The sequence below is a fragment of the Enterobacter sp. AG326 genome, from assembly GCF_004362415.1.
GTDB lineage: Bacteria > Pseudomonadota > Gammaproteobacteria > Enterobacterales > Enterobacteriaceae > Enterobacter > Enterobacter asburiae.
The window spans coordinates 1-53,857 of the sequence record NZ_SNXG01000012.1; the positions used below are offsets into that span (position 1 = coordinate 1).

Consider the following 53,857-nt stretch of genomic DNA (forward strand, 5'->3'; position numbering starts at 1 on the left):
CAATCTGTCCGAGAGAAAGTAATGCAATTAAAGAGAATAACTCAGATCGCTTATGAAAATGGTGATTATGGTGCAGACAAATGGTTGCAACACCACAAAAAAAATTTGGAAAGAATTAATAAACTATTGAATAATTGAAACAGGAGATGCATATGGCAAAACATTTAAACAGGAGTGAAATAAAGGCAATTAAACACATTATACTGACTTGGGACGGTAAAATCACATGGAGCGATTTATGTGAATCAGTTTATAAGAATCTAAACAGAACTATCACAAGGCAATCTCTAAGTGCTCATGATGAAGTTGTTGAAGCATATAGAACAAAGAAAAATTTGTCTAATTTGAAAAAATCTGGCCTTAAAAAGCCAGCTAACTTAACGATTGCGGCACAACAAATAATAAATCTTAAAGCCGAAAATGAAATGTTAAAAAAACAGAACAATAGATACAAAGAGCAGTTTAGCTATTGGCAGTATAATGCTTATAGACATGGTCTCACTATGGAACAATTGAATAGACCATTTAATAAAAAATAATAGTTGATAGGTTACACCTATTGACAAGTTAAATAAATACGATAAATATAAATATATGGTCAGGATGACTATTTCAATTATGCAAGGATGCATTTTATGGACAAAAACATCATCAATTCAGAGTTTACTCTGGAAGAGCAACTTATCATTATAATTGATAAATATATCTCAAAACGGTACCAGCCCGGAGATAAAAGTTTCTCATATCAACTTTACTTAATTTTTGTGGGATACCATTTAAAATATTTTTACCCTAAAAGGATTTATTCCAAATCCAATCGTAATATTGATAACATAATGACTATGTTTAGCTCGGTATACAAAAGTCTGACAAGCAATCTTCTACAACGATTAAATAACAAAGAAGGAGTTATTAGGGAACTAAACTCGCTTGTTAATTACATAGATAACAATCAAGAAAAAGCAGAGGAAATCTATGCTACTGTCAGAGCACAATATGAAATGAAAGTAATTGAGAAAGAGTTAACCCATGAAGTTCGCGTAAGAACCGTCAGGTTATAGGCAATAAAAAGCCCCTAAGCAGGGGCTAAAAGACTTCTTGATATAGGCTACTACTGAACTTCTTTCCAGACACCATCAGATTTGATTAGTTTTACTGGTTTTGTTTGTTTCATATTACTAATAGAGACATCGACAATGCAGTTATAAACATTGTTTGCTTCTTCTGTGCAACTAACTTTCTTCACGTAATCGATTCTTAAAAGATCTTTTTCTGTAACTCTTGAATCAAGAGCTTTCATACTTGTATTTGTTCTATCTACAACACTTTTGAAAACATTGTATATATCGTCTTGCGATGGTTCATTGTTACATGCGGTTAGAAGGAAGGTGGTAATGATAACTGTGATAATTGAGTATATTTTCATTTTCTTATCCAAAAAACAATTAATTAAGAATGCCAGTTTTGGTGTTGTTATTGTCAGTGGAGAACGTCCATTTGCTGACAATTTCGCCTTTAAAATCTATTTCAAGAGTTTTAGACTGAGTCTGCGAACCGCCAGTAAACAGCCCTACAACTGGAATGAAAGTTGTTGCATTGAACTGATTGTTATACATAAAGTATCTCCACTGCTCATTTCCGTCATCGAGTGTGGTTCTTGTATCAGGCTCACCTAATTTAGTGAGTAATTCCGTCTTGGTTGTTTTGTTTTTAATGATCTTTGATTGGAGGCTTTGAGGTGTTTCGTTTTTAAGGTTCTGGTTCCCTGATGTTGAACAGCCAGAAAGCAGGAAGACAATAATAAAAAAAGATGACTTTATAAATCGGTTCATTTACTTTCTCATTTTAGGTTTGCGGTTGTGTGAAATTAATTTCACCGTATAAAAACAACTCTGTCTGCATACGTTTTTTTAATTTTATAGATAAGAATAATGATGCTTACGAAAAACGTAATGACTGATACAAGAGTGCTGCCAGTCCACGAAAATGCTAACCACGCGAGACCAAATGCAACGAATTGAAACAGGAATGCCACACTGAGCGGGCTTTCACCGTAAGCGATCTTTGCATGGCAGCCTTTACAAATCCGCACACCGTGAGGACTTTGTGTAAAGCAGAACGGGCACTTTATTGTTTCGTTTTTCATAGCAACCCCAGGGTGGAAGATTTACTGCGTGTTTGTAGGGATTCTCGATGGCTGGCTGGTTAAAGTAAAATCACTTGTACCGATCGATGTTTGAATCGTGATAGGTAAAAACTATCATAACTAGTTTATCGATCTGTAATAACGATCAATTTATTGTTGACTTATCCTAAATTAACCACTGCCCAAACGATATTGCTGTCAGGGATAAGCGGTAAGCTGTTGTCTATAAATGAATTTTCCTTTCTTTATGTAGAAGTCGGGTTGCAGAGAGTTTTGAGAATCCAGGGAGGGGCTTGTGAAGAATGCTCTTACCATAGCTTCGGAGAAGCTCTGCAAGCCTTCTAAGAAATGGAAGCCAGCCGATAAGCCTGAGATGCTTTTGCTGTTGTACTGCGTTTTTTTGAAGAATCTTTTCTACTATTTCTTTTCTTCTGTCTTCTCTGAGTCGCAGTTCGAGTTCAGCAATTTTTTCACTTATGCTTTTCCTTGGAATATCCGTTGTTGCAACATCCTTTGCAGGAGCAGGAGCAGGAGCAGGAGCAGGAGCAGGAGCAGGAGCAGGAGCAGGAGCAGGAGCAGGAGCAGGAGCAGGAGCAGGAGCAGGAGCAGGGATAACTTCCTTTGTCGCTCGCAGAGCTTCTATGTGGTCGGGGGTGTAGTTAAGCCGATTACTGAGATTTGCCCAAGAGTAGCTTTTACCCAATTGCGAAGCTTTGAAAGCGATTCCTGCATATTCGAATGAAAAGCCGTTCATCTTACCTGTAGAGGCAACATTGGCCTTCCAGGATACTTCTGCTTCTTCCAATCGTTTTGTGAAAGTTAGAAGGTCAGGCTTACCGACTAAACTTTTATCAATAATTTGCTGTAAAGCTTCTTTTGGTGAATGCTCCCCAGTTCGTTCAGATAGCATTTTCTCATTACGGGACACTCTCTTCCGCTTCGGTTGTGCTTGCGAGGGGGGAGATGCAGTTTTTGTCACTGTCAGGCCATGAGCGATTTCGAGTTCACTAATGATCCGTGTGCTTATAAGGTTTTCGTTCCTCCCCAAGTAGAGCTTCCCACCGGCTATGTCGATCCTGCTGGCAATGATGTGTATATGCTGGCCAACGTCGTCATGAAGCACATAGCAACGGAGATGAGTATCACTGAACCCCATCCTCTTCATGTAGTCGTCAGCTATGGTTACCCATTGGTCATTCGATACTGATTCAGTATCAGGTAAGCGAAGCGAGTTGTGCCATACCGGTTTCTGAACATCGGGCCGAAGCTGTTTAGTGCCATCAAATTCAGTGATCAGTTTAGAGGCTGAATCACCTAACATGTTCCCGCCAATGACGATTGGATTACTTTTATGATGTGAACCTGGCTTCAATGCATATTGCACGACACCAGCGAAGCTTTTACCCCTTTTGATCTTCTGCATACCCTTCATAGGGTTTGCTCCATATGTCAGCATTTAGCAGGTGCTGGCGAAGCTCTTCCAGTTGTCGTTTCACTGCGAAAAGCTCTGTATGAGTAAGCTTGCTGTCTTTGCTCTTACCATCGATATGGATCGCAATTCGATTTAGCTTTTGCGATATGTCAGTTAAAGCTATCCAGGCTTTGGTATTAATAGCTGGTATAACTGGAGGCAATTTTTGAAGGGAAGCCATACGAAGCCACTCTCCTTTCGAATAATGCTCCCTCAATGTATTAAGCTTGGCCAATTCAGCATTGTTAAGACGAACACTAACACAATGAATTCGTAATTCCTGTGGTAGTAAGTTACACTTTGAGGTTGAATGTTTTGCATCCTTAGTGTTCAAAAACTGCGATTTTTTATTTGCCATATAAACTCCTTTTATATGTCATGCTTTAAAAGTAATTAACTAACTTTATCTCTTGTTATAGTAAATAATTATTAGTTGTCAATGTTAAGCGCGATTTAATATGTTTGCTTCTCTATTGGATAAGAATAGGCGACTAATTAAAAAAGAGGTTAATTAGTAAATATGATAAATCTAAATAATAAAAATTAAGATGAATATATCAATAAGCTGTATATATTAGTTTATTCATTAAAAAACAAGGGCCAAAAGGCCCATGTAAAATTAGTTCCATTCAAAGTGGAATACATACCCATTTAATGTTAAAAAAGTTAGTGCCAAGATTAAAGTTATGACCCCACCACTACCAAGAGCTTGAATACGGAATAAATTAGTTATTTTAAGACTTATAAACCAAAATCCAGACATGTTTTTGTTAGCTAAGGAGTATGATAATTCTCTGAATGCAGCGAAGATTATCAATATTATTGATGCACCAATCAAGATACTCGAAGATATCAACGACAAAGAAAGGTTTTTGCCATATTCGTTTAATCCGTTCCAAAAACCTGAAACCGATGTGGCTCGTTTTGATAAGTCGATGATTTCTAATGGAACATTTATATTCAAATCTTCATTTAATAAAAAAACAGAACCTCCAGCTAAGACTAAGAAAAAAAATCTGACAAAATCTGTCGTTTCAACCTCTTTTCTAAGAACTAAAGCTATAATTCCAATTATCGAGAAGACAGGAGAGAATAAAGCACCAGTTTTTAAAATGGAATAAATTTCTTGATAGTGTGTGAAAAATGACCAGATGACAAATCCTATTCCTATAGTTAAAATGACCGCTCCCGCCATAAAAGCACCTGCATCGCCATCACCATTAGAATTTTGCTTTGTATAATGATTGTTGATGGTTCGATTATTTATGACCTGGGTATTTTGAACATTATAACCACCACTGTTGCTCTGACTGACATTAGTATTTTCGGTATTGTTTTTGATATTAAAATCCGCAAATTTTCCCATTTTTTATTCCATGTCAAACGAAGGAGTAACAATTTTACATCGATTAAATAGTAGATCATAGAAATTTCGTATCGGCATACAAAAGTTCTCTTTTCATGTGGCAATTAATTACATCCTAATTAAATTAGGAGTTCGAAAGTTAAGGTTCCAGGTTTAAATCATTCTTTTTCAATCAAAGAGCAGAAAAAGCAAGGCAACTTAGAGAAGCGGAGCATCTCTGAGTTAGCTCTTGCTTAATTTAATGGGGTGTTGACAATAGATTAAAATAAGCTACTTATATATAAAACACGAGAGGGTTTATGATGAAAGAAAAAATTATAGCTTTATCAGCTTCATTAATATGTATTGTCTTTTTTTTATTTTTATCATTAATAATAAAAGAACCATGGGTTAAGGACGGGTTGTATTTCCTAACTCCGATCATGGTTCTAATGATTCCTATAATTTGCGTGCTAATTCTTAAAAATTATATGAAGCTAAAAAAACGTGAAATCAATAATTTTATTCGTTAGTAAAAATCTCAAAAAGAGCTATGGATGCCTTCAACGTCGCAGCTGTGGCTAAAATCATTAGCAGTAATGTACTATTTTTTAAAGCATCTATAATTTGATTCAATACTAAGCTATCATGATTCAGTTTAGAAGCAACTAACTTAATAGCACCAAGTCCAGCAGAAGAAAAAAGCAAAAAATCATTTGCACTTTTAAGCTTCTTTAAGCTTTTTTTGAAAAACATGCATAGGGATATTGAAATGATGAAAGGAAGAAAGAAAATCAAATAATTTAAGGGGCCAATCATTTCAGAAATAACATAGCAAAACAATATAGCATATATAAAGAAAAATATACCAATTATCACTTTCAAAAAGATGTCTACTTGATTCATATTCTTTCCTTTGTAGTAACCAGTGAGTTAATATTTCCTCACTGGTTATAATATTAAGCTGCTAATCCTTCATTGGGGCGATCTGAATCTTCTCTGCTATCTTTTTCAGCAGCATAAGTAGATTCACGAGATTTCGTTGACATACCTGAACCATAGATTCGTTGAGCTTCACTATTCTCAGGTTTCCATGCCCAGTTTGAAACATCAACTTTTTGTTCCGATTCCATTTTTTCAAGAAAATTTAAACCAAATACATTCATAGTTCACCTGCTATTTGAAGTTAACCAATTTGCAATGGACCCGGAAATATCCATGCCGGATAAATCTTCGATCCACAACCATTGACCAGCAGAATTCACCTCTAAGAACCACCAGTCATTATTTTCATCAACGATGAAATCTAAAGCCCCATATCGAAGGTTTAACTTGGACATTAAAGAATTTATTTTATCCTTCACCGAAGTGGGTGCGTCAATTTTCCAGTGCGGTGTATTAGGTATATCGTATCTACGCCAGTCTACTTTTGCCTTGTTTGAATGCTGAGAGTCTATAGCACAAGCAAAATGTTCATCTTCAATTACTGTGTATCTAACTTCGAATTTTTTATTAACATATTTTTGAAGAGTAATTGGGTTTTCTGAATCGTTTGCGAAACTATCTAATTGTTCTAAAGTGATTTTGTTTACATATAGACCTAATATCTCACCTGATTCAGAGACATACATATCTTGCGACATGAATTTAACAACCGAATCAGGATAAGTAGTTAAGAAATTATTGAGGTCTTCTTTGGAGTTTGAAGTTATAAATGCTGGATTATTGAACCCAACTTCATTAGCTATTTTATGTTGAAAATACTTGTTATCAGCGAGAGTTGCATCTCTTACATGATTAAACCAGCAACTTTCAGATAATGCATTATATAGGCCAAAAAGGCTTTTATTCCATTCAGATCGCCATAATCTCAAACCATTACTTTGATCTTGCTGTTGTTCAGAATTGACTTGAACAGATACCCGCCTTGGCCAAACACATTTTACGGATGAATTTTTGATTGTTTTTCCGTTCTGGGAGATAGTCCATTCAGAGCCATCAAAGCTAATTTTGGTATCTTTAAGGGCTTCTATATCTAAATTCAAACGGAAATAGTTATCACCGAGTTTCATCGAAACTACATCTGCATGAACATCGTTACTGTCAGTAAGTATCAAGATCATTGTTAGGATGTGTCTGAAATTTTTTGTTCATTTAATATCCGATAGTTATGTTGCATCGTCAATATTAATTTTTATCCAGTGTAATCTATTGATTTAAAAGTGTTTTAACCGTTATATTGGTTTTTATAATATAATTTCAATGTGGTATTATATCTTTTCTTTTAGTCATTTTTGTAAACTACATTGCTTTTACTTGACTTAACTAGACTTTTGAACTCGATGGCTTTGTGCTTCTGGTGGCTATGGAGTAATCTAATGTGTAGTAAAACTATGCTAAGGGCCCAATCGATTACTATGTATATCAATAAATTAGCTATTAGAAACTATAAAAACTTTCGAAGCTCAAATTTCTACTTTGTTAAAGGCTCAGTGAATACAATTATCGGTGAAAATGCTTCGGGAAAAACAAATTTATTTAATGCGATGAGATTAATTCTAGATGATTCTCTCCCAATGAATTCTAGGATTCTATCTAATGAGGACTTCTACCGTGGATTATCCGAACCCTTTGGTCATTGGATCATAATTACGCTATATTTTGATGATTTAAGTGAGTCGGAGGAAGAACAGGTCCTTGCCAACTATACAGTAAATGATGGTAATGATAAGTCTATAAAGGAAGGTAATTATACTTTTATATATCGACCTAAATTTCATATTCGACAAAAGCTGTATGAGTTAACATTAGAAGATGACAATGTGGAAGCAAGATCCGCTTCTTTTACTGAATTTGTATCTAACCATATTATTTCTAAAGAAACATATGAAGCAGTAGCTTTTGTTAGAACAAAGGTTGATTTGAATAATGACGAAATTTATAAACAAGTAGTTGGGGATTTTGATAGTTACTCCTTTTCAAACCCTAATGATGATGATGCTACTGTATTAGGTGTGAAGAAGCCACCTTACTTTGCCTTAGGCAGCGAAGTCGCTTGCACTTATGTCAAAGCACTCAGGAATGTAGTTGCAGATCTTAAATATTATAAAACGAATCCATTGTATAAATTACTTACTTTAAAAAGTAAACAAATTGATGATAGAAAAGATATTGTAGAAGATGTTAAAGAGATCAATGGTAAAATCTCTGCCATACCTGAAATTGAGCGATTGAGTAATAAGATATCTGCTTCATTACTTAATACAGTAGGTTCGACTTATTCTCCTAAAATATTAGTATCCTCACAGCTTCCAGAGGATTTCACAGAATTAATTCAATCACTTGGTTTAGTGGTTGAAGATTCTCTGGATTATAATGGCTCAGGAAAGATTGATGATCTGAGTCTTGGTGGAGCAAACTTAATCTATCTTGCTTTAAAGTTATATGAATACGAAGAAATAAGGGATAGTGAAGAGCATATTACTCACTTCTTGTTAATTGAAGAGCCCGAAGCACATATTCATAATCATATCCAAAAAACCCTTTTCGATAACTTCAATTTTAAAAATACGCAAGTGTTTGTTTCTACACATTCAACACAAATTAGCTCTGTATCAAAAATATCATCAATGAATATATTATCTCGCCAAAATGGATTCACTGATGTATATCATCCATCGTTTGGTTTGACGCCGAAAGAAATTTCTTCCGTAGAGCGATATCTTGATGCAATTCGTAGTGACCTTTTGTTTGCTAAAAGTGTCATTTTGGTAGAAGGCGATGCAGAACTTATTTTAATACCAGCAATGGTAAAAGAAACTTTAGGAATTAGTTTAGATGAGTTGGGCATAAGTCTTATAAAAGTAGATGGCACTGTTTTTAAACATATTTCTAACCTTTTCCATGAAAAACGGCTGAAAAGAAAATGTGCAATTCTCACGGATCTTGATTCGGCCTATGTAAAAGTAGCTGATGATATTTTTAATGCGGATTTTGTCGAATCTCTGGTAGATGCCGAAGATGATGGGTTACGAAGAAAAGAAGAGTTAGATAAATATATTGAAGGTAATGAGTTTATTACGGTTTATTACGCAGAAAATACTTTCGAAACTGAGCTTGTTCGCTACGATGAAAACAATAACTTGTTTTTAGAGGTTATGAAAACAGAGTATAAAAAAGAAGCGTATTTTAAAAAGGCTGAATCAGATGTAAAATCATCTGATCTCAGAGTTCGATATAAAAGAGTATTAAAGTTTGCAAAGAAAATAGGGAAGGGATGGTTGGCTACTGAAATGGTAGAACATCTTAGTGTTAATAATCGTGTTCCTGATTATATTTTACAGGCCATTCAATTTGTTCTTCGGGATAGAAATGTCGAGCATATATATCAAAAAATGCTTGACTACAATATGTCTTTAATGGGGGTTAAAGCATTTGACTGTATAAATGCCGAAAAAGATTTTTCTAGTAAAATGATAGAATATAAGAAACACTTCAATGACAGTTTTGTAAGATTGTTGGAGTTATAGTTTATGCCATATAGAAATTTAACTTCTGAGCAAATGGATGCCGTTAAATTCAACGGGAATTTATTATTAACGGCATGTCCAGGGTCGGGTAAAACAAAAACATTGGTTTCTAAACTTTGTTTCATTTTAGAAAATAAAGAACTATTTTGTATAGGAAAAAAGAAGATAATTGCTCTTACATATACAAATATAGCAGCCGATACGATTCTTGAACGGATTATGTCATTCGGCATAAGTAGTGAATCGTTATGGATTGGAACAATACACAGTTTTTGTTTGAATTGGATTATAAAACCTAATGTAGATAAGATACCAAGACTTTGCCGAGGATTTAGTGTAATTGATGAACATGAAAAGGAATTTCTCATAAATGAATTAAAAGAAAAACATGGCCTATCTGCAAATGATAAAATTTTTACTAATTTAGATTTTAACCTTGGTCAATTTTATTCCCGTGGGACCAAAGAATATTTGATTGTAAAAGAATATCATAATCATTTGTATGAGAAAAAATTAATCGATTTTGATTTGATATTAAATCTGACTTGTCGAGTGTTGACAAAATACAATGCACTTTGTGAAAGATTGTCTTTACTTTTAAGGTGTATTTTAGTCGATGAGTATCAAGATACATCTCTTATACAATATGAGATACTCAGACAAATTGTATTAAAGAAAAATACAATGATTACTTTTATTGGGGATAAAGAGCAAGCTATATACACTGGTTTGGGGGCTGTCGTAAAGAATAGAGATGAATTAATTGATTGTTTCCAACTTGATAATCTAACCGAGATGAAATTAACGGGGTGTTTCCGTAGTAGCCAATCTATTGTTGATTTTTATAGTAAATACAAAGACGAAGATTATGAGATTAATTCACTTTCAGATAATAAGGATTTCAACTCAGTAATTTTTAAAGAAAGCGAGGTAGATGTTACTCAACTGCCGATTTATGTATCAGGTATTATTAGAACTCATTTGGCTCAGGGAATGCTTCCAAATGAAATTGCTATTCTGTGTCCTGGTTGGTTTGATGTGATAAAACTTTCAAATGATATTGTTACTCTTAATCCGGATATAGAAATTGATGGAGTCATGATCTCTCCTATACCTAAAAACAATGAGAATCTTTGGCTTGCTTTAGTTAAACTATTTTTAATTAGGAGAGTCCCCTCTAATTTTAATACTAGACAGAAGCTATTGCGGGATTTCCTTCAAGAGTTAAATGTTGCTGCACCCTATACTGAATCGTTGTCTCCTAAAAAAATATTGAAGATTATTAATAAAATATCATTATCTGTGGATTATAATTGTGAAATTGATGTTTGGTTGAGAGAGGTTATAACGAGATTTTGCCATTCTATTAATTTGAGCATAAGTAATGATAGCTACTATTATCAAGAAATGGAACTTTTGATTAATGCCACATTGAAAAGAATGTTAAAGTATAATATGGCTTATAAAGCAAATGAATTACATTTGTTTTTCAATTTTAGAAGCGGTGTTAAAATCACAACTTGTCATTCGACAAAAGGTGATGAGTATGAAGTGGTCATTTGCACTGGATTACTAAATGGAAAAATACCTAATTGGAATGATATTATAGATTGTAGCTCAGAGCATCAAAATTATGTTGCCCGTAGACTTTTATATGTTGTTTCTTCGCGTGCAAAGAAACATTTATATATGATATCAGAGAGAGGTTACAAGACAAAAAGGGGATATCCATATCAGACAACCCCACAGCTTTGATCTCGCATTTCTTGTATTGTTTGCCAGTTCATACAGAAAATCGCTTTTGTTCGTTACTGCCTATGTATCTTGGTTCAGAAGCAAGTGAAATAAAAATAGAAAGTTATGTCTTGGGAGGGAATAAGGGGCTGGAAAATTTAACCCCTTATAGAGTTGTTATGCCGCAATAGCTTTAAATTTTTGAGCAATGACATAATCACTCCACCACTGCATGAGAACCATTCGTTCTGCGAGATATTCGGCACGATTGTAGGCTGCAATTATTTCATCTTTCTTCTAGTGGGCAAGGGCCGCTTCTAAGACATCTGTCCTGAACTTACAAGATTCCTCTGTGGCCGTTCACGCAATAGATCTCATTTTGTTAACCATAAGTTCACCTCCTTAACCCGTTCGAATGATTACGGCTTATACTGCCTACTTATGCTAATATCTAAGAGAAACCTTTGTGATTGTGTAAGTATACTTCGGCTATATAAAACCATAACCATAACCATAACCATAACCATAACTATGACTGGCTGTTTTCAGCAAGAGTCTTATCATCTAAAGAATTTATTTTCGAAATTCTTTTTAACTCATTAAGATAATCAACCTCGTTTTCCAAGAACCAATGAAGAACTTTAGAGTTACCAAGTAATTTAATAATATATGACTGGATTATAACGAATTTCAACATATCTGAACCATACTCGGTTTGAAGCTTTTTTGTTTCTTCCGAAGTTGTTGCCATTTCCTGTTCCAAACGAAGTATGGTTTTTTTTATGTCCTTTTTATAGGGAGTGTTTTTCCCTTTATTTATTATCATCGATGCCGGTGTTGCATCCAAGATGCTCATTGCAAATTTTTTACTATAATTATCAAAATTAATCATTGTACCGACTGCTTCAATTTGACGAATTGGTTTCATTTTCCTCAAAACATCAAATGTAGCCTTAGGTATAGGTTTATCAGAAAGTTTCGCAATCACACTTGGATCTATACCGTTCATCACATTAGCTTTATCTTTTATAGCATCAATAGATATGCCCAAAGCAGCACTAAGTTTTTCAATTGAAACTTTTGCCAAGGACTTGATTATCATTCTATGTTCTTCAACTACATTTATATGATTGACTTGTTTGTTAGGAGTGAACGCATCATCTATGCTCGAAAGTATACATGGAGCTTTTTCTATGCCTAAATCTTTTAAAGCCTCAACCCTCAAATGGCCATCGAGTATCTTAATGGCATCTTTATCTTTGTCATAGAACACTATTATGGGTTCAATAATACCTAAGCTTTCAATTGAGGTAACTATTTGATGATATTTATGACTTAGCTTTACATTTTCTAACAATTCCTTAGAGGGAATTAACTTGTTAGTTTCTAAATAAATAAAATTGTCGCCAAAACGTATCTGAATCATTTTGATGCCTCTTTGTTTATTGGATTGAGGATCTGAGATGGCAGTTCTGATAGATTCTCTTGTTCAAGTATATTTTGAAAGCTTTTATTCATCATTATGATGTTAAAAATCTCATTTACTATCAGCAAATTAGTTTTAATAAATTTAGAGTTGTTATAAACAGATTTATGTTCAGCGATACTATTTTCATAAAGCTCAATTAACTCCTCAGCAGTCATTCTTTTTGATGGTTTGTGATAATAAAACCCGGCTGCTTTTGCACCTTTATTCCCAATTGTTCGCTGATTTAGAATGTGTTTTATCTTTATAATGTCTCGGCTTTTTATTAATTTTTTATCATATGCTTCGGTAAGAATATCTTGTGCTTCTTCAGTTTCACATCTTGCAAATTGCACTGCGAGATACAGAGGCAAATTCCCCCGTTCGACTGCAGAGAGAAGTTTATGCTCTCCCTTATCAAGAAGCATATTTATACTGCTCACCCAGTTCGATGAATACCCAGTAATCTCACTTATTTCGGAGTCTGAAAGTCCTCTGTTTTTCATATCTTTTATTATCTGTAATAACTCATTGGAACGTGGTCTCCTCCTTGCAATGTTTTCAACCAAACTCATAACATAAGCATCTTCTTCTGATACATCTCTTATAATTGCAGGAATAATGGTCTCACCTAATGCAACGAGAGCCTCTATTCTCCCTTGGCCACAAATTAAAGCATATTTGAAGTCGTCTTCATCAATCGCTCTTACGCTTATAGGCTTGCTTAATCCTCTTTTTTTTATACTTTCCTTAATTTCTTCATGCACTACCTTATTTCTAGTTCGCGGGTTAAGAAATTTTATTTTGGCAATTTCAATTTGGATTATTGGGAATTCATTTGATTCAGGCAGCATATAGTTCCCTCACTTTCATGCGAGTAATAATTTGTAGAAGTTTATCCAGATTATCAAATCTATACAGATCTAATCGAATGTTGTTTGTTTCCGTCATACACATTTTACTATATTCGTTTTCAATCTTTGGTATGATATAAAAATCAAGTGGTGAAATATTTTGTGAATCCATTCGTATAACAATTGTTATGTCTGCTTTCTGTGAGTTATCAAACCGGACTTTCCATCTAAGTTTACCCGATTTCATATGTGTGCATTTAGTAATAAGGACGGAAATTAAAAGCTCATCATTGATGTAAAGCATTGGTGCATATTTATATTCGTCTATATGGCAGTTGCTTTTTAAAATTTCTCCCTTAAAATCCTCAATTATGCCTGAGTAAAATGATCTTAGTGCTTCATTTATTTGGATATAGCTGTAATCATGTTCTGGCTTATAACCAATCAACGTATATGCTCTTAAAAGACCACCAAATCGGGTTCTGTAAACAGAAGATGAAGGGCCTGTATCATCTTCATCAATGATAAAGCCAGATAGTTTTCCATTAGATTCTAATTTTTGTTTTAGCTTTTCTAAAAGCTCTTCATTAGTCAAATGTACGGATCGGAGCTGAATTATTTCTTGAGCTTTATTATATTTTTTCTTTGAAATAATGGGTTTATATGCCTTGTCGCATCTAACCCATTCATTTTTGGGGTTTTTTACAAGCCTACTTTTTAGTTTAGATGAGGTTTTGTTATATATGTTATTTCCAATATATTTTTCATTTGTCAAGATTTGATGTATTTTTGCACGAGTCCATAATGTTCCATTTTCTGCAGGTATATTCTGTTCATTTAGTCTCTCAGCAATAATGAATTCTGGCATGTTATCATCTATAAAGAGATCATAGATGCTATTTACAATTTTTATCTCATTTTTTGGTCCCGGAATTAATATCACCCTATCTGTTTGAATACTCTTTCTTTTGCGAAAGCCCAATATTTCTTTAGCTATGCCATTTTCATCTACTAAAAGACGTCTCAGCCCATAACCAGCCATTCCGCCTTGATGATAACCAAGCTTTATTAAATTTACTTGGCCTATAAATACCTTTTCTGATAAATTCCTGCTGTGATATGCGGCACTAGATCTTTTTATATTCAGTATAACAGAAGACTCTAAAGGGAAATCTTTAGTGGGAATAGGTTCAGAACAGTATATAAGATCTACACCGTTTCTCTCAAATAGAAAGGAATAATATGCAGCTTCATCACTATTTTGAAAACGACCAAAACGGCTCACATCATAAAATAATACAGCCTGTATATCTATTTTCTTTTGTTCTACATCACTAAGTAACTGCTGCAAAGAATGCCGGCCTATGATACTGACTCCGCTCTTACCTGCATCATCGTAGGTATAAGCGATTTCCATATTGTTCTTTTCAGCATAATCTTTGATATATTCGGACTGATTATGTAAAGAATATTGCTGATGGTCGGTAGACATCCTCAAGTACTGTGCGACCCTAACTTTATGATTTTTATCATTTTCGCTAGCCATGCACGAAACCTCATGGATGATTCAATACAATGTAGAGGATAAAATTGATCAATTTTTAACCAAATTCAACTGTTTTATCATTGATTAGAGCGAATTTAGTAAATCTTCAAGGTGTATGATAATCGAGAAGAGATGTGAATTATTTAGCTGATATGACCGACAGCTTTCGTTATGTGGCCTCAAGGTATCGATTCGTAAATGGCTATGCTTAGTCCACATAGGTTAATAGTATGATTATTAATTCTTTAACTAAATCAAGATAGTTAACCCATCATGGAAGAGTTATGCGGCAATAATTTTGTATTTTTGAGACGAAACAAAGTCACTCCACCACTGCATGAGAACCACCCGTTCTGTGAGATACTCTGCACGATTGTAGGCTGCAATTATTTCATCTTTCTTCGAGTGGGCAAGGGCGGCTTCTAAGACATCAGTCCTAAATTTGCCAGACTCCTCCGCAGCCGTTCTGGCGATTGATCGCATACCGTGAGCTACAAGCTCACCTCCGAAACCCATACGGATTATGGCCGCATTAGCTGTTTGTTCATGCATGTGATTGAGTGGAGCTTTGATACTGGGGAAAACCCACTCTCTATGCCCACTGATGGCTTTCATTAAATCCAAAACTCGCAAAGCTTCTTTGCTCAGTGGAACTTTGTGAGGCTTCTTCATTTTCATAAACTCCGCCGGGATGTTCCACATGCCAGTATCAATATCAATATCTGACCATCTTGTGCGAACAGCTTCACCTGGGCGAACCCATGTGAGAAGTTGCCACTCAATCAGTAGCCTTGTTTCCAAACGGATAGAAGCATTGTTTAGAGCAACCAGGAAGCGAGGGAGTTCGGAAGGGGGTAATGCTGGCATATTCTGTTTTTTTGGCTTGCTGAACCGTTGCCCCAGATTGTCTGCCGGGTTGAATTCTATGAGTTCTTCTGTTGCTGCATAGCGGAAAATTTCATTCAGGCGGGATATGATGCGGCGAAGTGTTTCAAGGACACCTCGTTTTTCTATAGGTTCTAAATGCTGTTTAAGCATTTTAGGGCGAATCTCCTTAATGGGGGTATCACCCAATGTGGGAAAGATATTTCTCTCTAGGCTTCGCCAGATGTCGTTAGCATGATCTTGGGAGATGCCTGACGTTTTGACTTTCTCATCAAGCCACTTCTTGGCTACTGCTTGAAATGTATGTTCCGTGGCATCTTTCAGTGCATTGGTTTTTTGGGTGTTATGAACTTGGGGGTCTATACCATTTGCAAGCAACGACAAGTATTCATCACGTAAAGCTCGTGCCTTCGCAAGTGTAAGGTGAGGATAGGTTCCTAAGCTCACCTTAGTTCGCTTTTTGGTCACAGGCACTGCATATCTGAAATACCAATTTTTCTTCCCTCCCTTCGCCAAGGGAGCGATTCGCAACAGCAAACCATCGCCGTCAAAAAGGTTAACCTCTTTCTCGGCAGGTTTGGTGCTTTTGATTTCAGTGTCAGTGAGTTTCTTAGCGATTTTGGCCATGTTTGGGACCCTCAATTTTAGGACCCTTTTTCGTGGGTCCCATTCAGGGTGCCATAACTCGAAGTTCTCAGCAATTCTCACTAGACTACAATAGACGTAAAAAAGCCCGCAGAGCTTGTGCTGTGCGGGCTTAGTAGACTTTACTGAACTTCAGTACATCAATATTTGGTGGAGCTGGCGGGAGTTGAACCCGCGTCCGAAATTTCTACATCCTCGGTACTACATGCTTAGTTTGTCTTTACATTCGCACGCCAGCTGCGGACAGACACGCCACTAACGAACTAGCCTGATTAGTTTTAACGCTTCAACCCCAGGCAGGGCTTCCACGCGATCTCTTTTGGGTTTGACCTCTCTTTGATCCCCGTCTTAAGAGCGGAAGCTAGGGAGAGAGGGCTCAGAGCAGGTTATTAAGCTGCTAAAGCGTAGTTTTCGTCGTTTGCGACTATTTTTTTGCGGCTTTTAACGAGGCAAACCGCCCCTCGGCATGCACCTTGGGTTTCGCAAATCCCGTCGAATCCAGAATCAGCCCCAATAGTGTTGAACTGAGTATACCAGATTTCACTTCCTGGATACCAGCCCGGAACGTTAACTTATTGAATAGTACAATAAGTGTGCAGAATCAACGTCCTGCGTTTTTCATAATGCGCGCTTTGTCCAACTGCCACTCGCGCTCTTTCAGGTCAGTACGTTTGTCGTGCTGTTTTTTACCTTTCGCGACGCCAACTTTCACTTTGCACCAGGCGTTTTTCCAGTACAGCGACAGGGCGACCACGGTGAAACCTTCACGGTTGATTCGTCCGTAGAGGGACTCCAGTTCACGCTTGTTCAGCAGCAGTTTGCGGGTGCGCGTTGGGTCACACACGTAGTGTGAGGAGGCGACGGTCAGCGGCGTAAAGTTCGCGCCGAACAGGAAGGCTTCGCCATCTTTCAGGATCACGTAGCTATCGCCGATGTTGGCTTTCCCGGCGCGAAGCGATTTTACTTCCCAGCCCTGCAACGCAAGGCCAGCTTCGAATTCTTCTTCAATGAAATACTCGTGGCGAGCACGCTTGTTGAGCGCAATGGTCGCCGAGCCTGGTTTATGTGCTTTTTTCTTCGTCATAAGTGTCGTAAAGCCGTCGGTAATCTGATTTCAAAAAGTCACCTCATTGCGTCCTGTGAGGTCTAACGCGCTATCTTAGCACGAGATGAGGCTTAGCGTTTTTTTAACAGGTGATAAATGTTATTATTTGTCCGTTGTGTGACCATGGGAAATGCTATGCCTCAGATTAGCCGTACTGCGCTTGTGCCTTACAGCGCGGAACAAATGTATCAGTTAGTGAACGATGTTCAGTCTTATCCAGAATTTATTCCGGGATGCACCGGGAGCCGCGTTCTGGAGTCCGGCCCGACGCAGATGACCGCGGCGGTGGATGTCTCCAAAGCGGGGATCAGCAAGACGTTCACCACCCGCAATACGCTGACCAGCAATCAGAGTATTTTGATGCATCTGGTGGATGGTCCGTTTAAAACCCTGATGGGGGGCTGGAAGTTTACGCCGCTGAGCGCTGACGCCTGTCGCATCGAGTTCCAGCTGGACTTTGAATTTACCAATAAGCTGATTGAGCTGGCGTTTGGCCGCATCTTTAAAGAACTGGCTTCGAATATGGTTCAGGCGTTCACCACCCGCGCCAAAGAGGTTTACAGTGTCGCATAAGATTGCTGTAGAAGTAGTGTACGCGCTGCCGGAGAAGCAGTATCTGCAGCGCGTGACGCTGGAAGAGGGTGCAACCGTTGAGGCAGCTATCCGCGCTTCCGGCATCCTCGAACTTCGCAGCGATATCGACCTGGCGAAAAATAAGGTCGGGATTTATAGCCGTCCGGTGAAGCTGGGTGATGTGGTGAAAGAGGGCGACCGGGTGGAGATTTATCGTCCGCTGATTGCCGACCCGAAAGAGCTGCGTCGTCAGCGTGCGGAGAAAGCGGGTAAGTAGCGTGTTTTCCCCTCACCCTGACCCTCTCCCCAAAGGGGCGAGGGGATAAAAGAAAAACAAAAAAGGTGCTCAATGAGCACCTTTTTTGTTTTTCTGACTTCTGATTATTTGGTCAGGGCAGGCTTGTTGTCGATGTTGGTCAACACACCGGCGCTGCTGAAGGTCAGCGTCAGGGTCTGCTGGGTCGCATCTTCGTGGCCCGGCTTCTGACGGAATACATAGAACCAGGTGTTAGTGCCGAACGGATCGGACATCATCGGGGTTCCCAGTGTATAAGCGACCTGCTGTTGTGTCATCCCCACACGGATTTTGGACACATCGTTAGGGGTAAGGTAGTTCCCCTGGTTGATGTCAGGACGGTAAACCACTTTCTCCAGAGTGGAACAGCCTGCGGTCAACATCAGAAGAACCGCTGCGGCAGCGGTCAGCATTTTACAACGCATAGTGATTTGATTCCTTTTCGGGCCCGAGCAGAACGCGGCTCATATGTAATATGCCGATGATAATAGACCTTGCCCCACTTTGAAACCGGTCTGGCGGCGTTTTTGTTGTTCTGTATGACCCTGAGATCCCGAAAAAGTTTATGCCGCCAGCAGTTCTTTCGCGTTCGCGAGCGTGTTACGCGTGACTTCGCTGCCGCCGAGCAGGCGTGCCAGCTCCTGCAGACGCGCACGTTTATCCAGCGGCTTCATGTGCGTTTCGGTCATTTCGCCGTCGGTTTCCTTACTGACGATAAAGTGATGATGACCACAGCCCGCGACCTGCGGCAGGTGGGTGACACACATCACCTGCGTTGATTCGCCTAGCTGGCGCAGCAGTTTACCCACCACCGCCGCCGTTGGGCCGCTGATACCGACATCCACTTCATCGAAAATCAGCGCCGGGGTTTCCATTTTACGCGCGGTAATCACCTGAATCGCCAGTGCAATACGCGACAGTTCACCTCCGGATGCCACTTTGGAGATAGCCTGCAGCGGCTGCCCCGGGTTGGTGGTGACGCGGAACTCGATGCGGTCTGCACCTTCCGCCGTCAGGTGGTTCTCTTCAAAGCGAACATCAATGGTGAAGACGCCGTGCGGCATCGCCAGCGTGTGCATACTGTCGGTGATGTGCTGGCTTAGCTCCTGGGCGTAATGCTGACGGATTTCATGCAGCTTTTGCGCTGTCGCCAGCGCCTGTTCATGGTGCAGGTTCACCGCGAGAGAGAGGGTTTCCTGCGAGTCAGCCTGATCGTCAAGCTGCTGCTGTTCTTCCAGCAGAGACTGATAGTAGCCCGGCAGCTCTTCCGGCGTGACGTGGTGCTTGCGCGCCAGTGAAATCTGACGGGAGATGCGCTGCTCCAGCTCAAACAGACGGTTCGGGTCGAGATCCAGACGTTCACAGTAGTGGCGCAGTTCGTCACTGGCTTCGGAGATCTGAATCGCCGCTTCTTCCAGCATATCCAGGACGCCAGAAAGCTTGCTGTCCATGCCGACCAGTTCGGTAATGAGCTGGCGGACGTTATACAGCTGGCTCTGCAGGTTCACGTCTTCGCCATCCGCCAGCATGTTGAGCGCATTCTGGCTGGTTGAGAGCAGGTGACCGCTGTTCGCCAGACGCTTGTATTCTTCGTCGATTTGCTCAAACTCACCCGGCTGCGGATTGAATTCGTTCAGCTCTTTAAGTTGGTACGCCAGCAGCTCCGCACGTGCGGCGCGCTCCTGGCTTTGCTGCTGGTGCTGGGCAAGTTCACGGCAACTCTGATGCCACTGGCGATAGTGCTCCGCCATAAGCTGCGTAAGCGCGTACTCACCCGCATAGCCATCGAGCAGCGCTTTCTGCTGTTCAGGTTTGACGAGTTGCTGGTGCGCGTGCTGACCGTGGATCTGGATAAGCAGCTGGCCGAGTTCGCGAAGCTGGGAGAGCGGGACCGCCGTGCCGTTGATAAAGCCACGTGAACGACCGTCGCTGCTGATCACGCGGCGAAGTAAACACTCACGTCCATCTTCAAGCTGGTTCTGTTCCAGCCAGCGCTGGGCGGCAGGGGTGTCTTTCAGGGAGAAGCGGGCGCACAGGTCGGCACGGTTTGCGCCCATGCGCACCATATCGCCCTCTGCGCGGCCGCCAAGGCACAAGCCGAGGGCATCAATGGCAATGGATTTACCTGCACCGGTTTCCCCGGTGATCGCCGTCATGCCGCTGTGGAAATCGATCTCAAGCTCACGAACAATGGCAAAGTTGCTGATGGTCAGTTGTGCCAGCATAATTGTTTTCCTGTATGAAAAACCATAACTGTGTTTTCATACAGTATAAACTGGTTTTATATACAGTAAAGTACTGGATGCAAAATCAGAACAATTTTTTTGACCAGCCAAGCTTCGAACTTAATGTGTTGAAATAGCTGTAATCTTTCGGATGAATCAGATTCAGGTGGTAATCACACCGACGAATCAGAACATCTTCACCTTCCTGGATCGGCAGCGCTATCTGGCTGTCGCAGCTGATCTCCAGGTCGTTACGGCGGTGCGAGAAGCGCAGACGTATCGTGCTGTCGCCGTTGATGACCAGCGGGCGGGCGGAGAGCGTGTGCGGAAACATCGGCACAAGGGTGATGGCATCCAGCGAAGGCGTCAGGATTGGGCCGCCGGCAGAAAGCGAGTAGGCGGTTGAGCCGGTCGGAGTGGAGATAATCAGCCCGTCGGAACGCTGGGAGAAGGCAAAGATTTCGTCGATGTAAACTTCGAACTCGATCATGTGCGCCACTTTTCCGGGGTGAAGAACCACCTCGTTAATCGCGGTGCTGATGCGCTTCTGGCAGTCCTGCTGGCACACCTGCGCTTCCAGTAAAAAGCGTTTTTCACTGATATAGTGGCCTTCCAGCACGTCGGCCAGCTGCTGCTGCGCATTGTCCGGGTCGAGATCGGTTAAAAAGCCGAGATTGCCACGGTTGATGCCGATGACCTTAATGTCATAGCGCGCCAGCGTGCGGGCCGCGCCGAGCATGTTGCCGTCGCCGCCCACCACCACGGCGAGATCGGCCTGTTGGCCAATTTCCGCCAGCGTGCCGGTTTTGACGCTCTTCAGCTGCAGTTCCTGCGCAATCTGCTGCTCGACCATCACTTCATAGCCTTTGCTACACAACCAGCGATACAACATTTCATGTGTCGTTAGTGCGGTAGGGTGACGCGGATGCCCGACGATCCCAATACACCTGAAATGATTATTCATTTTCTGGAGGTCCTTGTGCCTGATGAATGATGACAATCTGTCTTGTTCCCTTGAATCCCGGAAACTGATCCCCATAATAAGCGAAGTTAGCGAGATGAATGCAGAAAAACGCGGAGAAATTCATGAGTAGTAAAGAACAGAAAACGCCTGAGGGGCAAGCCCCTGAAGAAATTATCACGGAACAGCACGATGAAGTTGAGGCTGTAGAGCCAGACGCATCTGCTGAGCAGGTGGACCCGCGCGATGAAAAAATTGCGAATCTGGAAGCCCAGCTGGTAGAAGCACAGAATCGCGAACGCGATGGTGTTCTGCGCATCAAGGCGGAAATGGAAAACCTGCGTCGTCGTACCGAGCAGGACGTTGAGAAGGCGCATAAATTTGCGCTGGAGAAATTCGTCAACGAACTGCTGCCGGTAATTGATAGCCTCGATCGCGCGCTGGAAGTGGCTGACAAAGCGAATCCGGACAACGCGGCAATGATCGAAGGTATCGAACTGACGCTGAAATCCATGCTCGACGTGGTGCGTAAGTTTGGTGTGGAAGTGATTGCTGATACCGACGTACCGCTGGATCCAAACGTTCACCAGGCGATTGCAATGGTGGAGTCAGAAGAGGTGGAAGCCGGTAAAGTGCTGGGCGTGATGCAGAAAGGTTACACCCTGAACGGCCGTACCATTCGCGCTGCAATGGTGACCGTGGCGAAAGCGAAAGCGTAATTTGCCATTCGTAGTGCCGGGTGGCGATTTCGCCTTACCCGGCCTACAGCCTTACTCAGCGATACTTTCGCGCAGGGGTTTTACGGGCAGGACTTTCACCTGCTTAATCATGTTGTCCTGCACGTCCAGGATATCAATATCGTACTGCTCAATGCGCACCCGCGTGCCCGCCGCCGGGATCTCTTCCAGCGCTTCCAGAATCATCCCGTTAATCGTGCGAGCCTCATCTTCCGGCAAATGCCAGTTAAAGGCTTTATTGAGTTCACGAATGTTCGCGCTACCGTCAATCAGCACCGAGCCGTCGTTTTGCGGGGTAACCTCTTCCGCGAGGGAAGGCGACATTGACGTGGTAAAGTCCCCGACAATCTCTTCCAGAATATCTTCGACCGTCACCAGCCCCTGAATATCGCCGTACTCATTGACCACCAGGCCGACCTTCTTCTTGTTGCGCTGGAATTTCACCAGCTGCGTGCTGAGCGGGGTTCCTTCCGGCACGTAGTAAATCTCGTCGGCGGCGCGCAGCATCACCTCTTTGGTGAACTCTTTTTTCTCGGTCATCAGACGGTAGGCTTCGCGCACGCGCAGCATGCTGATGGCGTCATCCAACGAGTCGCGATACAGCACAATGCGCCCGTGTGGAGAGTGCGTCAGCTGGCGAACGATGGCTTTCCAGTCGTCATTGATGTCGATACCGACGATTTCGTTACGCGGCACCATGATGTCGTTTACGCTCACCTTTTCCAGATCCAGCACCGACAGGAGCATGTCCTGATTTCGTCGGGAGATCTGCGAGCGGGATTCATGCACGATGGTGCGAAGCTCCTCTTTGCTGAGCGCGCTGCTGATGGTGACATCGGCTTTGATCCCCACCATCCGCATCAGGACGCGCGTCACCATGTTCAGTAGCCAGACCAGCGGCATCATCAGGATCAGCAGCGGTGCCAGCAGGAAGCTGCTCGGGTAGGCGACTTTCTCAGGGTAAAGCGCGGCGATGGTTTTTGGCAGCACTTCGGCAAACACCAGCACCACGAACGTCAGCACGCCGGTGGCAATCGCCACCCCGGCGTTGCCGTAAAGGCGCATCCCGACAATAGTGCCGAGGGCTGAGGCAAGAATGTTGACAAGGTTGTTGCCGATGAGCACCAGGCTTATCAGGCGATCCGGCTTGCGGAGCAGTTTTTCAACGCGACGGGCGGCACGGTTACCCTGTTTAGCACGATGACGTAACCGGTAGCGGTTTAAGGTCATCATGCCGGTTTCCGAGCCGGAGAAATAGGCGGAGATGACCACCATGACGATCAGGATAACGATCAGCGTGGTGGTAGAGATGTGTTCCAGGGGGAACTCCTTTTGTTACTTAGCCAGCAAATTGCTGTATGAAGCGGCTGCCAAAATAGGCAAGGGTGAGAATACCCGCACCCGCGACGTTGAACCAGACCACGCGACGACCGCGCCAGCCTTCATGATAATGGCCCCATAACAGGACAATATAGACAAACCACGCGATGATGGAGAGCACCGCTTTATCGATATTCTCCACGCTGAACAGGTTCTTCATGTAAAACAGGCCCGTGCAGAGCGTCAGCGTCAGCAGCACCACGCCCACCTGGGTGATGTGGAACATCTTACGCTCAATGACCATCAGCGGCGGCATTTCATGGTTAAACGCCAGCTTTTTGTTTTTCAGCTGGTAGTCAATCCAGGCGAGCTGCATGGCGTAAAGCGCGGCGATGATCAGCGTCGCGTAGGCAAAGAGCGACAGGCCGATATGCACCAGCATCCCCGGAGTGGCCTCCAGATGCGTAATGAATTCATTAGGCATAAAGGTGGCGAGGGCCAGATTGATCAGCGCGAAGGTATAGACAATCGGCAGCAGCAGCCAGCCGCGATTTTTAGACGCGACGATGGTCATTACCGTACAGATCATCAGGCTGACCAGCGAGCCGACGTTGAGGACGCTCAGGTTTTGCACGCTGCCGTCGCCGGGAATGATGCGTGATTCCAGCGCAAACGCGTGGCTAATCAGTGCGATTACCGCGGAAAGAATAGCCATGCGCCGCCAGCCGCTGTTTTTTTGCAGCAGGCCGGGAACGATCAGCGCGAGGCTGACAGAGTAGGCAACAAGGGCGATCAGTGCGAAAACAGGCATATAGGCATCGACAGTTGTCTTAATAAGAAAGAGAAGCAGTATAACGTTACGTGACGCCTGCTCCAACCGTTGCATAACAACAAAGGCGCCTTCATGTTATACTCCGGCAAAATTCTGTGTATGTGTCGCCCATGGCGGCCCAACGTTTCTACTCAGGCGAGAGACAATGTTTGATAATTTAACCGATCGTTTGTCGCGCACGCTGCGCAACATCAGCGGCCGCGGACGCCTTACTGAAGAGAACATCAAGGAAACGCTGCGCGAAGTGCGCATGGCGCTGCTGGAAGCAGACGTCGCGTTGCCGGTTGTTCGTGATTTTATCAACCGCGTTAAAGAGAAGGCGGTTGGTCATGAAGTTAACAAGAGCCTGACCCCGGGTCAGGAGTTCGTCAAAATCGTTCGTAATGAACTGGTTTCGGCGATGGGCGAAGAGAACCAGGTGCTTAACCTGGCGGCTCAGCCGCCGGCCGTGGTGCTGATGGCGGGCCTGCAGGGTGCGGGTAAAACGACCAGCGTCGGCAAGCTGGGTAAGTTCCTGCGTGAAAAGCACAAGAAGAAAGTGCTGGTGGTCTCTGCGGACGTCTATCGCCCCGCGGCGATCAAACAGCTGGAAACCCTGGCCGAGCAGGTCGGCGTAGATTTCTTCCCGTCCGACGTGGCGCAGAAGCCTGTCGACATCGTTAACGCGGCGCTGAAAGAAGCGAAGCTGAAATTCTACGACGTGCTGCTGGTGGATACCGCCGGTCGTCTGCACGTTGACGAAGCGATGATGGACGAAATCAAGCAGGTGCATGCCTCTATCAACCCGGTAGAGACCCTGTTCGTTGTCGACGCCATGACCGGTCAGGATGCGGCGAATACCGCGAAAGCGTTTAACGAAGCGCTGCCATTAACCGGCGTAGTGCTGACCAAAGTGGACGGTGACGCCCGCGGCGGTGCGGCGCTCTCGATTCGTCACATCACCGGTAAGCCGATTAAATTCCTCGGCGTGGGCGAGAAAACTGAAGCGCTGGAGCCGTTCCACCCGGATCGTATTGCCTCCCGTATCCTCGGCATGGGCGACGTGCTGTCGCTGATCGAAGATATCGAGAGCAAGGTTGACCGTGCGCAGGCCGAGAAGCTGGCCAGCAAGCTGAAAAAAGGCGACGGTTTCGATCTCACCGACTTCCTTGAGCAGCTGCGTCAGATGAAAAACATGGGCGGCATGGCCAGCCTGATGGGCAAACTGCCGGGCATGGGCCAGATCCCTGACAACGTGAAAGCGCAGATGGATGACAAGGTGCTGGTGCGTATGGAGGCGATCATCAACTCGATGACCCTCAAAGAGCGCGCTAACCCGGATATCATCAAAGGTTCCCGTAAACGCCGTATCGCAGCCGGTTGCGGCATGCAGGTGCAGGACGTTAACCGCCTTCTGAAACAGTTCGACGACATGCAGCGCATGATGAAGAAAATGAAGAAAGGCGGCATGGCGAAGATGATGCGCGGCATGAAAGGCATGATGCCACCCGGTTTTCCAGGGCGTTAATCGCTTTTGAGATTGCTTTTTGCCCGAAAATGAGTAAAATTTTCGGGCTTTTAATATGACACCCGGGCTCCGTTCCTCGATGGGGCCCGGTTGTTTTATTCACACAAGAGGATGTTATGGTAACTATTCGTTTAGCTCGTCACGGCGCTAAAAAGCGTCCGTTCTACCAGGTTGTTGTGACTGACAGCCGTAATGCACGCAACGGTCGCTTCATCGAGCGCGTTGGTTTCTTCAACCCACTGGCCGCTGGCGCAGAAGAAGAAACTCGTCTGGATCTGGATCGTATCGCTCACTGGGTTGGCCAGGGCGCTACTGTTTCCGATCGCGTTGCTACGCTGATCAAAGCAGCAAACAAAGCAGCTTAATCTGTCACGGTGGTCATGATGAGCAATAAAGCACCTGTTGAACCGATCGTATTGGGAAAAATGGGTTCTTGCTACGGTATCCGTGGTTGGCTCAGAGTGTTTTCCTCCACTGAAGACGCTGATAGCATTTTTGATTACCAGCCCTGGTTTATCCAGAAAGGCGGTAAGTGGGAAGAGGTCGAGCTGGAAAGCTGGCGTCACCACAATCAGGACATCATCATCAAGCTGAAAGGCGTTGACGATCGTGATGCTGCGAATGCGCTGACTAATTGTGAAATTGTCGTGGATTCGTCGCAGTTGCCACAGCTGGAAGAGGGCGACTACTACTGGAAAGACCTTATGGGTTGCCAGGTAGTCACTACCGAAGGCTACAGCCTGGGGAAAGTCATCGATATGATGGAAACCGGGTCAAATGACGTTCTCGTCATTAAGGCAAACCTGAAAGATGCATTTGGCATCAAGGAGCGGTTGGTTCCGTTCCTCGATGGACAGGTTATCAAGAAAGTCGATCTCACTACTCAAACCATTGAAGTAGATTGGGATCCTGGTTTTTAAATTCTCCGGATAAACGGTAAAAGACGGCGCTATGTGGATTGGCATAATTAGCCTGTTTCCTGAAATGTTCCGCGCGATTACCGATTACGGGGTAACTGGCCGGGCAGTAAAGAATGGCCTGCTGAGCATCCAGAGCTGGAGTCCTCGTGACTTTACTCATGACCGGCACCGTACCGTGGACGATCGTCCTTACGGCGGCGGACCGGGGATGCTAATGATGGTGCAACCCTTACGGGACGCCATTCACACAGCAAAAGCCGCGGCAGGTGAAGGCGCAAAGGTGATTTATCTGTCACCTCAGGGACGCAAGCTTGATCAAGCGGGCGTGAGCGAACTGGCGACGAATCAAAAGCTGATTCTGGTCTGTGGACGCTACGAAGGAATAGATGAGCGCGTAATTCAAACCGAGATTGACGAAGAATGGTCTATCGGCGATTACGTTCTCAGCGGTGGTGAGTTACCCGCAATGACGCTGATTGACTCCGTCGCCCGGTTCATTCCGGGGGTTCTGGGCCATGAAGCTTCGGCAACGGAAGATTCCTTTGCCGATGGGTTGCTGGACTGTCCACACTATACTCGTCCTGAAGTGTTAGAAGGGATGGAAGTACCGGCGGTGTTACTGTCTGGAAACCATGCCGAGATACGTCGCTGGCGTTTGAAGCAGTCGCTGGGCCGAACCTGGCTTAGAAGACCTGAACTTCTGGAAAACCTGGCTCTGACTGAAGAGCAAGCAAAGTTGCTGGCCGAGTTCAAAACAGAACACGCGCACCAGCAGCATGAACATGATGGGAATGCGTAATACGCTCCCGAATATCAGTTTACCCAGGATAAGAGATTAAATTATGAGCAACATTATTAAGCAACTTGAACAAGAGCAGATGAAGCAGGACGTACCTTCCTTCCGTCCAGGTGACACCGTGGAAGTGAAAGTATGGGTTGTTGAAGGTTCCAAAAAACGTCTGCAGGCATTCGAGGGCGTGGTTATCGCTATTCGTAACCGCGGTCTGCACTCTGCATTCACTGTTCGTAAAATTTCCAACGGCGAAGGCGTTGAGCGTGTCTTCCAGACTCACTCTCCGGTAGTTGACAGCATTGCTGTTAAACGTCGTGGTGCTGTACGTAAAGCTAAACTGTACTACCTGCGTGAGCGTACTGGTAAGTCTGCTCGTATTAAAGAGCGTCTGAACTAATAACGCGCTTTCGCAACATCCGAAAGCTTGTAGAAAACAAGGGGTTAGCGTAACGCTAACCCCTTTTTTATTGGCGATGGCGGCAAATTGGCGGCAGAGATTAACGCTGTGGCGATAGATATAAAAAAACCTGCCGGAGCAGGTTCAAAGCCACAGACTACCCTGATTGTATTTTGAGGGGTGGGGCGGGGCTGGCACCACTTCACCTGGCTTAACTATGTACCTTGCAAGTGTTTCGTGTGTTACAAAAGTACAGCCACAGTTTATGTTTTGGCACTGGTGATAACGCTCTTTTGTTTCAGTGCTTAAATACCGGCTTGACCGTGCGTGTGAAGCGTCCTGGCATAATGGACAGTGCATCATAATTATATCCCCCTCTCATGACCTAGTCGGGATGATAAACCTCAAATTTGCATTTGCAAGACAAAGTTTGCATTGTTTAATCGTTGACTTGCTCGTACTCAACATCCGAAATCTTAACCTCAAGCTCTAAATTCGTCGTGTAGCCGTTTCCGTTGAGGTTATGCACCACCCGGCTGATTATCCATGCCTGCTCGTCTATAACGCGCTTAAAGCCTTTCACCGCGATTGGCGTTTCAGGAAATAAATCTGCCCGGCCGATCGCCAGCGAGATTGAAAACTCCGCAACGCCGCGCTGCAGTTTGTCCCACTTCGCCTGAGCGGCGCGCATGGCCTGCGCCTTTGTCGCGTAAATGGTCGTCAGCTCCAGCACGTTATCAGCCTCACCGGCCATATATTCACCCTCGCGCGCTTCCTGCTCTTTTTTGGCTTTGGCCTTTGCCGGGGCTTTGGTCGCTTTCGGATGCTGTAATGCGCGGAGGTGTTGCTCTTTTGGCTTACGCCTGAGCTTCACCTTTTGCTTTTGCGGCTTCGGGTCTTTGGTGTGCAGCCATTTCGCCGTCACGCCGGTATAGGCTTCCCGGTCAGCAATGGCAAACTGATGACGATCGCCGTCGCCTCGCTCAAGCGTCATCTGCGGAATGGGCTTCCCGCTGGCAGTCTTACCGCTCCCCGCTTTCAGGAATAACAGTTTCCCCGCTTTTACCGAAACTGATGCCCCGTTTCGTTCAGCCAGGCGGGAAAGAAACACCGCGTCGGATTCCTGCGACTGGTCAATGTGAGGCACGGCGACGGCTTTCAGCGTGTCGGCCATGCTGGCCGTCAGCTTATTGCGTGCCGCAATCGCCTCCACAATTTGTCCGAGCGTGGTGTCGTGCCATGACTGTTCCCGGCGCGAGTTCAGCGTCCCGCGAAAATCGGCGCTGCGCCCCCGGATGGTCAGGGTATCAGGCGCGCCCCTGTGCTCGATTTCGTCGACCGTGAACGTCCCTTTTTTTATCAGCGCGGACCCCTGCCATCCTAACCACAGCGTCAACGTTGCTCCGCGCGGTGGCAAAGCTATCTGGCCGTCAGTGTCATCGAGCTCGATATCGAGCTGGTCGGCCTCGAATCCGCGATTGTCGGTCATGGTCAGGCTGATAAGGCGGTCGCTAAAATCCTGGGTGATATCGTCGTTATCCAGCTTGAGCATAAACGCCGGGGCAATCTTCGCCCCGGCCTGAATATCCATTCCTGTAATCATCCAGCCAGCCCTCCCAGCCAGTCACCGGCAGACGTGACCAGATTGTCGGCCTGCGTTTTCAGGTCGCCATAAATGGCCGCAAGCGATTTATCGACCCGCTTAAGGGAAAGGCTAAACTCGATTTTTCTCGCCGCTCCGTCGCTGAATAGCTCGGTGTGGGTGTGCGTCACTTTGTCGATGACATACATGCCGTGGATCATGCCCGTTCCGTCAATCAGCGGCCACGCGCGCCCCTCGTCTGCCATCAGCTCGATGGCGGTCAGTGACAGACGTCCGCCGGTAATTTCGGGATAGAGCACGCCCGACAGCGTGCGCGTGGTTTCACCTTCCCCGAGATACTGGTAAGCCGGTGGCTTGCCGATACGGTCGTTTGACGCCCAGCGGTAATCCTTCGAATACTGCATGGACTGATAGGGCAGCGTGCGGCGCTCAAACACAAACAAACCTAAAACCATTAACATGCTTTATCCCCCTCAGTCATGACGCATACTTGAGCGCTGACGCGCACGGTTTTCACGGTCGAGTTTATCGACAGCCTCACGCAGCTGACGGTCGAGGTCGCTGCCCGGTGCGATGCCACCATTCAGGTTGATGTTATATTCTGGCTTGCTCTGGTCGACGTAAGTCTTACCAGTGGGCGCGGTAACTGGCTGATATGCCTGATAACCGCCATATGCTGAGGTTGTCGGAATATAAGACCCCTTTTGTGAGCCGGTGGCGGCATTGGCTTTTGCGGCCTTCTGGTCGAGGTCGGTCGATTCTTTATTGATAACCCCGAGCTTTTCCAGCAGCCAGTTAACGCCGGTACGTAATGTATTAAAGCTTTTGAGCGGCAACATCAGCGCTTCGGCCAGCAACTTACCGAACATCACACCCGCATTTTTGCAGCTGTCGAGCGTATCCTGCGTCGCCTTAACCGGTGCGATCAGGTCTTTGAACCACTGCCAGACCCCGCGTAACTTCTCCATGAAAGAATCAAACACCGGCGCAAGCGGTGCGAAAATTTCCGCCACCGGCGCAAAGGCCGCTTTAAGTCCCTCCACCACGCCGGAAAAGAATGCGCTTATTGGTTCCCAGTATTTACGAATCAGGAGCGCACCGGCGACGATGGCAACGCCAATAGCCACAATCGGCCAGGTAATCGCCCCGAGCACAGAAACAATGGCCGCCCCCATTGCGGCCAGATTTGCACCGAGAAAACCTGCAGCGGCGATAATCGCGTTGATGCCCATTACCACAGGCCAAGTTATCAGGCCAATCCCTCCCAGCACGCCAATCAGCGCCAGCCCTCCACCTGCAATCACCCCGATGGTTGTCGCAAGTGTTTTGTTTTGGGTGATCCACCCGTCGAGCTTTAACACATATTTCGTGGCGGTCTGCGTCAGTTTGCGCAGTGAGCCCTCCTGCTGGTCAAACAGGTCAGTACCGACGGCCTCATAGGCTGACTGAAATTCTTTGAAGTCGCCGCCGAGGTTGTCCTGCATGATTTTAACGAGCTCAGCGGTTTTCCCGTCCGAGGCTTTAAACGCCGCCGTGAGCTGATCGAGTTTGCCGCTTGAGGCCGCGGTCATCAGCACCGCCGCCGCCGAGCTGGCTTCCTCACCAAAGATGGTTTTCATGTACTCGCCTTTCTGGCTTGTTCCGAGATTGTTTTTCTCAAAACTGCGCTGCATTTCTTTCAGAATGGCGAATATCGGGCGCGTGTTGCCCTTGCTGTCAGACGTTTTAACGCCGAGCTCTTTGATAGCCTCGTATGCCTTACCGGTCGGAGCCTGCAGGCGACTCAGGACGGCACGGCTGCCCGTCCCCGCCATCGAGCCGGTGATTTTGGCGTCATGGAGTGCGCCGACCATTGCGGCGGTCTGCTCGATACTGACCCCGGCATTTTTTGCCACCGGCGCGGCATACGTCAGCGCGTCGCTCAGCCCGTCAAAGTCAGCGGCCGTTTTGTTCATTGTCATCGACAGCACGTCGCCGATGTGTGCGATCTGGTCGTTAGACATCTGAAACGCTGATTTCATACCCGTTAGCAGCGCGGCGTTTTCTTCCATTGAGCGCCGGTTAGACAGAGCCATATTCAGCGTGACCGGCGTCGCCGCCTGAATGGCCGCCGCATCCCCGCCGCTTTTTGCGATGATAATCTGCGCGCTGGCCGCATCGTCTGCAGACGCGGCAGTATTGTCCCCGAGCTGGCGCGCCTGTTTACGCAGCGCCTCCATTTCTGGCGACTGTTTATCGACCCCTAGAACGGCCTGCAGCTCAGAGTTTTTCTGTGCAAACGAATAGCCAGGCATCAGCAGTTTTACCCCGGCCATTGTTCCCGCCGTGGCGATACCTACACCGGCAGCACCTGCAGCGGCCATATTGCCAGCCAGCTCCTTACCTGATTTATATCGTTCTTTTACCTGGCTTAATTTCGCCTGCTGTGCACTGACCCGCGCCAGTGCCTCGCGCTGTCGGTTAAGCTGAGCGGTCGTTTCACTGATGCTGGTTTTCAGGCGGCGCTCATCCGCCGACAGGGTGCGGGTATTAATACCGGCCTGCGCGAGCTCGGTGCGCTGGCGTTGTACCGACTGCCTGAGGCTGTTGTATTTGAGCTGCAGGTCAGCGGCGGATTTCTTTGCCGCTTCCATCGCCCGCGCCTGCGCGGTTGTGGGGTTCTGCGTGTTTTTAAACTGCACGGCCAGCGCGGCGGCTTCCTGTTTCGCCTTGTTAAGCGACTGACCTGTCACGGCAAGCTGTGCGCTCGCTTTCCTGAATCCGTCAATTCGGGACGCCTGCGCATTCAGATCGCGCAGGCTGTTCTGTGAAGTGCGGATATCGCCGGCAAGGGTCTTGCTGGCAGTCTGGATAGCTTTGAGCGGTCGGCTTGCCCGGTCTACTGCGTTCAGCAGTACCTCAATCCTGACGTTATTGCTCATGGTGGTGTCCGCTTCGCTGCAGCGCCTTTTCGCGCCATGTAATGAGCTCGGTCACGCTCAGGGAATTCAGCTCTGATGGCGGCCAGTGAAATATCACCGCGATATCCGCCATCAGGTCATCGACCGAAAGGTTATCCGGGAAGGTCAGCGAGCCGAAGATGGTGACAAAAAACCGACCACCTTACCGGCGAACAAAATCAGGTCTGATGCTTCCAGACGCATGACCTCGGGCTCGGTCAGCGCCGGGTATGTCATGCGCGGCAGCACCTTAATCAGCGCGTCGACGTCAGAGTTTGCCAGCGCGGCCAGACTCACACCGCGCAGGGTTCCGGCGTTGGGTTTGGTCAGCGTCACCTGTTCGATTTTTTGCTCACCGCGCATGATTGGATTATCGAGGATCACAATGTTTGGGTTTTCGGTTTCGGTGGTGGCGGTTTCGTTGATGTTTTCCATGATGTTGCTCTCTTTGAATGTGAGTAAGTGGCCGGTCAGCCTGGCTGACCGGTTGACGGGTTACAGGCCAATCGCCCGGCGGTGCTCAGCGAGACGGTCGACGCCGTCGACTTTCATCACCATGTTGACGACGTCAATCTCAATGACCTCTTTGCCGTCAATCGTGAGCTGGTAATACGAGCACTCGGTCGCGATTTTGGTCGTACCGCTTTCGCCCTGCTTGTTCTCGCCGCCGTCGTACTCTTTGTGACGGCCGCGCATGACCACCTCTACGGCAGAAATTGCGCCGGTGTCATCGCGCTGGTAAGAGCCGGTGAAGCGCAGCGGCACGCTGTCGGCACCCGGTGACGCGTACTGCGCCCAAAGCTCGACGTCAGGCAGACCGCCGAGCGTCCACTCAAGCGACAGCGCATCGTCGTCGAGGCCGAGGTCAATCGACACCGAGCCCGGCATCCCGCCGCCGCGATATTTCTCAAGCTTGCGGGTCAGCTTTGGCAGGGTGACGGATTCAACGACGCCCATGTAGCTGAGACCGTCGTTAAACATGTTCAGGTATTTCAGTTTGCGTGGTAACGCCATGCTCTGAGCTCCTTAGCTGTTGACCGAGTCTGACAGGTCTGCCAGATAGGTATCGGTGATGCGCTGGCGCAGGGTCAGGTTTTCCAGCGGCGGGACGGGGGTGTAGTCGTAATCGATATACAGCTTCCCGGCTTTCAGGGTTTCCACGGTGTTTGACTCCGGGTCGTACCAGCATGAGCCGTCAACGATATAGCCGTTGTTTTTCAGCTCGCGGAATTTGGCATTGATACCGGCGACGATGTCGCGGATAAGCGTTGCGGAAACGGGCTTGTCCATCGCCCACGCGTGCGCCTCAGCCATCGTGTCGGCCAGCACCTGCGCCGTGCGGGTGTAGTTTTCAAACACGAATAACGGATCGTCCGAGCAGGTGTGGTTACCCCAGAATTTAAAGCCGTCATTTCGAATCAGCGTGGTGACACCGGCCTGATTTAACAGGTTCGCGTCGGTGGCCTGCTCCTGCAAATCCCATGAGACCGAAGCACTGACGCCGGTGACGCCATTCACGCCGACGTTGGACAGCGTTTTGTGCCAGCCGGTTTCCTGGTCGATTTTGGCGCGCAGGCCGAGCGCGCGGGCGGTCGCCCATGCGGTCTGGGTTTCGTTCGTCGTGGTGTCCCACGCCAGAAAATCAGGGTGAATGACCATCAGCTCGCGCTGGCTGAAGTTCTCCCGATAGGCGATCGCTTCGGAAATGGTCTTACAACCCCACGCGCTCACGTAGCCGAACGCGCGCAGGCTCTGGCAGGTCGACGCAAGCGCGGTCGCCACTTCCTGAGAATCCAGCCCCGGTACGCCGAGAATGCGCGGCTTAACGCCGGTGACGGTTTTCGCCGTTAACAGCGCTTTCAGCCCGGTGTATTTGCCGTTTTCGTCGGTCGTGCCGATGATGTTGGAAATGGTTTCTTTCTGCGCCGCTTCCGGGTCTGACGGGTCGTCGGTACCTTCGGGAACGCGCACCACCACAATGACCGGCTTGCACTGGTCGGCAATGGCCTGCAGGGATTTTGCCAGCGTGCCCTGCTTACCGGCTTTCCCGATCGCAGTTTGCACGCTGGTAATCAGCACCGGCTCGTTTAAGGGGAATGTCTTTGCGTCAGCATCGCTGGCCGTGCAGACCATGCCGATGATGGCCGTCGAGACGGTGGATATGGTGCGCGTGCCATCGTTAATCTCGATGACCTCGACGCCGTGATGATAGTCGCCCATCTGTTTAACTCCGTGGTTAAGGGGTGCGACTATTTTCTGTTGTGTGTTCTGCGGGTGCGATGAAATGGCGTTGGTGGAGAGATAAAACAACAAACAAAAGCCCTCCGGGTGGAGGGCTTCAGTAAACGGCTAACTGACTAAAATCGCAGTCTCAGGCAATGGCGGCCAGACCGGTTTTTTAACATCGACCCGGCTCAGAAGCACGCGGTACTTTTTCCACTCCTGCAAATTTGCTGTTTCTTCGTCTGTCGCCATGTTTAGCTCAACCGCATCCTGCAGCGTGGCGATGACGTTATTTGCCTGAGTCATTAGCTCGAGTTTTTTGCGCTGTGCCTCTGCCTCATAATCAATAGGTGCGGCAATAATCTCCCCACCATCAAAAAGAAATGCGCCGCCTAATGCTTTCTCGCCCGCTTCGGTAAATTCATCCGGTACATTCTCCGGCGCGACTTCAACGACAATCTGATTAATCGGGAAAATCGCGCTTGCATCATAAGAGAAATGGATAATTTCTTTCGTGTCAGGGTTAAATGATACCTTTAGCGTTTCCTGTGAAAGCGTTTTAAGCCACAAATACCAGTCATTGCCGTTATCATCTTTCAGGAAAACAATATTCACCTCTGGCGATTTTGCAACGTAATATAATTCGAGTTCCTCCGGTGATAGTTTAGCTACCTTCGCCGGGGTATATTTTCCCCACTTATCTAATGGGTCATATTTTTTAAATACTCCAGATTGCTTCGTCATTAAGCCACCCATGCTGTGTACCAGTTTCCGCCGATGTTATATTGAAGTGATCGATACTGTACGGCTGTGTAATTCGTTTTTTGCTGTACAGCAGTAACTACCGTTCCGTTAGGGGCATACGCAAATTCATTATCATTATTTCCGTTTGTGGCGACCCCAGCCGATGCCAGCCTAATCCCCCCTTGCAGGAAGTTAGCAATAGTCCAGGCTGACGTTGCAAAACTTCCATTTACCCAGTCTTGCGTAGCCAGACGGACCAGATTCCCGCTAGACTCCTGACGCATATAAGGGGCTGAGGGATTATTAGCTTCAAGCCCTACGCTAGTAATCCAGTCTCTAACTGCGTATTGTGTCGGAGGGTTGTTTGAAGAATAAACCCTTACCGCACCGCCAGACTCAAAAACACCCTGAGTCGCAATGATATGAGTTCCGCTGCTAATTTGTCCTGCGGAAACAATCGTTCCACCGCTGTAGACCTGACCGGGTGCATTAAATGTGCCGTTGACATCATAGCTATATACGGCTGCTTTGCCGTTATCTCCGATAATATTAATAACAGCAGCTCCAAAATCGGCTTTTCCCGAACGCAGCATGCCAAAGCTTACCGATGCCGCGTAGCCATGTCCTTCTGTATGCGATATTCCCTTAACAATCGGTAGGTACACAGAAACATCTTTTGTCGATACAAAGCCATAGGGGACAAGAAACGGTGCTGCATTATTCCGGTACTGGTCAGCAAAAGCCCCACCGCCGTACCATCCGGCCGGGTTAGTCTTGTAATACGTTGCATTTTCCAGGTGTGCCACACTGCCGCCACTTGCCGGTACTGCGCCAATATCTCCCGGTGTCGGTTTATTTGCTGCGTCATATTGTTTTGCCCATGACGTCCAGGCGCCATTATAAAAAGCACGGATGTATGAGCGCGAATCCGCATATATCCGGTATATCTGCGTAACACCTGCATGTTTGTATACTTCAAGCGACCCGGCCACCTTTTCGGGATAATTATTTCCAGCTTCCGCCTGCGCATTGGATGACTGGTAATATAATCCCGGTGTAGTAAAGCTATTCAGATCGGCAGCATTCCCAATCAGCACGGCCTGACCGTTAAAAATGTCCTGAGAAGTGATATTGATATCTTCCGCCAGCGCTCGCCCGTTAACCTTCCGCCCTGACGGCACGCGGCCATTCGCATTGTCATTAGCCGCCTTGACCGCTTTCGGCGTTGCCGCCAGCGTCTCAGACGCGCTGTCGGTCGCGCTACTGAGCTGAACGATACCCTTTTGCGCCGTGGTCGCGTCCTGAGCCGTATATTTACCGTTAGCAAGGTCATACGCCGTCTTAACCGCTTTCGGCGTCGCGGCGAGCGTCTCAGACGTGCTGTCGGTGGCGCTACTGAGCTGGACGATACCCTTTTGCGCCGTGGTCGCGTCCTGAGCCGTGTATTTACCGTTAGCAAGGTCATACGCCATCTTAACCGCTTTCGGCGTCGCGGCGAGCGTCTCAGACGTGCTGTCGGTTGCACTGCTTAGCTGCGTGAAACCCTTTTCGGTGAGCGTGGCGTCAGGATGACGGCGGGACTGCTCATGCTCAGCGAGTTTGTCGTCGACATAGTCCTGCGTTGCCATCACCGTTGAGGTGTCAATCGTCAGCTCGACTGACTCGATGTCGCTTACCATGATGACCATACGCACGGTCTGCGCGCGGCCTGACCCCTCCGCCAGCTCTGGCTTGTAGCTTTCCGCCATGTTGCCGACGGCAATCAGCGTGCCGGTGTCGTCATAGAGCCCCATTTCGCGCATCCAGAAACCGCCGGTTTCTGGCGGGATGAGCAGCTCCGCGATCACATAGTTTTGATGCCTGTTGTCCTGGCTGATTTTGTTCAGCGTATGGCGCCAGACTTCATTGACGAGCTTTGTCTGGCTCGCATCAGGCACCGGCAAAGTGCCGCCACCGTCACCGATGGCCATCGCCGTAAAATTCACTTTTTTCCCGTTCGGGACGGTCGCTGCAGCAAGCTTAATCGCACCGGCTTTGGTGATGACCGTTTTATATTTTACTGTCATTTTGCTCTCACTTTTCCGGGTAAACCGTGATGGTGTCGCCGTCATACGTCAGCGCGCCGGTGTACAGATAGCCCGGCACATCCTGAATAATGTTGAGGCCGATAAGATGGCGACTGGCTGGCTTTGCATCGGCAATGAGCCGCTCCATCTCGTAATACATTTCCTCGGTGATGCCGGTCTCTAACACACCGATATCGAGGCGAAACGTGCCGGGCGGGTCGTTGGTTTCCCACCACTCAGACACGTTAATCAGATAGCCGAGCGGCTCCACCACGCGGCGCACCGCCCCAATCGTTCCTTTGTGCGCATGGATAAACCACGCCGCGCGGATCACATCCCGCTTTGTGGCCTCCGGCCAGTTCTCATCCCAGCGGTCAACGGAAAACGCCCACGCCAGCCACGGCAGCAGATTTGCCGGGCAGTCGTCAGGACTCCAGAGGCGACGCAGCGGAACGGGGGTATTTTCAATCTCAGCGCAGGCGCGCGCCGCCGCCACCTCAAGCGGTGACGAGCCCACCGGCAGCAGGCGGGTATCATTCATCGTTGCCCCCGATCGTCACGCTGTAATCGCTGCACCATGACGCCTGCGTGTCATCGAGCACGATGTCGGCCACCGGTTCGGCCAGCTCGACGCGCTGCACGCCCTCGACGTGGAGCGCGGCATAAATCGCTGATTTGCGGATATCGCGCCCGAGCCGGTGCTGCGCGGTGATGTACGCCTGCAGCTTAGTTTTTGCCGCACTCAGCACCGGCTCACTTTCGGGACCGGGGTAAAGGTAAAGCGATGCGGTGATTTTATAGTCGACAATGTTCGCCGACTGCACGGTCACGCGGTCAGCGACCGGCCTGACGTCCTCATCGTTCAGCGCGGTGCGCACGATGGCGAGCAGCTCGTCAGACGCCACGCCGTTATTTTCGCGTGAAAGCACCGTGACCGTGACACACGCAGGCTCGGGACTGATGACCGAAATATCAGCGACCCGCCCGTCAGCGCTGCGACCGTGAAACTGATAGGAGCCGGTAGAGCCTGCGGTACTCAGCCCCTCGAATGCCTGCTGAATGCGCAGGCGGTAGTCGGTGTCCGACTCCATCACGGCAGGCGTCGGCGGTAACGTCGTATCGTCTGCAGGGGTGATGACAAGGCGCTGGACGTTGTAATTTCCGCCTATCTGGTCGAGGTCTGCGCCGGTGGCGTAGGCCAGCATGACCGCGCGCGCGGCCTCGTTGACGCGCTGTCGCCAGATAACTTCCCGGTAGGCGTTTTCCTGCAGTAGCTTCACCAGCGGCTCGGACTCAAGCGAAAGCGTGCGCGCGATGGCGTCCTGCTGGTCTTCCGGGTACAGCGAGACGAGCGTCGCCTTTCGCTCGCTCAGGATGGTTTCATAGTCCAGTTCTTCCACGACGTCAGGCGCGGCGAGCTGGTTAAGGTCAACAATTGCCATAGCGTTTAACTCAGTGGAATGGTGAGTGAAAAAGGCTGGCCGCCGGTGGAGCGGGTGCCGGTGATGTCGACATACAGCCCGCCGTCGGTCTCCGACCGTTCAAAGGTGATGGTCGAGAGATTTACGCGGGGCTCCCACTTCTGGATCGCGGAATAGCACGCGGCCATAATCTGCAGGCGCAGCGCCGGGGTTTGTGGCTGGTCAATCATCTGCGACAGAAGCGAGCCGTATTCACGGCGCATGACGCGCGAGCCAACCGGCGTGACCAGAATGTCGCGCACGCTTTGCCGGATATGCTCAACCTCAGAGATACTGAGGCCGGTCTGGCTGTTCATTCCCAGATAACGCACCGTCATTGCGTCCCCTTAGTCCAGCTTCCGCCGCTCTGTACGTTGCCGTGCGCGTGGTTATCCACCTGCACGCCGTTTGATTTCAGTGTCCCGCCGGTGTGCTCGATGTTCCCGCGCATGGTGCCGCCTTTCTGCACTTCGAGCGTGCCGGTCGTCAGCTTGTTGGTGCAAAACACCTCCGGCGTATCGAGCGTGATGCGGCTCGACGCTTTCACCAGCACCAGCGGCACGGTGGCCGTAATGGAATCCGACGCGGTGACGTCTGCGGTTTTGATGCCTGACACGGTGAGCGCACCGCTTTCGGGCTCGTACTCAATAACCGCTCCGTCAGGAAAGGAAACATGAAGCGCATCAGGGGAGGCAGACGGCGCGGGATGGTCATCCGAGAAAATGCCGGGCAGCACAAACGCCGTGTCGAGCTCGCCGCCGACAGCCAGCAAAAGCACCTGCTCGCCAACGGAAGGAGCCCACCATACGCGCGAGCGACCGGCGCGGCAGGTCAGCCAGTTTAGCCAGGTGGTTTGCATGCCGCCGGTCTGGACACGACAAAGCCCCTCGTCGTGGTCGACGTCGGTCACGATGCCGGTGCGGATAAGGTTGCGGATCGCGCGTGCGATTTCCTGCAGAGAATTTAGATTATTCATGGGGAAAGGATGCCGCCGGGGGAGGCCAGCGGCAATGGAACGGTGTTTTGTGGTTGTTGTGACAACGCTCAGAGAGAGAGGTGTTTAATTATCAGCGTCTCGACGAGCTGTTTATCTTCCCGGCTGAATCCGAGTAGCTGGCGCGCCGCGTACTGCACGTCACGGCTGTGCGGGTTAGGGCGGTCTTTTAGCCCGTACTGATGGACTTGCGCGATACGCTGCACTTTGCCGGTGAATTCCACCACCGCGCTGTTTTCACGGCCAGTGGCTTTCATGTACCGGCTCGTGCGTAGCTTCTGGAACATCGCCCGCTTAATCCGCCCGGTCTTAGCCCTGAGCGGCTGACGCTTTCTCGCCTGATACGGCGAGCCGTCCGGGGCTTTCTGCAGCTTGATGCGTTGCTGTTGCGACTTGCGCAGCTCCTTTGCTATCTCTCCGGCAAGCCGTCGGCGTGCAGCCGGTGACAGGGCAGCAATCAGACCATTGAGCCGGTCGTCAAAGGGCTTAAATTCACTCATCCCATTTGCTCACCAGTTCGCCGTTGATGTAGAGCTCTTTAGGCCGGGTGACGGGCTCCGGCAGCGGCGGCTCAGGGGCATAGCTTACGTGCAACGCGCCGTTTTCCTCTTTGATGAGGGTGCGCTCGGTGAGCTGCAGGCTGATGCTGATATCGACGCTGTCCCCGTCGTTCAAATCCATCTGGAAACGGTAGCCCTTTTTGCGACCGTCATCGAGCGTGCAGATATCCGGCTGGTTTTCCCTGAGCCATGCGGCCACCGGCACGAAAATCAGGTCAGGGTCGCCCACAAAGTCACACACGATCACATTCAGGGTATAAATTTTCTCGTGCGACAGCGAGGCCGCGAGACGCGCATCGATATTCCCCTCATCGGCAAAGATGCGCATCATTTCGGGGTTTGTTTCAAGCTGCGGAACGGCTTTAATCAGCGCTTCGCGCAGGCTGCGTGCTTTCTTCATCGAGTTTATCCTGACAGTCTTTGACGGTTTCAACCTGCAACGCGCAGGCGGCGAGCGCGAGCTCAAGCCTGCGAATATCGGCGCTCAGGTCGCCATTAGTGGCCGGGTCGCTTCCCGGCATCGGGCAATAGCTCACCTTCGGGCAGGCGCTGTAAACAATGACCGGCGGAGGCGCAGGCGGCGCGGGTGTGCAGCCGACGCACAACATCAGGCAGCTCAGCGCTGTACCAGCGGCGTAAGGTTTCATTCTCATTTATCAGCCTCGTAATGGTTTGTTCACGCCGCACGGCCATTGCACCGGCGGCCAGCAGTTCGCCGCGTAAACTGACCTGTGCGGTTTCATTTCGCCTGGCAATTCCCTGCGAAACGGAAAGCTGATTTTTCAGCATTGCGATCGCGGTTTTTTGTTCGGTCGCGACCTTATTCGCCCGGTCAAAAGAGCGCCGAAGATTAGCGTTCTCATGCCTCAACCAGAGCACAGTCGCCAGTGCCAGACCTGCGGCAATCAACATCACAATGAATTTGGACACAGAGCCACCTCCTCAATGCGTTGGCGGTATGTCTCGCGAACGGCTTTAAAGGCCAGAACACAGAGCAGATAGACCAGACCTGTAAAGAGCCAGCCAGCCCCAAGTAAACAGACCGTCGTAGCAGAGAAAACAATGAGAGACCATGCTTTGCGCGCCCGTGCAGGCTTTCGACAAAAGACGGCGCGGAATATCTTCATTAGGTCTGGATTGACGGCAATACTTTTTCCCGTGTTTCGTAGCCAGTGCTCATAGGCGACCACACCGGCGAGGCTCGCACCAATGCAGACAAAACTGCCAAATAGCGCCCATGCGGCCACAAAGTTAACGGCAGCGCTTTGCGGCGATACCAGCCCCCAAATCAGGACTACAGCCAGCAGGGCATCCAAAATCAGTGAACGTAAGTATTTTTTCATTGAGAAACTCCTTTAAGACAGTAAGCACGCTCACGCGCGCGACGATTTTCCAGCCCTTTGTTAACTTCGCCATTCACGTAAACCCAGCGGGTGAGCTGGTCGCACGCCTGCGGCCATTGCTGGCGCTTGATAAACGAGACCAGCGTCGACCGGCAGGCCGCGCCGGTTCCCACATTGAATGAGAAGCTGACCAGCGCGTCGTAAACGTGCTGCGGCATTTTCACCGGCGCGCATACGGCCAGACGTTTCTCGACGTTCAGCACATCCGCGACGAGATTCGCCGCCGCCTGCCGCTCGGTGATTTCCCCCTTTGGCACGACGCCTGCAGTGTGGCCGATGCCCGACGTCCACACTCCCGCGCTGCACTGGTAAGGCGTCAGGCGACAACCTTCGAGGTCGGCAATCAGCGCCAGCCCCCCGGGCGAGGTGTTAAGCAGACGAAAGTCAGGCATCAGTGCTGCCAGCGCCAGCACGGCGGCCACACTGCATTTTTTAACGATTGATTTCACGAATAGCCCCTTTATCGAGTCCGAGCGATGTCAGATAGAGGTACGTCTTGCGCTTAAACCAGTAGTTCGTCAGCGCGGTAAAAATGGCGCATCCGCCGCCCACGTAAAGCGCCATCTTTTCGGGGGACATTGCCCCGACATACGCCAGCCCCACGGCCAGCCAGTAGGCGATAAACGTGGTGATTTTTTCCATACTCAGTCCCATAGATTCACCGTTTCGGTTCTGGCCGCACTCTCGGTCTCGGGCAGCTCAATTGCCGTGCCGTGCGGCAGGATCACGCCGAGCTCGGACAGGCCGGGATTAGCCTCTAACACGGTTTCGACCACGCCCTCAGTGCGCCCGTAGTACCGGGCGCAAATCGCGTCGAGGGTGTCGCCCTGCAGCGCGTATGCTTTCATCAGATTTGCCCCACGATGCAGCGCGCTTTGTCCTGTATGCGCGCCACAGACCAGCGCATATCCCGCCACATTTCATCGATAGTGCTGTCGATGCTGTCCGCCTTTTTGTCGCCTTTGGCGGTCGCATCCACGCCGCGAAAACGCTCATAAAGCGTGGCCGTCGTCATCGAACACACGGCGTTGAAGTAGTGAAAAACGCGCACGCTCTCGCCGTCGAGTTCGTCCGTCGGGACATCCGCCAGCGTGGCGTAACCGGCATCGAGCTGACTTTCGCGCCAGTCGCTCAGCTCCGCGTTTGTCTCCGCGATCGCGGTCTTAATCGCCCGGCGCAGGCGCACGGGGGAAACGGTCTGCTCCAGTCGCATTTCTTCCCGCACGCGCTTCGGATCAACGTCAGGAAAAAACGGGGTATTTTTGATTACCGGCTCGCTCACGCCCGGTGGCGGTATCACCACGCCCGGCACATCCTGCGGCTCTTTTTTTGGCTCAATAATCAGCGTCGTCATGACAACCTCGGGTAATGGGTGGGCGGTGGACGCCGGTCGCAGTCAGGGCAATTGATACCCGCATTGACCGGCGTGCCGCCCGGCTCGGGGAGCGCTCGGTTAACCAGCGGCTTTTGCCGCCTTTGGTGGACGCCCGCGCCGTGCCGCCGGTTTAGCGGCAGGTTTGCGCGTGCGCGGTTGAGTCTTTTGGGTTTTCGGTGCCGGTTCGGGTTTTGGCCTGAGCTGACGCTCTAACTGCTCAATGTCTTTTCGTACGCCGATAGTGCTTTCTAACTGGATCGCACGCTGCAGGTGCGCCAGCGCTTCGGGCAGTTGCTTTGCATCACGCAGCACGTAGCCGGTGATTTTGTGCAGCTTCGCGCGCACGATGTCGGGCATATCCGCGCGCTCGGTCAGCGCGAGGGTGTCGAGCAGGTTCGACAGTTCGACCGGCTGTTTAGCAGCAAGCAGGCGTTGCGCGGCCAGTGCCACCTCTTCGGCCAGAAGGTAAGGCGTCGGACGTCGACCGGTCGGCATGGTCAGGCCGTAGGTCATGGCATAACGGGCAATTTCCAGCGCCCCGGCGATATCGTCAGCATCGAGACGCCAGAGCATCACCGTCATGACGATGTCATCCTGCGCGCCTTTGCCGTTTTCGAGGACGCCAGCGACCCACGGCAGATAGAACGGCAGCAGCTCGCGCTTTTTGTCTGCCTTGCGCTCATTGGATCGGATTTGTTTCAGCGTGCGGTTGTCTGCGGCCAGCTTAACGAGCATCTGCTCATAGGCAGTTGCATTGCGCAGCGGGACGGCAGCCCGCTGCGCTGTTTCAGAGGCCGAGACCCGCATCATGTGACGCGCTGCGGGACTCGTCATGGCTTACTCTCCGCTTTCCGGTGCTGCAGGCGCGGAAGCGCTTTCCGGCGCTGCCGGTGGGGTAAAGTCACCGAGCTTGATGTTTTCAATCAGGCAACCGGCGGCGTAAGCCTCGACCACATAGTCAATATTCATTGACTCGTAGTTTTCTACGCGGTCTTTTTTCGGTTCTTCAATGATGGCGCGACGGTGCGCGTCATCCATGAAGTAAATCGACAGGTTGTCGAGACGCGTCACCATCAGCCCATCAGCCGGGAAGTAAGGCACGCGCACGGCTGGCAGGTTGCCGATTCGCTTCTGGCTGATGATGATGTCAGCGGCCAGCGATTCGGTGTTGGCCTGCTCCTGATTGACGATCGGGAAATATTTATCCGCCATCAGCTTACGCCCGGTGATGACGACGAGCTCCGGGTCATCCTGATAAATCTCGTCAATCAGGTTACTGGTGGCATCCATGACCAGCGCGTCGAGGTTCGCATAGTCGCCGTTCTTACCCACGCGGATCACGTCTGAAATAACCGCGCCGTCCTCGTCGGTGATTCTGGACATCACGCGCGCTGGCGCTTCATTGCGGTACTTCTGCAGCCAGCCGATGGCCACGTCCTGCAGCATCGGGTTTTTTACGCGGTCTGAGGTGTCGGCGCGCTTAATGCCGTTGAAACCGGCCATGATGAAATCGAGGGACTGACGTTTGATGATGGCGTCACGGATACGGGTCTGGAAGTCCTGGAATCGCGCCCACAGGTCGAGCTGTTTGTAGCGGATATGGAAGTCAAAGTTAATCTGCGCGCACTCGTATTTATTTGACTCCAGCGCGGAAAAGTCAGCGGTCTTACGCTCATCATCACCGGCGGTGTCGGCGGTGCTCGCAATCGTACCGTTAACGCCCACCCCGACTTTTTCGCCTTTCAGCTCGTCGACCGGCACGATGTTGATTTTGGTCAGAAACGCGGATGACATCTGCAGGGTTGTCATCAGAGTTTGTGTGACCGACGGCTCGACGGTGAATTTCTTCGCCACGTCATCGGTGGAAACGCCGTTCAGCTCCGCGACGCGGGACAGGTAGGCATTAAATTTGAAGCGGGTATCTTTACGCATGGTTTTTCCTGTTCGGGTAAAAGGGTTCAGGCCGGGCAGCACGCCCGGCGCGTTATCAGCAGTTGGTCAGCAGCTCGTCGCCCGTACCGCCTTTTGAAAGCTCGCGGCGCGGCTGGCGCTGGCTTTCGGTGTTATCGAGGGAGCTTTTGAGATCGTTAAACGCCTGCGCGCTTTCTTCGGCCTTGCTGGTCACGTCCTGCTTAAGCTGCGCCAGTTCGGTCTCCAGCTCGGTGACGCGCTGGTCGGTGGCGGTGAGGTTGGTCTGCACCAGCTCGGTGACGGTGGTCACGGCCTCATGCACATCGGCGAGACGCGCGTCATCGCTGGCCTGCTTGCGGCTGAAAATTGCCTTAACCTTATCGGTCAGGCTGTTGAGCATGGTGTCGGGGACGTCTTCAAATTCCAGCACAGCCAGTGAGGCCACAGAGAAAACGTCGTCCGGCTGGTCTTTTTTACCGGCGAGCGGGTTCTGCGCGGCGCGGCTGCAGAATTCGAGGTATTCGGTGCCGAGGCTTGCAGGGTCATCGGTGACGGCCAGGCCAACGAGGTAACATTTGCCGCTGTTGGCAAAGTTCGGGCGGATCTCCATTGAGGTGTAAACCTTCTGTCCTGCCTTAACCATGCTGACCAGCTCGTCGAGCGGGGCGATTTTGCCAAACAGCGCTTTTTTGCCATCGAGCGCAGAGCCATCGCTGATAATCTCCGCCTTGAGCTCGGTCACATCGCCATAACGTTTAAACGGACTGTCAGGCATCAGCCCACGGATATGTTCGAGGTTAATGCGGCAGCCGTAGACGCGGGGGTCGAACGTGTCGGCCATATCCTGAATATCATCGCCGCTGATGACACGGCCATCGCAGGTGTCACCTTCGACGCCGATGCGAAACCATTTAGAGACTTTCTTTGCCATTGTTCAGGTGTCCTGATGTTGGGTTTTCGGGGCGGGTTTAGTTTCCCGACTCTGACCCGTATCAGCCACCGCTTAAGATCTGATTAGATCTGACACAACAGGCACTTAGCGCTTATAACACCCCATTTCCTTAGCCTTGCCACGTAACACCAAAAACGAGGCAAGCATGACCATTTCAACTGACCTTTCACTGCTCAATGACCCGCGACGACAGGCGCGCCTGTTGTACTGGCAGGGGTTCGCCGTGCCGCAAATCTGCGACATGCTGCAGCTCAAGCGCCCGACCGTGCAGAGCTGGAAACAGCGCGATGGATGGGAAGAAACCGCGCCGATTAACCGCGTGGAATCGACGCTGGAGGCCCGACTTATCCAGCTCTACGCTAAGCCAGACCTGACCGCGCATGACTTCAAAGTCGCGGATTTTCTGTCGCGCCAGATGGAGCGGCTCGCGCGCGTTAACCGCTACGGCCAGACCGGAAACGAGGTGGATTTAAACCCCAATATCGCCAGCCGCAACAAAGGGGATCGCAAAAAGCCGAAACGGAATTTCTTTAGTGATGAAGCGATAGAAAAGCTGGAAGAGATTTTCTTCGACCAGTCGTTTGAGTATCAGCTCCGATGGCATAAAGCAGGGTTAGAGCACCGCATCCGCCACATCCTGAAATCGCGCCAGATTGGCGCGACATTCTACTTTGCCCGTGAGTCCCTCCTGCGCGCGCTTAAGACCGGGCAAAACCAGATATTTTTGTCGGCCAGTAAAACGCAGGCTTACGTTTTCCGTAAGTACATCATCGCCTTTGCCCGTCTGGTTGACGTCGACCTGTCAGGCGACCCGATCGTCATCGGCAACAATGGCGCTGAGCTGATTTTTCTCGGGACCAATTCCAACACCGCGCAGAGCCACAACGGCGACCTGTATGTCGATGAAGAATTCTGGATACCCAACTTCCAGAAGCTGCGCAAAGTGGCCTCCGGTATGGCGTCACAATCTCACTTGCGCACAACCTATTTTTCGACCCCATCGACGCTGGCGCACGGCGCATATCCGTTCTGGTCAGGCGAGCTGTTTAACCGTGGCCGCAGCAGCGCCGCCGAGCGCGTCGACATCGATATCAGTCATAAGGCGCTTGCCGGTGGTGTGCTGTGCGCGGATGGACAGTGGCGGCAGATTGTCACCATTGAGGACGCGCTGGCCGGTGGCTGCACCCTGTTTAACCTCGACCAGCTTAAGCAGGAAAACAGCGCAGATGACTTCCGCAACCTGTTTATGTGCGAGTTTGTGGACGATAAGGCATCGGTATTCCCGTTCGAGGAGCTGCAGCGCTGCATGGTCGATGCGATGGAGGAATGGGAGGACTTCGAGCCGTTCGCCGACCGTCCGTTTAACTGGCGTCCTGTCTGGATTGGCTATGACCCGTCACACACTGGCGACAGCGCCGGGTGCGCGGTACTGGCTCCGCCGCTGGTTGCCGGTGGCAAGTTCCGCATCCTTGAGCGTCACCAGTGGAAAGGCATGGACTTTGCCGCACAGGCCGAGGCCATCCGGGCGCTGACCGAGAAATACACCGTCGACTATATCGGCATTGATGCGACCGGCATCGGCCAGGGTGTTTACCAGCTCGTACGCTCATTCTTCCCGGCGGCGCGCGCCATCCGCTACACGCCGGAAATGAAAACCGCAATGGTGCTGAAAGCGAAAGACACCATTCGCCGCGGGTGTCTGGAATATGACGCCGGTGCGACCGACATCACGCAGTCATTTATGGCTATCCGCAAAACCATGACCAGCAGTGGCCGCAGCGCCACTTATGAAGCCAGCCGCAGCGAGGAAGCCAGCCACGCGGATGTCGCGTGGGCGACCATGCATGCGTTGGTAAACGAGCCGCTATCAGCCGGTAGCGGTATGCAATCAACTACAATTCTGGATATTAACTACTGATGAAAAAACGCCAAAACAAACAGCCAAAACAGACCAGCATGACCGCCAGCGCGCCGCAGAAAATGGAGGCGTTTACCTTTGGTGAGCCGTCACCCGTTCTGGATCGCCGCGACATCCTCGACTATGTCGAATGCATCAACAACGGCAAGTGGTACGAGCCGCCGGTCAACTTCTCGGGGCTGGCAAAAAGCCTGCGCGCAGCCGTACACCACAGCTCCCCGATTTACGTAAAGCGCAACATTCTGACCAGCACCTTTATCCCGCACCCGTTGCTGTCGCGTCAGGACTTCAGCCGCCTTGTGCTTGATTATCTGGTGTTTGCCAACGGCTATCTTGAAAAGCGCATGAGCGTGACCGGCCAGCTTTTTAAACTGGAAACTTCTCCGGCCAAATACACCCGCCGTGGAGTAGAGGAGGGGGTGTACTGGTACGTGTCGGACTACACGCACCCGCACCAGTTCGCACCCGGTTCGGTGTGCCATCTGCTTGAGCCCGATATCAATCAGGAGCTTTACGGGATGCCGGAATACCTGAGCGCGCTCAATTCCGCCTGGCTGAATGAGTCCGCCACGCTGTATCGCCGCAAGTATTACCAGAACGGCGCACACGCGGGGTACATCATGTATGTGACAGACGCAGCTCAAAACAGCACAGACATTGAAGCAATTCGAAAAGCCATGGCTAACTCGAAGGGAATGGGAAATTTTAAAAACATTTTCCTCCATGCTCCTAACGGTAAACCGGACGGTATCAAGATTATCCCGCTGAGTGAAGTCGCCACGAAGGATGATTTTTTTAACATCAAGAAGGTGAGCGCCGCTGACCTGCTCGACGCGCACCGCGTGCCGTTCCAGCTCATGGGCGGCAAGCCTGAAAATATCGGCTCGATGGGCGATATCGAGAAGGTGGCACGGGTATTTGTGCGTAACGAGCTGACGCCACTGCAGGAGCGTTTCAAAGAAATCAATGAATGGCTCGGTATGGAGGTGATCCGCTTTAAAGATTACAACATCGAGACCGATTAACCCCGCCCAAAATGCCGCCTCCGGGCGGCATGCTCTCAGACCTCACCAGACGCCGCACACGCGACGTAACCCCGCAACAGCCTCTCGATAAACCTCACCACTCAGCGCGCCACCACGAGGCGCACAGACGCGCAAAATAAATCCTGTCACCACGTCTGGCGCGCAGTGCTATCCCCGCCTCGCCTGCGCGCTTAACGGGTCGCTTTTAATGCAGGTGCATCAGGAGCCCCGAGCCGCGCCAGCGCTGGCGCTGGCTGGCAAACGCTGGAATCAAAAACGAATGCAAACTCATGCACCTGATGCATGCACCGCTAAAAAAGCGAATAATTCGGGTCAAATTCCTCGCTTTTTGCCTCGACTTTTTTCATTGAGGCCAGAAAATCCATACCATCACTTAGCGACACCGGTCGCTCGTACTCAATCATAAAAACGCCGTCATAAGTGCGCCCCATCCAGTACCCGCCGCCGCAATCTTTAGGCCGCTGGAAGAAAACCCACCCTCCGGGGCGGTAATACTCTAAGGTCTCACCCCGATAAATAGGTTGAAGATTGCGGTACAACTCAGCCTCAAGTGCATCCAACGTCGTTTGGCTAATTTTTTGCTCTTTATCCAGCGTGATATTGATTCTCATAAACTATTCAGCCTTATAAAAAATATCATCTTCGGTTTCGTTATTTTCGCTGTTTGCAAGATCCGCAATGAGAGTGAGAGCGAGCTTTAAGTCTGTTGGTTTGCAGTTTGCAATCAGAGATACCTCGGCAATAAATTGCACGCACGCCCACTTTTGTTGAGTTCGGCTGAAATGTTCGCCAACCATGAAATCCCTCCCATAGAGTTTTTACTGTACGTTTGTACAGTATCATGTATTAGCAAAAGATGGGAAGAGAAAAAAAACGTTAGAGTTATGTATGTGCATGATAAGGAGGAATATTAGCTATCAATTTTTGTTGCCGCTTCGGCTAAAGCCGCAACGCGACTTAGAATCCGTCTGGCTTGAGACTGTTGTGACGGTGCTGCGGAAAATACCTCTCCTTTAGCCGTTCCACGCAACCATTTACCATTAAAGCAACTCTTACCACCTGACATAAGGTGCAGGGCTTCGCCCCGGCTGATGGTGATGCCGGTTGTGAGATGTATCTCGTCGATAGTTTTCGACAAAGCTGCTTTTTGTTCGTCCGTTCCGTGGATGAATTTTCGTCTTTTTGACGGTTTTTGCTTCCTCAGTCGGCTCGCCAGCTCTCGTCTTTCTCGCCGACTCAGCGGTTTTGTTAAATCCAGTATCGGCGGATCGCTTTCGCTTCCCGTACAGTTATTGACAGAACTCCGAGAGGGCGCAGGAGCGCCCTTAACGTCAACGGCCAAATCAACGGCACGCTTCGGAACAATTTTCCACTGCGTTAGCCGGGTTAAAATAGGTGTGCCGGCACCGATAGCGGAATCGTACACGCCACGGATGCAGACTGTTTCCTCACCGTACTGGTTAAACTCGGCGCGCGGCTCATAAAGTGTGCGCACCTGCAAATCATCGCGGCGAACAAACGGACCACCCTGCGCATTAACGTAACCAGCCCAATCACCAGCGTCGGCGGCATCATGGACGGCGGCAAACTCAACGCTCAGGCCGTGCGCTGTCTCGGTATCAGCGAGACGACGCAGCTCACGGTAAACCGTCACCGGCGCACCGCCGATAAATTGGAATTGACGGATGTGCCAGCGCGCCGCCCATGCTGATACGGCGGGGGCTGTCTCTTTCAGCAGCTCACCGCTTTCGTCATCTGTTTCACCATCGAGAGCATAGCCGTCGATATTTTTCGAAATATATTTAGCAACATAGCCAGTAGCGCTGCCCTTTTCCGGGTCAATTGCCTCGGCATGAAAGCGCGCCTTTTTGGCTTTGTCGCTTCTCAATTCGTGGTGGTCTTCATCCCACGCATAATCACGAATGATGAGGCGCACGCGCTCAACGTCTTCCGGCAGCATGAACATAAGCATGTGCCAGTGAGGCGTCCCGTCGTGATGAGGTTCAGCAACACGGATGCCGAAAATGCGGATTTCTTCCCGGTGCAGTTTGGCGCGAATACGCGCCCAAAGTCCGGTGAGATAACTTTGTGTGTCCGACGGGCTGGCTCCGTTCCATTTGCTGTTACGGTAGCCTGCTTTAGTGGTGGCGTGATATTTAGACGGCGCGGTTAGGGTGTAAAACTCCCCGACATAACCGAGCTCATTGCAGATATTTTCAAACCCACGGATGCGGGTCATCAACTCGCAGCGGCGTATCGCAGGGTTAGCGACAGAACCGTCGTATTTTTCAATCAAGCTGATGCGGTTGCCGTCTTCGTCTTCGAGATCCAGCCCCTTGAGAAATTCACGCGTGCGGCGCTTTTGCTCGCGCCAGTCTGTCACGCAGTTTTTACTCGCGTAGGCGTGGCGTTTCTTGCTGACGTTGCCGACTGCAATTTGCAGATGTTCGCGCCATGACGCCGCAATACGTCGCAGGCGGCCACGCCACCAAACCTCATTAAACATGCGCATGATTGCTGGCGCCGCTTTGTCCTGGTCAAAGTATTTTGTTGTCAGTCCCGCCCAAAGAGGCGGAGTAACACCAAATTGCAGCGCAATTAATCCGGCGCGCATGTACCAGCCATGTAATGTCGCCAACTCGCCGAAATCAGAATCAGCGTCATCATGTTCTGCCAGTTCAGCACGAATAAAATTAGCGATATCAGTGGCCAGCAGGTCAATATCGGCACGCGACATATCAGGGAGGCGGTTATATCTGGCAACCATATTGACCATACGTGACGCCAGATATTGCATGATTTCAGTATCGAAATGACCACCGAAAACAGCGGCTGACACTTTGCTGTCGATGCCCGCGCACTCGTATTTTTTTGCGACCAGTTCCAGACGTGGCAATGCCTTTTTGCAAAAGCTGATTAAAAAAGCATTGGCTCGTTGACTGCCTTGATTTTGCTCCAGCACCGCAGCGGTGCGGTATACATCAAAACGCACGCACTCAGGCTGCAGAGAAAGCACCTTTCTCGCATGCAGCAAAGCCGCGAACATACGATCGCGGCGATGCTGTTGGTCATAGGTAAGATACGGGCTGGCTATTGCCGACCGTGGGGTATTCCACGGATAAGCATAAGCAACCGTAGAGCTATGCATCAGCGTCAGCCCCCTCAATGGCTGCAATGCATAGTTTCCCTACACGCTCAATCTCTGCCGCCATAGCGTCAATTGCTGCAATATCTGAGCAGTGAATATGATGATGTATCAGTCCGGAAACGAGCTGGTTAATCTTCGGGTAATAGCCGATAGTGTCGAGCCATTCCTCACCAGCTTTTTTCCCGGATTTAGCGATTTTTTTTTCATGCAGGATGAATTGATACTGGTCGCTGGTAATAACCCATTTGTCACCTACTTCAATACGGATAGCCATTTAAACGCCCCTGTAATGTTTGTGTTTGAGTTCTGCGATTTGCTGACAGGTCACGCAAAATGCCACGCCCGGAATCGCTATGCGGCGAGCTTCCGGGATTGGTGCGTCACATTCTTCGCAGAGGAAACGAGAGGGCGCAGCGATACGGCTGCGCGCTTTGCTGATAAGGCGCTCGCGTTCTGCTTGCTCGCGCTGTTGTACCAAATCCATTGCGTCGGCCATTAATGCAGCTCCTGAGATTCATTTTCATAGCGGGTGGCTTCACGGCGCAGCAGTTCGGCGGCTTCGATGCCGCTCATTCCCTCTTTGGTGATATGGATAGCCAGCGCCTCAAGACGCATGGAAACGGCCATAGCTCGGTCTTTACGCTCTTCTTTTTTGGCATCGGTCAGCAGTACGGCCAGTGCATCGCTATCGGTGTGAAAGCTGCGGGTTTCGGTATTACGCATAATTGACTCTCCTGATTTCGGGCAATAAGAAGCCCGGCGGGTTTACGCCATAAAATTTCTGTTTGGATTAATTCGGCATGGTTAGCCGTTTTGGAAATAAGCTCACCACTGCACGAAAATGATTCATCGCTGTAATCAATGCTTTTTTCTCGTCAGTAGTCAGCTCACTTAATTCGAGCTCATGACGAGCCGCCGGTATTTTTGCCAGAAAGAAAATAGCGGCCAGCGCCCGATTATTTTCTTCAAATTGTGGATCACGTTTATCGCGCATATCATTGACAAAACGCTCAACCTCTTTCCAGCTATCACCCCAATATCTCGCACGCAATTCAGCTACGTGGTTGAGACCAGCCAGACGCGCGCCAGCCTTTAGCGGAACATTCGCAGAAATAGCTTCGATAGCCATGATTCCCCCTGTTTTTTAGTGGACAGGCCAGCCAGTAAATCAGCCTGTGAGCGGCTCGGGTGCCAGCGTTTGCCGTCCTTACCAATAATCCAGCCGTGGCC

67 protein-coding genes, 1 other RNA gene and 2 pseudogenes (1 of these 70 cut by a window edge) are annotated in these 53,857 nt (G+C 49.1%); 14 read left to right on the forward strand and 56 right to left on the reverse strand.

The features are described 5' to 3' along the window. The first annotated feature begins 152 nt into the window (after positions 1 to 152). Both DFO52_RS21575 and DFO52_RS21580 read left to right on the forward strand, forming a co-directional pair. Positions 153 to 539, forward strand: a complete 387-nt coding sequence (locus DFO52_RS21575; protein ID WP_001062150.1) for a hypothetical protein — start codon at positions 153 to 155, stop codon at positions 537 to 539. A gap of 96 nt (positions 540 to 635) precedes the next feature. Continuing rightward, the gene (locus tag DFO52_RS21580; protein WP_000360018.1) at positions 636 to 1,061 is read left to right on the forward strand and encodes a hypothetical protein; all 426 of its coding nucleotides are present in this window, start codon (positions 636 to 638) and stop codon (positions 1,059 to 1,061) included. Positions 1,062 to 1,111: 50 nt separating this feature from the next. Here DFO52_RS21580 and DFO52_RS23345 read toward each other — a convergent pair whose 3' ends face one another. From DFO52_RS23345 to DFO52_RS21625, 9 genes are all read right to left on the reverse strand, one after another. Continuing rightward, positions 1,112 to 1,426 carry a cell wall-binding protein gene (locus DFO52_RS23345; protein ID WP_088168981.1) on the reverse strand — a complete coding sequence of 105 codons (315 nt, stop codon included), beginning with the start codon at positions 1,424 to 1,426 and terminating at the stop codon, positions 1,112 to 1,114. Positions 1,427 to 1,445: 19 nt separating this feature from the next. After that, entirely contained in the window at positions 1,446 to 1,832 is a 387-nt protein-coding gene (locus DFO52_RS21590) for a hypothetical protein (RefSeq protein WP_080176811.1), read from the reverse strand. A 41-nt stretch (positions 1,833 to 1,873) separates the two neighbouring features. Continuing rightward, positions 1,874 to 2,146, reverse strand: coding sequence for a hypothetical protein (locus DFO52_RS23350; RefSeq protein ID WP_000787429.1), 273 nt, complete (start codon positions 2,144 to 2,146; stop codon positions 1,874 to 1,876). 223 nt (positions 2,147 to 2,369) lie between these two features. Continuing rightward, complete coding sequence (locus DFO52_RS21600; protein ID WP_130715457.1) at positions 2,370 to 3,578, reverse strand: relaxase/mobilization nuclease domain-containing protein; 1,209 nt, start codon at positions 3,576 to 3,578, stop codon at positions 2,370 to 2,372. Further along, complete coding sequence (locus DFO52_RS21605) at positions 3,547 to 3,975, reverse strand: hypothetical protein (RefSeq protein ID WP_045783712.1); 429 nt, start codon at positions 3,973 to 3,975, stop codon at positions 3,547 to 3,549. The genes DFO52_RS21600 and DFO52_RS21605 overlap by 32 nt, the downstream gene beginning before the upstream one ends. A gap of 261 nt (positions 3,976 to 4,236) precedes the next feature. Next, complete coding sequence (locus DFO52_RS23145; RefSeq protein WP_153908493.1) at positions 4,237 to 4,983, reverse strand: DUF2157 domain-containing protein; 747 nt, start codon at positions 4,981 to 4,983, stop codon at positions 4,237 to 4,239. Between the two features lie 501 nt (positions 4,984 to 5,484). After that, positions 5,485 to 5,868 carry a hypothetical protein gene (locus DFO52_RS21615; protein ID WP_087449616.1) on the reverse strand — a complete coding sequence of 128 codons (384 nt, stop codon included), beginning with the start codon at positions 5,866 to 5,868 and terminating at the stop codon, positions 5,485 to 5,487. A gap of 53 nt (positions 5,869 to 5,921) precedes the next feature. Further along, complete coding sequence (locus tag DFO52_RS21620) at positions 5,922 to 6,128, reverse strand: hypothetical protein (RefSeq protein ID WP_047685188.1); 207 nt, start codon at positions 6,126 to 6,128, stop codon at positions 5,922 to 5,924. 3 nt (positions 6,129 to 6,131) lie between these two features. Further along, the gene (locus DFO52_RS21625; protein WP_130715458.1) at positions 6,132 to 7,034 is read right to left on the reverse strand and encodes a hypothetical protein; all 903 of its coding nucleotides are present in this window, start codon (positions 7,032 to 7,034) and stop codon (positions 6,132 to 6,134) included. A 306-nt stretch (positions 7,035 to 7,340) separates the two neighbouring features. On the opposite strand from DFO52_RS21625, the gene DFO52_RS21630 reads away from it, so the two are divergent. Further along, the gene (locus tag DFO52_RS21630; RefSeq protein ID WP_226852669.1) at positions 7,341 to 9,491 is read left to right on the forward strand and encodes an AAA family ATPase; all 2,151 of its coding nucleotides are present in this window, start codon (positions 7,341 to 7,343) and stop codon (positions 9,489 to 9,491) included. Between the two features lie 3 nt (positions 9,492 to 9,494). Further along, complete coding sequence (locus DFO52_RS21635) at positions 9,495 to 11,246, forward strand: ATP-dependent helicase (protein ID WP_230326201.1); 1,752 nt, start codon at positions 9,495 to 9,497, stop codon at positions 11,244 to 11,246. A 156-nt stretch (positions 11,247 to 11,402) separates the two neighbouring features. Here the strand turns inward: DFO52_RS21635 and DFO52_RS21640 are convergent. The 7 genes and pseudogenes from DFO52_RS21640 to smpB all read right to left on the reverse strand — a co-directional run. Beyond that, positions 11,403 to 11,651 (reverse strand): annotated as a pseudogene (locus DFO52_RS21640) (integrase); the annotation flags it as partial. Positions 11,652 to 11,754: 103 nt separating this feature from the next. Then, entirely contained in the window at positions 11,755 to 12,651 is an 897-nt protein-coding gene (locus DFO52_RS21645; protein ID WP_032303606.1) for a plasmid partitioning protein RepB C-terminal domain-containing protein, read from the reverse strand. Then, positions 12,648 to 13,544, reverse strand: coding sequence for a ParB/RepB/Spo0J family partition protein (locus DFO52_RS21650; RefSeq protein WP_000936491.1), 897 nt, complete (start codon positions 13,542 to 13,544; stop codon positions 12,648 to 12,650). The genes DFO52_RS21645 and DFO52_RS21650 overlap by 4 nt, the downstream gene beginning before the upstream one ends. Beyond that, positions 13,534 to 15,090, reverse strand: coding sequence for a recombinase family protein (locus tag DFO52_RS21655; RefSeq protein ID WP_087450301.1), 1,557 nt, complete (start codon positions 15,088 to 15,090; stop codon positions 13,534 to 13,536). The genes DFO52_RS21650 and DFO52_RS21655 overlap by 11 nt, the downstream gene beginning before the upstream one ends. A gap of 282 nt (positions 15,091 to 15,372) precedes the next feature. Beyond that, entirely contained in the window at positions 15,373 to 16,602 is a 1,230-nt protein-coding gene (locus DFO52_RS21660; protein ID WP_087450302.1) for an integrase domain-containing protein, read from the reverse strand. A gap of 166 nt (positions 16,603 to 16,768) precedes the next feature. Further along, positions 16,769 to 17,132: a transfer-messenger RNA gene (ssrA, locus tag DFO52_RS21665) on the reverse strand. An 89-nt stretch (positions 17,133 to 17,221) separates the two neighbouring features. After that, on the reverse strand, positions 17,222 to 17,704 hold the full coding sequence (gene smpB / locus DFO52_RS21670; protein ID WP_008502505.1) for an SsrA-binding protein SmpB: 483 nt from the start codon (positions 17,702 to 17,704) through the stop codon (positions 17,222 to 17,224). Positions 17,705 to 17,860: 156 nt separating this feature from the next. On the opposite strand from smpB, the gene DFO52_RS21675 reads away from it, so the two are divergent. Together DFO52_RS21675 and DFO52_RS21680 are read left to right on the forward strand one after the other, a co-directional pair. After that, entirely contained in the window at positions 17,861 to 18,298 is a 438-nt protein-coding gene (locus DFO52_RS21675; protein WP_024908332.1) for a type II toxin-antitoxin system RatA family toxin, read from the forward strand. Beyond that, positions 18,288 to 18,575: an RnfH family protein gene (locus DFO52_RS21680; protein ID WP_039263456.1), complete on the forward strand. Its 288-nt coding sequence runs from the start codon at positions 18,288 to 18,290 to the stop codon at positions 18,573 to 18,575. The genes DFO52_RS21675 and DFO52_RS21680 overlap by 11 nt, the downstream gene beginning before the upstream one ends. A 104-nt stretch (positions 18,576 to 18,679) precedes the next feature. On the opposite strand, the gene bamE is transcribed toward DFO52_RS21680, so the two are convergent. The 3 genes from bamE to nadK form a co-directional block, all read right to left on the reverse strand. Next, a complete protein-coding gene (gene bamE, locus DFO52_RS21685; protein WP_023308883.1) occupies positions 18,680 to 19,018 on the reverse strand; it encodes an outer membrane protein assembly factor BamE in 339 nt (112 codons plus the stop codon). 138 nt (positions 19,019 to 19,156) lie between these two features. After that, positions 19,157 to 20,818, reverse strand: coding sequence for a DNA repair protein RecN (gene recN / locus DFO52_RS21695; RefSeq protein WP_029741017.1), 1,662 nt, complete (start codon positions 20,816 to 20,818; stop codon positions 19,157 to 19,159). An 85-nt stretch (positions 20,819 to 20,903) separates the two neighbouring features. Further along, positions 20,904 to 21,782: an NAD(+) kinase gene (nadK, locus tag DFO52_RS21700; RefSeq protein ID WP_008502500.1), complete on the reverse strand. Its 879-nt coding sequence runs from the start codon at positions 21,780 to 21,782 to the stop codon at positions 20,904 to 20,906. Positions 21,783 to 21,904: 122 nt separating this feature from the next. Between nadK and grpE the strand changes: the two genes are divergently transcribed. Beyond that, positions 21,905 to 22,498, forward strand: coding sequence for a nucleotide exchange factor GrpE (gene grpE / locus DFO52_RS21705; protein ID WP_023308880.1), 594 nt, complete (start codon positions 21,905 to 21,907; stop codon positions 22,496 to 22,498). Between the two features lie 51 nt (positions 22,499 to 22,549). Here grpE and DFO52_RS21710 read toward each other — a convergent pair whose 3' ends face one another. Both DFO52_RS21710 and DFO52_RS21715 read right to left on the reverse strand, forming a co-directional pair. Further along, positions 22,550 to 23,836: an HlyC/CorC family transporter gene (locus tag DFO52_RS21710; RefSeq protein WP_032665125.1), complete on the reverse strand. Its 1,287-nt coding sequence runs from the start codon at positions 23,834 to 23,836 to the stop codon at positions 22,550 to 22,552. A gap of 19 nt (positions 23,837 to 23,855) precedes the next feature. After that, positions 23,856 to 24,647 (reverse strand): inner membrane protein YpjD, encoded by a 792-nt coding sequence (locus tag DFO52_RS21715; RefSeq protein WP_014884879.1) that lies wholly within the window; start codon positions 24,645 to 24,647, stop codon positions 23,856 to 23,858. A 166-nt stretch (positions 24,648 to 24,813) separates the two neighbouring features. On the opposite strand from DFO52_RS21715, the gene ffh reads away from it, so the two are divergent. The 5 genes from ffh (at position 24,814) to rplS (ending at position 28,285) form a co-directional block, all read left to right on the forward strand. Next, entirely contained in the window at positions 24,814 to 26,175 is a 1,362-nt protein-coding gene (gene ffh / locus DFO52_RS21720) for a signal recognition particle protein (RefSeq protein WP_014884878.1), read from the forward strand. A gap of 116 nt (positions 26,176 to 26,291) precedes the next feature. Next, positions 26,292 to 26,540 (forward strand): 30S ribosomal protein S16, encoded by a 249-nt coding sequence (gene rpsP / locus DFO52_RS21725; RefSeq protein WP_003863133.1) that lies wholly within the window; start codon positions 26,292 to 26,294, stop codon positions 26,538 to 26,540. Positions 26,541 to 26,555: 15 nt separating this feature from the next. Then, on the forward strand, positions 26,556 to 27,095 hold the full coding sequence (gene rimM / locus DFO52_RS21730) for a ribosome maturation factor RimM (protein ID WP_029741020.1): 540 nt from the start codon (positions 26,556 to 26,558) through the stop codon (positions 27,093 to 27,095). Between the two features lie 31 nt (positions 27,096 to 27,126). Beyond that, the gene (gene trmD, locus DFO52_RS21735; protein ID WP_014832949.1) at positions 27,127 to 27,894 is read left to right on the forward strand and encodes a tRNA (guanosine(37)-N1)-methyltransferase TrmD; all 768 of its coding nucleotides are present in this window, start codon (positions 27,127 to 27,129) and stop codon (positions 27,892 to 27,894) included. A 43-nt stretch (positions 27,895 to 27,937) separates the two neighbouring features. Continuing rightward, on the forward strand, positions 27,938 to 28,285 hold the full coding sequence (gene rplS / locus DFO52_RS21740; protein ID WP_002914145.1) for a 50S ribosomal protein L19: 348 nt from the start codon (positions 27,938 to 27,940) through the stop codon (positions 28,283 to 28,285). A gap of 144 nt (positions 28,286 to 28,429) precedes the next feature. On the opposite strand, the gene DFO52_RS21745 is transcribed toward rplS, so the two are convergent. The 26 genes from DFO52_RS21745 to DFO52_RS21870 all read right to left on the reverse strand — a co-directional run bounded on the left by DFO52_RS21745 (position 28,430) and on the right by DFO52_RS21870 (position 46,494). Beyond that, positions 28,430 to 28,648: a DNA-binding transcriptional regulator gene (locus DFO52_RS21745; RefSeq protein WP_071847085.1), complete on the reverse strand. Its 219-nt coding sequence runs from the start codon at positions 28,646 to 28,648 to the stop codon at positions 28,430 to 28,432. A gap of 76 nt (positions 28,649 to 28,724) precedes the next feature. Beyond that, positions 28,725 to 29,888 carry a phage late control D family protein gene (locus DFO52_RS21750; RefSeq protein WP_133551157.1) on the reverse strand — a complete coding sequence of 388 codons (1,164 nt, stop codon included), beginning with the start codon at positions 29,886 to 29,888 and terminating at the stop codon, positions 28,725 to 28,727. Beyond that, positions 29,885 to 30,349 (reverse strand): phage tail protein, encoded by a 465-nt coding sequence (locus DFO52_RS21755; protein WP_023333118.1) that lies wholly within the window; start codon positions 30,347 to 30,349, stop codon positions 29,885 to 29,887. The genes DFO52_RS21750 and DFO52_RS21755 overlap by 4 nt, the downstream gene beginning before the upstream one ends. Before the next feature lie 12 nt (positions 30,350 to 30,361). Beyond that, positions 30,362 to 32,809, reverse strand: coding sequence for a phage tail tape measure protein (locus DFO52_RS21760; RefSeq protein ID WP_133551158.1), 2,448 nt, complete (start codon positions 32,807 to 32,809; stop codon positions 30,362 to 30,364). Next, positions 32,799 to 32,957 (reverse strand): GpE family phage tail protein, encoded by a 159-nt coding sequence (locus DFO52_RS21765; RefSeq protein ID WP_240326290.1) that lies wholly within the window; start codon positions 32,955 to 32,957, stop codon positions 32,799 to 32,801. The genes DFO52_RS21760 and DFO52_RS21765 overlap by 11 nt, the downstream gene beginning before the upstream one ends. Next, positions 32,954 to 33,262 carry a phage tail assembly protein gene (locus tag DFO52_RS21770; protein ID WP_108089758.1) on the reverse strand — a complete coding sequence of 103 codons (309 nt, stop codon included), beginning with the start codon at positions 33,260 to 33,262 and terminating at the stop codon, positions 32,954 to 32,956. Before DFO52_RS21770 ends, DFO52_RS21765 begins: the two co-directional genes overlap by 4 nt. Before the next feature lie 60 nt (positions 33,263 to 33,322). Then, complete coding sequence (locus tag DFO52_RS21775) at positions 33,323 to 33,841, reverse strand: phage major tail tube protein (protein WP_062856938.1); 519 nt, start codon at positions 33,839 to 33,841, stop codon at positions 33,323 to 33,325. Positions 33,842 to 33,853: 12 nt separating this feature from the next. Then, the gene (locus DFO52_RS21780; protein WP_133551159.1) at positions 33,854 to 35,047 is read right to left on the reverse strand and encodes a phage tail sheath protein; all 1,194 of its coding nucleotides are present in this window, start codon (positions 35,045 to 35,047) and stop codon (positions 33,854 to 33,856) included. Positions 35,048 to 35,176: 129 nt separating this feature from the next. Then, a complete protein-coding gene (locus DFO52_RS21785) occupies positions 35,177 to 35,794 on the reverse strand; it encodes a tail fiber assembly protein (protein ID WP_133551160.1) in 618 nt (205 codons plus the stop codon). After that, positions 35,794 to 37,860, reverse strand: a complete 2,067-nt coding sequence (locus DFO52_RS23355; protein WP_243737950.1) for a tail fiber protein — start codon at positions 37,858 to 37,860, stop codon at positions 35,794 to 35,796. The genes DFO52_RS21785 and DFO52_RS23355 overlap by 1 nt, the downstream gene beginning before the upstream one ends. A gap of 7 nt (positions 37,861 to 37,867) precedes the next feature. After that, on the reverse strand, positions 37,868 to 38,401 hold the full coding sequence (locus DFO52_RS21795; protein WP_133551161.1) for a phage tail protein I: 534 nt from the start codon (positions 38,399 to 38,401) through the stop codon (positions 37,868 to 37,870). Continuing rightward, on the reverse strand, positions 38,394 to 39,302 hold the full coding sequence (locus DFO52_RS21800) for a baseplate assembly protein (protein ID WP_133551162.1): 909 nt from the start codon (positions 39,300 to 39,302) through the stop codon (positions 38,394 to 38,396). The genes DFO52_RS21795 and DFO52_RS21800 overlap by 8 nt, the downstream gene beginning before the upstream one ends. Positions 39,303 to 39,307: 5 nt before the next feature. Continuing rightward, positions 39,308 to 39,658 (reverse strand): GPW/gp25 family protein, encoded by a 351-nt coding sequence (locus DFO52_RS21805; RefSeq protein WP_023338715.1) that lies wholly within the window; start codon positions 39,656 to 39,658, stop codon positions 39,308 to 39,310. Beyond that, positions 39,655 to 40,296, reverse strand: coding sequence for a phage baseplate assembly protein V (locus tag DFO52_RS21810; RefSeq protein WP_133551163.1), 642 nt, complete (start codon positions 40,294 to 40,296; stop codon positions 39,655 to 39,657). Before DFO52_RS21810 ends, DFO52_RS21805 begins: the two co-directional genes overlap by 4 nt. A gap of 68 nt (positions 40,297 to 40,364) precedes the next feature. Further along, on the reverse strand, positions 40,365 to 40,814 hold the full coding sequence (locus DFO52_RS21815) for a phage virion morphogenesis protein (RefSeq protein WP_133551164.1): 450 nt from the start codon (positions 40,812 to 40,814) through the stop codon (positions 40,365 to 40,367). Continuing rightward, a complete protein-coding gene (locus DFO52_RS21820; RefSeq protein ID WP_023338712.1) occupies positions 40,807 to 41,274 on the reverse strand; it encodes a phage tail protein in 468 nt (155 codons plus the stop codon). Before DFO52_RS21820 ends, DFO52_RS21815 begins: the two co-directional genes overlap by 8 nt. Then, a complete protein-coding gene (gene lysC, locus DFO52_RS23360) occupies positions 41,237 to 41,482 on the reverse strand; it encodes an Rz1-like lysis system protein LysC (protein WP_133551165.1) in 246 nt (81 codons plus the stop codon). The genes DFO52_RS21820 and lysC overlap by 38 nt, the downstream gene beginning before the upstream one ends. After that, entirely contained in the window at positions 41,370 to 41,786 is a 417-nt protein-coding gene (gene lysB / locus DFO52_RS21830) for an Rz-like lysis system protein LysB (protein WP_133551189.1), read from the reverse strand. Before lysB ends, lysC begins: the two co-directional genes overlap by 113 nt. Further along, positions 41,786 to 42,217: a DNZ54_00345 family protein gene (locus DFO52_RS21835; RefSeq protein WP_133551166.1), complete on the reverse strand. Its 432-nt coding sequence runs from the start codon at positions 42,215 to 42,217 to the stop codon at positions 41,786 to 41,788. Before DFO52_RS21835 ends, lysB begins: the two co-directional genes overlap by 1 nt. Further along, positions 42,214 to 42,726 (reverse strand): lysozyme, encoded by a 513-nt coding sequence (locus tag DFO52_RS21840; RefSeq protein WP_133551167.1) that lies wholly within the window; start codon positions 42,724 to 42,726, stop codon positions 42,214 to 42,216. Before DFO52_RS21840 ends, DFO52_RS21835 begins: the two co-directional genes overlap by 4 nt. Continuing rightward, positions 42,710 to 42,931, reverse strand: a complete 222-nt coding sequence (locus DFO52_RS21845; protein ID WP_001354073.1) for a hypothetical protein — start codon at positions 42,929 to 42,931, stop codon at positions 42,710 to 42,712. The genes DFO52_RS21840 and DFO52_RS21845 overlap by 17 nt, the downstream gene beginning before the upstream one ends. Then, positions 42,922 to 43,125: a tail protein X gene (locus DFO52_RS21850; protein WP_023209074.1), complete on the reverse strand. Its 204-nt coding sequence runs from the start codon at positions 43,123 to 43,125 to the stop codon at positions 42,922 to 42,924. Before DFO52_RS21850 ends, DFO52_RS21845 begins: the two co-directional genes overlap by 10 nt. After that, positions 43,125 to 43,631, reverse strand: a complete 507-nt coding sequence (locus DFO52_RS21855) for a head completion/stabilization protein (RefSeq protein ID WP_048998837.1) — start codon at positions 43,629 to 43,631, stop codon at positions 43,125 to 43,127. The genes DFO52_RS21850 and DFO52_RS21855 overlap by 1 nt, the downstream gene beginning before the upstream one ends. Positions 43,632 to 43,730: 99 nt before the next feature. Continuing rightward, positions 43,731 to 44,486, reverse strand: coding sequence for a terminase endonuclease subunit (locus DFO52_RS21860; RefSeq protein ID WP_133551168.1), 756 nt, complete (start codon positions 44,484 to 44,486; stop codon positions 43,731 to 43,733). Positions 44,487 to 44,489: 3 nt separating this feature from the next. Then, on the reverse strand, positions 44,490 to 45,584 hold the full coding sequence (locus DFO52_RS21865) for a phage major capsid protein, P2 family (protein ID WP_133551169.1): 1,095 nt from the start codon (positions 45,582 to 45,584) through the stop codon (positions 44,490 to 44,492). Between the two features lie 55 nt (positions 45,585 to 45,639). Beyond that, positions 45,640 to 46,494, reverse strand: coding sequence for a GPO family capsid scaffolding protein (locus DFO52_RS21870; protein WP_133551170.1), 855 nt, complete (start codon positions 46,492 to 46,494; stop codon positions 45,640 to 45,642). Positions 46,495 to 46,660: 166 nt separating this feature from the next. Between DFO52_RS21870 and DFO52_RS21875 the strand changes: the two genes are divergently transcribed. Beyond that, positions 46,661 to 48,433, forward strand: a complete 1,773-nt coding sequence (locus tag DFO52_RS21875) for a terminase ATPase subunit family protein (protein ID WP_133551171.1) — start codon at positions 46,661 to 46,663, stop codon at positions 48,431 to 48,433. Further along, the gene (locus DFO52_RS21880; RefSeq protein ID WP_133551172.1) at positions 48,433 to 49,458 is read left to right on the forward strand and encodes a phage portal protein; all 1,026 of its coding nucleotides are present in this window, start codon (positions 48,433 to 48,435) and stop codon (positions 49,456 to 49,458) included. Before DFO52_RS21875 ends, DFO52_RS21880 begins: the two co-directional genes overlap by 1 nt. A gap of 311 nt (positions 49,459 to 49,769) precedes the next feature. Here the strand turns inward: DFO52_RS21880 and DFO52_RS21890 are convergent, their stop codons facing one another. The 9 genes and pseudogenes from DFO52_RS21890 to DFO52_RS21925 all read right to left on the reverse strand — a co-directional run. Then, positions 49,770 to 50,018, reverse strand: a complete 249-nt coding sequence (locus DFO52_RS21890) for a hypothetical protein (RefSeq protein ID WP_208110482.1) — start codon at positions 50,016 to 50,018, stop codon at positions 49,770 to 49,772. Continuing rightward, positions 49,992 to 50,090 (reverse strand): annotated as a pseudogene (locus DFO52_RS23185) (DinI family protein); the annotation flags it as partial. The gene DFO52_RS21890 and the pseudogene DFO52_RS23185, both read right to left, overlap by 27 nt. 3 nt (positions 50,091 to 50,093) lie before the next feature. Next, complete coding sequence (locus tag DFO52_RS21895) at positions 50,094 to 50,276, reverse strand: hypothetical protein (RefSeq protein ID WP_023209082.1); 183 nt, start codon at positions 50,274 to 50,276, stop codon at positions 50,094 to 50,096. Between the two features lie 113 nt (positions 50,277 to 50,389). Further along, positions 50,390 to 52,627 carry a replication endonuclease gene (locus tag DFO52_RS21900; protein WP_133551174.1) on the reverse strand — a complete coding sequence of 746 codons (2,238 nt, stop codon included), beginning with the start codon at positions 52,625 to 52,627 and terminating at the stop codon, positions 50,390 to 50,392. Beyond that, positions 52,620 to 52,901, reverse strand: a complete 282-nt coding sequence (locus tag DFO52_RS21905) for a DUF5405 family protein (RefSeq protein ID WP_133551175.1) — start codon at positions 52,899 to 52,901, stop codon at positions 52,620 to 52,622. The genes DFO52_RS21900 and DFO52_RS21905 overlap by 8 nt, the downstream gene beginning before the upstream one ends. Further along, entirely contained in the window at positions 52,902 to 53,123 is a 222-nt protein-coding gene (locus tag DFO52_RS21910; RefSeq protein ID WP_045348176.1) for a TraR/DksA family transcriptional regulator, read from the reverse strand. After that, complete coding sequence (locus tag DFO52_RS21915; protein WP_133551176.1) at positions 53,123 to 53,350, reverse strand: DUF2732 domain-containing protein; 228 nt, start codon at positions 53,348 to 53,350, stop codon at positions 53,123 to 53,125. The genes DFO52_RS21910 and DFO52_RS21915 overlap by 1 nt, the downstream gene beginning before the upstream one ends. Before the next feature lie 67 nt (positions 53,351 to 53,417). Further along, positions 53,418 to 53,756, reverse strand: a complete 339-nt coding sequence (locus tag DFO52_RS21920; protein WP_133551177.1) for a DUF5347 domain-containing protein — start codon at positions 53,754 to 53,756, stop codon at positions 53,418 to 53,420. Continuing rightward, positions 53,720 to 53,857, reverse strand: partial view of a phage filamentation protein Fil family protein gene (locus tag DFO52_RS21925; protein ID WP_133551178.1) — the 3' portion only. The gene runs 63 nt beyond the window's last position; 138 of the gene's 201 nt are visible here — the last part of the coding sequence; its start codon lies beyond the right edge, outside the window; the stop codon is at positions 53,720 to 53,722. Before DFO52_RS21925 ends, DFO52_RS21920 begins: the two co-directional genes overlap by 37 nt.

Bases quoted from the DNA above. Each gene is read 5' to 3' on its own strand.
- DFO52_RS21775 (WP_062856938.1), bottom strand. From the start codon at position 33,841: ATGGCGTTACCACGCAAACTGAAATACCTGAACATGTTTAACGACGGT.
- grpE (WP_023308880.1), top strand. From the start codon at position 21,905: ATGAGTAGTAAAGAACAGAAAACGCCTGAGGGGCAAGCCCCTGAAGAA.
- DFO52_RS21715 (WP_014884879.1), bottom strand. From the start codon at position 24,647: ATGCCTGTTTTCGCACTGATCGCCCTTGTTGCCTACTCTGTCAGCCTC.
- nadK (WP_008502500.1), bottom strand. From the start codon at position 21,782: ATGAATAATCATTTCAGGTGTATTGGGATCGTCGGGCATCCGCGTCAC.
- DFO52_RS21645 (WP_032303606.1), bottom strand. From the start codon at position 12,651: ATGATTCAGATACGTTTTGGCGACAATTTTATTTATTTAGAAACTAAC.
- DFO52_RS21580 (WP_000360018.1), top strand. From the start codon at position 636: ATGGACAAAAACATCATCAATTCAGAGTTTACTCTGGAAGAGCAACTT.
- DFO52_RS21870 (WP_133551170.1), bottom strand. From the start codon at position 46,494: ATGGCAAAGAAAGTCTCTAAATGGTTTCGCATCGGCGTCGAAGGTGAC.
- DFO52_RS21910 (WP_045348176.1), bottom strand. From the start codon at position 53,123: ATGGCCGACGCAATGGATTTGGTACAACAGCGCGAGCAAGCAGAACGC.
- smpB (WP_008502505.1), bottom strand. From the start codon at position 17,704: ATGACGAAGAAAAAAGCACATAAACCAGGCTCGGCGACCATTGCGCTC.
- DFO52_RS21590 (WP_080176811.1), bottom strand. From the start codon at position 1,832: ATGAACCGATTTATAAAGTCATCTTTTTTTATTATTGTCTTCCTGCTT.
- lysC (WP_133551165.1), bottom strand. From the start codon at position 41,482: ATGTTGTGCGTCGGCTGCACACCCGCGCCGCCTGCGCCTCCGCCGGTC.
- recN (WP_029741017.1), bottom strand. From the start codon at position 20,818: ATGCTGGCACAACTGACCATCAGCAACTTTGCCATTGTTCGTGAGCTT.
- DFO52_RS21675 (WP_024908332.1), top strand. From the start codon at position 17,861: ATGCCTCAGATTAGCCGTACTGCGCTTGTGCCTTACAGCGCGGAACAA.
- DFO52_RS21760 (WP_133551158.1), bottom strand. From the start codon at position 32,809: ATGAGCAATAACGTCAGGATTGAGGTACTGCTGAACGCAGTAGACCGG.
- DFO52_RS21915 (WP_133551176.1), bottom strand. From the start codon at position 53,350: ATGCGTAATACCGAAACCCGCAGCTTTCACACCGATAGCGATGCACTG.
- DFO52_RS21660 (WP_087450302.1), bottom strand. From the start codon at position 16,602: ATGGCCAAAATCGCTAAGAAACTCACTGACACTGAAATCAAAAGCACC.
- DFO52_RS21745 (WP_071847085.1), bottom strand. From the start codon at position 28,648: ATGATGCACTGTCCATTATGCCAGGACGCTTCACACGCACGGTCAAGC.
- DFO52_RS23145 (WP_153908493.1), bottom strand. From the start codon at position 4,983: ATGGGAAAATTTGCGGATTTTAATATCAAAAACAATACCGAAAATACT.
- DFO52_RS21620 (WP_047685188.1), bottom strand. From the start codon at position 6,128: ATGAATGTATTTGGTTTAAATTTTCTTGAAAAAATGGAATCGGAACAA.
- rplS (WP_002914145.1), top strand. From the start codon at position 27,938: ATGAGCAACATTATTAAGCAACTTGAACAAGAGCAGATGAAGCAGGAC.
- DFO52_RS21785 (WP_133551160.1), bottom strand. From the start codon at position 35,794: ATGACGAAGCAATCTGGAGTATTTAAAAAATATGACCCATTAGATAAG.
- rpsP (WP_003863133.1), top strand. From the start codon at position 26,292: ATGGTAACTATTCGTTTAGCTCGTCACGGCGCTAAAAAGCGTCCGTTC.
- DFO52_RS23355 (WP_243737950.1), bottom strand. From the start codon at position 37,860: ATGACAGTAAAATATAAAACGGTCATCACCAAAGCCGGTGCGATTAAG.
- DFO52_RS21630 (WP_226852669.1), top strand. From the start codon at position 7,341: ATGTGTAGTAAAACTATGCTAAGGGCCCAATCGATTACTATGTATATC.
- rimM (WP_029741020.1), top strand. From the start codon at position 26,556: ATGATGAGCAATAAAGCACCTGTTGAACCGATCGTATTGGGAAAAATG.
- DFO52_RS21875 (WP_133551171.1), top strand. From the start codon at position 46,661: ATGACCATTTCAACTGACCTTTCACTGCTCAATGACCCGCGACGACAG.
- DFO52_RS21795 (WP_133551161.1), bottom strand. From the start codon at position 38,401: ATGAATGATACCCGCCTGCTGCCGGTGGGCTCGTCACCGCTTGAGGTG.
- DFO52_RS21860 (WP_133551168.1), bottom strand. From the start codon at position 44,486: ATGACGAGTCCCGCAGCGCGTCACATGATGCGGGTCTCGGCCTCTGAA.
- DFO52_RS21750 (WP_133551157.1), bottom strand. From the start codon at position 29,888: ATGATTACAGGAATGGATATTCAGGCCGGGGCGAAGATTGCCCCGGCG.
- DFO52_RS21625 (WP_130715458.1), bottom strand. From the start codon at position 7,034: ATGAAACTCGGTGATAACTATTTCCGTTTGAATTTAGATATAGAAGCC.
- trmD (WP_014832949.1), top strand. From the start codon at position 27,127: ATGTGGATTGGCATAATTAGCCTGTTTCCTGAAATGTTCCGCGCGATT.
- DFO52_RS21810 (WP_133551163.1), bottom strand. From the start codon at position 40,296: ATGAATAATCTAAATTCTCTGCAGGAAATCGCACGCGCGATCCGCAAC.
- ffh (WP_014884878.1), top strand. From the start codon at position 24,814: ATGTTTGATAATTTAACCGATCGTTTGTCGCGCACGCTGCGCAACATC.
- DFO52_RS21850 (WP_023209074.1), bottom strand. From the start codon at position 43,125: ATGAAAGCATACGCGCTGCAGGGCGACACCCTCGACGCGATTTGCGCC.
- DFO52_RS21650 (WP_000936491.1), bottom strand. From the start codon at position 13,544: ATGCTGCCTGAATCAAATGAATTCCCAATAATCCAAATTGAAATTGCC.
- DFO52_RS23350 (WP_000787429.1), bottom strand. From the start codon at position 2,146: ATGAAAAACGAAACAATAAAGTGCCCGTTCTGCTTTACACAAAGTCCT.
- DFO52_RS21600 (WP_130715457.1), bottom strand. From the start codon at position 3,578: ATGAAGGGTATGCAGAAGATCAAAAGGGGTAAAAGCTTCGCTGGTGTC.
- DFO52_RS21655 (WP_087450301.1), bottom strand. From the start codon at position 15,090: ATGGCTAGCGAAAATGATAAAAATCATAAAGTTAGGGTCGCACAGTAC.
- DFO52_RS21920 (WP_133551177.1), bottom strand. From the start codon at position 53,756: ATGGCTATCGAAGCTATTTCTGCGAATGTTCCGCTAAAGGCTGGCGCG.
- DFO52_RS21855 (WP_048998837.1), bottom strand. From the start codon at position 43,631: ATGACGACGCTGATTATTGAGCCAAAAAAAGAGCCGCAGGATGTGCCG.
- DFO52_RS21835 (WP_133551166.1), bottom strand. From the start codon at position 42,217: ATGAAAAAATACTTACGTTCACTGATTTTGGATGCCCTGCTGGCTGTA.
- DFO52_RS21805 (WP_023338715.1), bottom strand. From the start codon at position 39,658: ATGACGGTGCGTTATCTGGGAATGAACAGCCAGACCGGCCTCAGTATC.
- DFO52_RS21820 (WP_023338712.1), bottom strand. From the start codon at position 41,274: ATGAAGAAAGCACGCAGCCTGCGCGAAGCGCTGATTAAAGCCGTTCCG.
- DFO52_RS21905 (WP_133551175.1), bottom strand. From the start codon at position 52,901: ATGGCTATCCGTATTGAAGTAGGTGACAAATGGGTTATTACCAGCGAC.
- DFO52_RS21845 (WP_001354073.1), bottom strand. From the start codon at position 42,931: ATGGGACTGAGTATGGAAAAAATCACCACGTTTATCGCCTACTGGCTG.
- bamE (WP_023308883.1), bottom strand. From the start codon at position 19,018: ATGCGTTGTAAAATGCTGACCGCTGCCGCAGCGGTTCTTCTGATGTTG.
- DFO52_RS21575 (WP_001062150.1), top strand. From the start codon at position 153: ATGGCAAAACATTTAAACAGGAGTGAAATAAAGGCAATTAAACACATT.
- DFO52_RS21635 (WP_230326201.1), top strand. From the start codon at position 9,495: ATGCCATATAGAAATTTAACTTCTGAGCAAATGGATGCCGTTAAATTC.
- DFO52_RS21755 (WP_023333118.1), bottom strand. From the start codon at position 30,349: ATGTTAATGGTTTTAGGTTTGTTTGTGTTTGAGCGCCGCACGCTGCCC.
- DFO52_RS23345 (WP_088168981.1), bottom strand. From the start codon at position 1,426: ATGAAAATATACTCAATTATCACAGTTATCATTACCACCTTCCTTCTA.
- DFO52_RS21895 (WP_023209082.1), bottom strand. From the start codon at position 50,276: ATGGTTGGCGAACATTTCAGCCGAACTCAACAAAAGTGGGCGTGCGTG.
- DFO52_RS21800 (WP_133551162.1), bottom strand. From the start codon at position 39,302: ATGGCAATTGTTGACCTTAACCAGCTCGCCGCGCCTGACGTCGTGGAA.
- DFO52_RS21865 (WP_133551169.1), bottom strand. From the start codon at position 45,584: ATGCGTAAAGATACCCGCTTCAAATTTAATGCCTACCTGTCCCGCGTC.
- DFO52_RS21900 (WP_133551174.1), bottom strand. From the start codon at position 52,627: ATGCATAGCTCTACGGTTGCTTATGCTTATCCGTGGAATACCCCACGG.
- DFO52_RS21615 (WP_087449616.1), bottom strand. From the start codon at position 5,868: ATGAATCAAGTAGACATCTTTTTGAAAGTGATAATTGGTATATTTTTC.
- DFO52_RS21770 (WP_108089758.1), bottom strand. From the start codon at position 33,262: ATGGAAAACATCAACGAAACCGCCACCACCGAAACCGAAAACCCAAAC.
- DFO52_RS21780 (WP_133551159.1), bottom strand. From the start codon at position 35,047: ATGGGCGACTATCATCACGGCGTCGAGGTCATCGAGATTAACGATGGC.
- DFO52_RS21815 (WP_133551164.1), bottom strand. From the start codon at position 40,814: ATGAGTGAATTTAAGCCCTTTGACGACCGGCTCAATGGTCTGATTGCT.
- lysB (WP_133551189.1), bottom strand. From the start codon at position 41,786: ATGTTGATTGCCGCAGGTCTGGCACTGGCGACTGTGCTCTGGTTGAGG.
- DFO52_RS21605 (WP_045783712.1), bottom strand. From the start codon at position 3,975: ATGGCAAATAAAAAATCGCAGTTTTTGAACACTAAGGATGCAAAACAT.
- DFO52_RS21880 (WP_133551172.1), top strand. From the start codon at position 48,433: ATGAAAAAACGCCAAAACAAACAGCCAAAACAGACCAGCATGACCGCC.